General features: G+C 66.3%; 54 protein-coding genes and 1 tRNA gene (1 of these 55 cut by a window edge). 31 read left to right on the top strand and 24 right to left on the bottom strand.

All coding sequences use genetic code 11. The features are described 5' to 3' along the window. Positions 1–928 precede the first annotated feature (928 nt). A tRNA-Leu gene (locus QX039_RS30470) sits at positions 929–1015 on the bottom strand. Positions 1016–1237: 222 nt separating this feature from the next. On the opposite strand from QX039_RS30470, the gene QX039_RS30465 reads away from it, so the two are divergent. Further along, positions 1238–2206, top strand: a complete 969-nt coding sequence (locus tag QX039_RS30465) for a complex I NDUFA9 subunit family protein (RefSeq protein ID WP_315740363.1) — start codon at positions 1238–1240, stop codon at positions 2204–2206. Between the two features lie 124 nt (positions 2207–2330). Here the strand turns inward: QX039_RS30465 and QX039_RS30460 are convergent, their stop codons facing one another. After that, positions 2331–3137, bottom strand: coding sequence for an undecaprenyl-diphosphate phosphatase (locus QX039_RS30460; protein WP_315740364.1), 807 nt, complete (start codon positions 3135–3137; stop codon positions 2331–2333). Between the two features lie 357 nt (positions 3138–3494). Here QX039_RS30460 and QX039_RS30455 point away from each other — a divergent pair, with 357 nt between their 5' ends. Continuing rightward, entirely contained in the window at positions 3495–4187 is a 693-nt protein-coding gene (locus QX039_RS30455) for a glutathione S-transferase family protein (protein WP_315740365.1), read from the top strand. After that, complete coding sequence (queG, locus tag QX039_RS30450) at positions 4136–5320, top strand: tRNA epoxyqueuosine(34) reductase QueG (protein ID WP_315740502.1); 1185 nt, start codon at positions 4136–4138, stop codon at positions 5318–5320. Before QX039_RS30455 ends, queG begins: the two co-directional genes overlap by 52 nt. A gap of 11 nt (positions 5321–5331) precedes the next feature. Here queG and QX039_RS30445 read toward each other — a convergent pair whose 3' ends face one another. After that, entirely contained in the window at positions 5332–6117 is a 786-nt protein-coding gene (locus QX039_RS30445; protein ID WP_315740366.1) for an alpha/beta hydrolase, read from the bottom strand. A gap of 327 nt (positions 6118–6444) precedes the next feature. Between QX039_RS30445 and infC the strand changes: the two genes are divergently transcribed. From infC to QX039_RS30405, 8 genes are all read left to right on the top strand, one after another. Then, entirely contained in the window at positions 6445–6984 is a 540-nt protein-coding gene (gene infC / locus QX039_RS30440; protein ID WP_315740503.1) for a translation initiation factor IF-3, read from the top strand. 453 nt (positions 6985–7437) lie between these two features. Then, positions 7438–7638, top strand: coding sequence for a 50S ribosomal protein L35 (gene rpmI, locus QX039_RS30435; protein ID WP_008539890.1), 201 nt, complete (start codon positions 7438–7440; stop codon positions 7636–7638). 77 nt (positions 7639–7715) lie between these two features. Then, positions 7716–8075 (top strand): 50S ribosomal protein L20, encoded by a 360-nt coding sequence (rplT, locus tag QX039_RS30430; RefSeq protein WP_012040570.1) that lies wholly within the window; start codon positions 7716–7718, stop codon positions 8073–8075. Positions 8076–8218: 143 nt separating this feature from the next. After that, positions 8219–9301, top strand: a complete 1083-nt coding sequence (pheS, locus tag QX039_RS30425) for a phenylalanine--tRNA ligase subunit alpha (protein ID WP_315740367.1) — start codon at positions 8219–8221, stop codon at positions 9299–9301. 155 nt (positions 9302–9456) lie between these two features. Continuing rightward, positions 9457–9957, top strand: a complete 501-nt coding sequence (locus QX039_RS30420) for an endonuclease domain-containing protein (protein ID WP_315740368.1) — start codon at positions 9457–9459, stop codon at positions 9955–9957. Further along, entirely contained in the window at positions 9954–12362 is a 2409-nt protein-coding gene (pheT, locus tag QX039_RS30415; RefSeq protein ID WP_315740369.1) for a phenylalanine--tRNA ligase subunit beta, read from the top strand. Before QX039_RS30420 ends, pheT begins: the two co-directional genes overlap by 4 nt. After that, positions 12359–13135 (top strand): sulfite exporter TauE/SafE family protein, encoded by a 777-nt coding sequence (locus QX039_RS30410; RefSeq protein ID WP_315740370.1) that lies wholly within the window; start codon positions 12359–12361, stop codon positions 13133–13135. Before pheT ends, QX039_RS30410 begins: the two co-directional genes overlap by 4 nt. Before the next feature lie 33 nt (positions 13136–13168). After that, positions 13169–14113 carry an MBL fold metallo-hydrolase gene (locus tag QX039_RS30405; protein ID WP_315740371.1) on the top strand — a complete coding sequence of 315 codons (945 nt, stop codon included), beginning with the start codon at positions 13169–13171 and terminating at the stop codon, positions 14111–14113. Positions 14114–14252: 139 nt separating this feature from the next. Here QX039_RS30405 and QX039_RS30400 read toward each other — a convergent pair whose 3' ends face one another. After that, on the bottom strand, positions 14253–15665 hold the full coding sequence (locus QX039_RS30400) for a flavin monoamine oxidase family protein (RefSeq protein WP_315740372.1): 1413 nt from the start codon (positions 15663–15665) through the stop codon (positions 14253–14255). A 192-nt stretch (positions 15666–15857) separates the two neighbouring features. Between QX039_RS30400 and QX039_RS30395 the strand changes: the two genes are divergently transcribed. After that, the gene (locus tag QX039_RS30395; protein ID WP_315740373.1) at positions 15858–16835 is read left to right on the top strand and encodes a YiiX/YebB-like N1pC/P60 family cysteine hydrolase; all 978 of its coding nucleotides are present in this window, start codon (positions 15858–15860) and stop codon (positions 16833–16835) included. Between the two features lie 16 nt (positions 16836–16851). On the opposite strand, the gene QX039_RS30390 is transcribed toward QX039_RS30395, so the two are convergent. Beyond that, positions 16852–17127: a metal-sensitive transcriptional regulator gene (locus tag QX039_RS30390; protein ID WP_315716843.1), complete on the bottom strand. Its 276-nt coding sequence runs from the start codon at positions 17125–17127 to the stop codon at positions 16852–16854. A 46-nt stretch (positions 17128–17173) separates the two neighbouring features. Between QX039_RS30390 and QX039_RS30385 the strand changes: the two genes are divergently transcribed. Next, complete coding sequence (locus QX039_RS30385; protein ID WP_315740374.1) at positions 17174–19867, top strand: heavy metal translocating P-type ATPase; 2694 nt, start codon at positions 17174–17176, stop codon at positions 19865–19867. Positions 19868–19943: 76 nt separating this feature from the next. After that, complete coding sequence (locus QX039_RS30380; RefSeq protein ID WP_315740375.1) at positions 19944–20696, top strand: sulfate transporter family protein; 753 nt, start codon at positions 19944–19946, stop codon at positions 20694–20696. Here the strand turns inward: QX039_RS30380 and QX039_RS30375 are convergent. The 4 genes from QX039_RS30375 to nth all read right to left on the bottom strand — a co-directional run bounded on the left by QX039_RS30375 (position 20634) and on the right by nth (position 24863). Beyond that, a complete protein-coding gene (locus QX039_RS30375; RefSeq protein WP_315770654.1) occupies positions 20634–22253 on the bottom strand; it encodes a DHA2 family efflux MFS transporter permease subunit in 1620 nt (539 codons plus the stop codon). The two genes, QX039_RS30380 and QX039_RS30375, sit on opposite strands and share 63 nt — an antisense overlap. Next, the gene (locus QX039_RS30370) at positions 22250–22756 is read right to left on the bottom strand and encodes an isoprenylcysteine carboxyl methyltransferase family protein (RefSeq protein ID WP_315716838.1); all 507 of its coding nucleotides are present in this window, start codon (positions 22754–22756) and stop codon (positions 22250–22252) included. The genes QX039_RS30375 and QX039_RS30370 overlap by 4 nt, the downstream gene beginning before the upstream one ends. Further along, entirely contained in the window at positions 22753–23805 is a 1053-nt protein-coding gene (locus tag QX039_RS30365) for a type III polyketide synthase (RefSeq protein WP_315770652.1), read from the bottom strand. Before QX039_RS30365 ends, QX039_RS30370 begins: the two co-directional genes overlap by 4 nt. A gap of 209 nt (positions 23806–24014) precedes the next feature. After that, the gene (nth, locus tag QX039_RS30360; protein WP_315770650.1) at positions 24015–24863 is read right to left on the bottom strand and encodes an endonuclease III; all 849 of its coding nucleotides are present in this window, start codon (positions 24861–24863) and stop codon (positions 24015–24017) included. A 22-nt stretch (positions 24864–24885) separates the two neighbouring features. Between nth and QX039_RS30355 the strand changes: the two genes are divergently transcribed. The 5 genes from QX039_RS30355 (at position 24886) to QX039_RS30335 (ending at position 29127) form a co-directional block, all read left to right on the top strand. Continuing rightward, on the top strand, positions 24886–25419 hold the full coding sequence (locus QX039_RS30355; RefSeq protein ID WP_315770648.1) for a DUF2244 domain-containing protein: 534 nt from the start codon (positions 24886–24888) through the stop codon (positions 25417–25419). 158 nt (positions 25420–25577) lie between these two features. Beyond that, positions 25578–25913: a GIY-YIG nuclease family protein gene (locus QX039_RS30350; RefSeq protein ID WP_315770645.1), complete on the top strand. Its 336-nt coding sequence runs from the start codon at positions 25578–25580 to the stop codon at positions 25911–25913. Positions 25914–26142: 229 nt separating this feature from the next. Next, positions 26143–27042, top strand: a complete 900-nt coding sequence (locus tag QX039_RS30345) for a bifunctional helix-turn-helix domain-containing protein/methylated-DNA--[protein]-cysteine S-methyltransferase (RefSeq protein WP_315770643.1) — start codon at positions 26143–26145, stop codon at positions 27040–27042. A gap of 94 nt (positions 27043–27136) precedes the next feature. After that, positions 27137–27718, top strand: a complete 582-nt coding sequence (locus QX039_RS30340; protein WP_315770641.1) for a hypothetical protein — start codon at positions 27137–27139, stop codon at positions 27716–27718. Next, positions 27715–29127 carry an XRE family transcriptional regulator gene (locus tag QX039_RS30335; RefSeq protein WP_316219538.1) on the top strand — a complete coding sequence of 471 codons (1413 nt, stop codon included), beginning with the start codon at positions 27715–27717 and terminating at the stop codon, positions 29125–29127. The genes QX039_RS30340 and QX039_RS30335 overlap by 4 nt, the downstream gene beginning before the upstream one ends. Positions 29128–30037: 910 nt before the next feature. On the opposite strand, the gene QX039_RS30330 is transcribed toward QX039_RS30335, so the two are convergent. From QX039_RS30330 to dnaK, 8 genes are all read right to left on the bottom strand, one after another. Next, entirely contained in the window at positions 30038–30661 is a 624-nt protein-coding gene (locus QX039_RS30330; protein ID WP_315770638.1) for a 2,3-bisphosphoglycerate-dependent phosphoglycerate mutase, read from the bottom strand. Between the two features lie 24 nt (positions 30662–30685). Continuing rightward, on the bottom strand, positions 30686–31504 hold the full coding sequence (gene dapB / locus QX039_RS30325; protein ID WP_315770636.1) for a 4-hydroxy-tetrahydrodipicolinate reductase: 819 nt from the start codon (positions 31502–31504) through the stop codon (positions 30686–30688). Between the two features lie 81 nt (positions 31505–31585). Next, complete coding sequence (locus tag QX039_RS30320) at positions 31586–31888, bottom strand: DUF1330 domain-containing protein (RefSeq protein ID WP_315716832.1); 303 nt, start codon at positions 31886–31888, stop codon at positions 31586–31588. A 33-nt stretch (positions 31889–31921) separates the two neighbouring features. After that, entirely contained in the window at positions 31922–32653 is a 732-nt protein-coding gene (gene pyrF / locus QX039_RS30315; RefSeq protein WP_315740386.1) for an orotidine-5'-phosphate decarboxylase, read from the bottom strand. A gap of 6 nt (positions 32654–32659) precedes the next feature. Continuing rightward, complete coding sequence (locus tag QX039_RS30310) at positions 32660–33238, bottom strand: NAD(P)H-dependent oxidoreductase (RefSeq protein ID WP_315770686.1); 579 nt, start codon at positions 33236–33238, stop codon at positions 32660–32662. Positions 33239–33283: 45 nt separating this feature from the next. After that, positions 33284–33886, bottom strand: coding sequence for a class I SAM-dependent methyltransferase (locus tag QX039_RS30305; RefSeq protein WP_315740387.1), 603 nt, complete (start codon positions 33884–33886; stop codon positions 33284–33286). A gap of 236 nt (positions 33887–34122) precedes the next feature. Next, on the bottom strand, positions 34123–35253 hold the full coding sequence (gene dnaJ / locus QX039_RS30300) for a molecular chaperone DnaJ (protein WP_315740388.1): 1131 nt from the start codon (positions 35251–35253) through the stop codon (positions 34123–34125). A gap of 144 nt (positions 35254–35397) precedes the next feature. Continuing rightward, complete coding sequence (gene dnaK, locus QX039_RS30295; RefSeq protein ID WP_315740389.1) at positions 35398–37293, bottom strand: molecular chaperone DnaK; 1896 nt, start codon at positions 37291–37293, stop codon at positions 35398–35400. Positions 37294–37714: 421 nt separating this feature from the next. On the opposite strand from dnaK, the gene QX039_RS30290 reads away from it, so the two are divergent. Both QX039_RS30290 and QX039_RS30285 read left to right on the top strand, forming a co-directional pair. Next, positions 37715–39223, top strand: a complete 1509-nt coding sequence (locus QX039_RS30290; RefSeq protein ID WP_315740390.1) for a hypothetical protein — start codon at positions 37715–37717, stop codon at positions 39221–39223. 208 nt (positions 39224–39431) lie between these two features. After that, positions 39432–40367 (top strand): hypothetical protein, encoded by a 936-nt coding sequence (locus QX039_RS30285; RefSeq protein WP_315740391.1) that lies wholly within the window; start codon positions 39432–39434, stop codon positions 40365–40367. Between the two features lie 164 nt (positions 40368–40531). On the opposite strand, the gene grpE is transcribed toward QX039_RS30285, so the two are convergent. Both grpE and hrcA read right to left on the bottom strand, forming a co-directional pair. Beyond that, positions 40532–41152, bottom strand: a complete 621-nt coding sequence (gene grpE / locus QX039_RS30280; RefSeq protein ID WP_315770633.1) for a nucleotide exchange factor GrpE — start codon at positions 41150–41152, stop codon at positions 40532–40534. 132 nt (positions 41153–41284) lie between these two features. Beyond that, the gene (hrcA, locus tag QX039_RS30275) at positions 41285–42373 is read right to left on the bottom strand and encodes a heat-inducible transcriptional repressor HrcA (protein WP_315740393.1); all 1089 of its coding nucleotides are present in this window, start codon (positions 42371–42373) and stop codon (positions 41285–41287) included. Positions 42374–42557: 184 nt separating this feature from the next. Between hrcA and rph the strand changes: the two genes are divergently transcribed. Genes rph through hemW form a run of 3 tightly spaced genes read left to right on the top strand, consistent with a single transcriptional unit; the run spans position 42558 to position 45056 of the window. Continuing rightward, complete coding sequence (rph, locus tag QX039_RS30270; RefSeq protein WP_315740394.1) at positions 42558–43271, top strand: ribonuclease PH; 714 nt, start codon at positions 42558–42560, stop codon at positions 43269–43271. Beyond that, positions 43268–43912 carry an RdgB/HAM1 family non-canonical purine NTP pyrophosphatase gene (gene rdgB, locus QX039_RS30265; protein WP_315770632.1) on the top strand — a complete coding sequence of 215 codons (645 nt, stop codon included), beginning with the start codon at positions 43268–43270 and terminating at the stop codon, positions 43910–43912. The genes rph and rdgB overlap by 4 nt, the downstream gene beginning before the upstream one ends. Then, a complete protein-coding gene (hemW, locus tag QX039_RS30260; RefSeq protein WP_315770630.1) occupies positions 43899–45056 on the top strand; it encodes a radical SAM family heme chaperone HemW in 1158 nt (385 codons plus the stop codon). The genes rdgB and hemW overlap by 14 nt, the downstream gene beginning before the upstream one ends. A 13-nt stretch (positions 45057–45069) precedes the next feature. Here hemW and QX039_RS30255 read toward each other — a convergent pair whose 3' ends face one another. Beyond that, a complete protein-coding gene (locus QX039_RS30255; RefSeq protein WP_315740397.1) occupies positions 45070–46278 on the bottom strand; it encodes a penicillin-binding protein activator in 1209 nt (402 codons plus the stop codon). Positions 46279–46581: 303 nt separating this feature from the next. Between QX039_RS30255 and rsmI the strand changes: the two genes are divergently transcribed. From rsmI to QX039_RS30235, 4 genes are all read left to right on the top strand, one after another. After that, the gene (gene rsmI, locus QX039_RS30250; protein ID WP_315770628.1) at positions 46582–47541 is read left to right on the top strand and encodes a 16S rRNA (cytidine(1402)-2'-O)-methyltransferase; all 960 of its coding nucleotides are present in this window, start codon (positions 46582–46584) and stop codon (positions 47539–47541) included. Continuing rightward, positions 47528–47938, top strand: a complete 411-nt coding sequence (locus QX039_RS30245) for a YraN family protein (RefSeq protein WP_315740399.1) — start codon at positions 47528–47530, stop codon at positions 47936–47938. The genes rsmI and QX039_RS30245 overlap by 14 nt, the downstream gene beginning before the upstream one ends. Positions 47939–47971: 33 nt before the next feature. Further along, positions 47972–48913: a glutathione synthase gene (gshB, locus tag QX039_RS30240; RefSeq protein ID WP_315770625.1), complete on the top strand. Its 942-nt coding sequence runs from the start codon at positions 47972–47974 to the stop codon at positions 48911–48913. Positions 48914–49028: 115 nt separating this feature from the next. Next, a complete protein-coding gene (locus tag QX039_RS30235; protein WP_315770624.1) occupies positions 49029–49847 on the top strand; it encodes an exodeoxyribonuclease III in 819 nt (272 codons plus the stop codon). A gap of 33 nt (positions 49848–49880) precedes the next feature. Here QX039_RS30235 and QX039_RS30230 read toward each other — a convergent pair whose 3' ends face one another. Both QX039_RS30230 and QX039_RS30225 read right to left on the bottom strand, forming a co-directional pair. Next, positions 49881–50324, bottom strand: a complete 444-nt coding sequence (locus QX039_RS30230; protein WP_315740402.1) for a cyclic nucleotide-binding domain-containing protein — start codon at positions 50322–50324, stop codon at positions 49881–49883. A 66-nt stretch (positions 50325–50390) separates the two neighbouring features. Beyond that, positions 50391–51077, bottom strand: coding sequence for a response regulator transcription factor (locus QX039_RS30225; protein WP_315716813.1), 687 nt, complete (start codon positions 51075–51077; stop codon positions 50391–50393). A 275-nt stretch (positions 51078–51352) separates the two neighbouring features. Between QX039_RS30225 and QX039_RS30220 the strand changes: the two genes are divergently transcribed. Together QX039_RS30220 and QX039_RS30215 are read left to right on the top strand one after the other, a co-directional pair. Beyond that, a complete protein-coding gene (locus tag QX039_RS30220) occupies positions 51353–51874 on the top strand; it encodes a L,D-transpeptidase (protein WP_315770623.1) in 522 nt (173 codons plus the stop codon). Positions 51875–51894: 20 nt separating this feature from the next. Next, on the top strand, positions 51895–52680 hold the full coding sequence (locus QX039_RS30215) for a fumarylacetoacetate hydrolase family protein (protein ID WP_315770621.1): 786 nt from the start codon (positions 51895–51897) through the stop codon (positions 52678–52680). 25 nt (positions 52681–52705) lie between these two features. Here the strand turns inward: QX039_RS30215 and QX039_RS30210 are convergent, their stop codons facing one another. Then, positions 52706–53389, bottom strand: coding sequence for a YggS family pyridoxal phosphate-dependent enzyme (locus QX039_RS30210; protein WP_315759092.1), 684 nt, complete (start codon positions 53387–53389; stop codon positions 52706–52708). A 112-nt stretch (positions 53390–53501) separates the two neighbouring features. Between QX039_RS30210 and QX039_RS30205 the strand changes: the two genes are divergently transcribed. Then, positions 53502–55199: a diguanylate cyclase domain-containing protein gene (locus QX039_RS30205; protein WP_315770619.1), complete on the top strand. Its 1698-nt coding sequence runs from the start codon at positions 53502–53504 to the stop codon at positions 55197–55199. Positions 55200–55222: 23 nt separating this feature from the next. Here QX039_RS30205 and QX039_RS30200 read toward each other — a convergent pair whose 3' ends face one another. Continuing rightward, positions 55223–56155: the 3' portion of a GGDEF domain-containing protein gene (locus QX039_RS30200; protein ID WP_315740505.1), read on the bottom strand. The gene runs 54 nt beyond the window's last position; 933 of the gene's 987 nt are visible here — the last part of the coding sequence; the start codon falls outside the window, past its right edge — the gene reads right to left on this strand; it ends in the stop codon at positions 55223–55225.

Here is a 56155-nt window from a genome sequence, read left to right as displayed (position 1 = left end):
ATGGCTCGAAATTGCACCGCGCCGAGCCCTCTCACCCCCCTAATTCGGATTCTTGCCCAGCCTCGTCGGGCAAATCACCTGCACATTTCCGCGCGTCCCTGCTGCCGCATGAGGGGCGTTTCGCGACCGTCACGGATCGTTGGCAGTGGGATGCGATGGGCGTGTGTCGACGCAGCGTGAATTAGTTCGCGCGGACGAACGGCGATGCACGCACGGTCAAGTCGCGCGGTCCTGATATCCCGATGCTGATATCAACTCATGTCGAAGCTTTCGCTTCGCGTGGGGATGGTGGCCAACAAGCCCGGCGCACCAGGGAGAACGCGAAGCAGCCGTTAAAACCAATCGCGCAGGGAGGGCCGGATGATCCGGCGCGTACCTGTGGTTCCTGCCGCCAGCATTTTCCTTCGCTGGCGGGCCATGGGTGCGGTCGGCACCCGGCTCTCCCTGCGCCCTCATGATTTCGAGGGCGAGACGATCGGCACAGCTCGGGCGCAAAGCGCGCCGCGAGGCTGATAGGTCTTGCCCTAAACGAGAAGGACCACGGCGGTCATGGTGATCACTCAACACGAAGGCGGTGCCCACCCTCCCCTGAAGGGGGAGGGTCGCCTCACGGAGAGCGAAGCGAAACGTGAGGCGGGGTGGGGTGATCTCTCCTCTGGCGCTGGCGTGCGTGGAGAGATCACCCCACCCCGCTCGCCCGCTTCGCGTGCGATCGACCCTCCCCCTCCAGGGGAGGGTGGAGGCTCGCAGCCGGCAGCAGCGGCTACATCACGGGCGTTGAAAGGAGGATTATCGGCTGGCTCGGGGACGAGCGTGTCGCTGATGTCCCGAAGACATCAGCTAAATCGATGCCACCCAATCAGATCCGGAGGCGCATCAGCGCCGTCGTCTGTCACAGAGTTCTGTGCGGGGGAGGTCACCACCAAAATGGTGCCCAGGAAAGGACTCGAACCTTCACGGCCGTTAAGCCACTGGCACCTGAAGCCAGCGCGTCTACCAATTCCGCCACCTGGGCATGGGGGCGCTGTGTACGGATCGAACGGGCGCTTGTCAAACCGCTGAACGCCCAAGATGACAATTTTTCTGAAGCCATGCGCAAAAACACGGCTCCCTTTTCCGCGGTGCGGGCGATGGGCTATACAGCGGCCCAGGATGGCGGGCCGCGGAGTGCGAATCGCCGCTGACAGCTATCTCGTCCGGGGCGGACCGACCGCCCGGCAATCCCAGGACTCATTCCATGGCATCGAATCTGGACACATTGGTTACCGTCTTCGGCGGCTCCGGCTTCGTCGGGCGCAACGTGGTCCGGGCGCTGGCCAAGCGCGACTACCGCATCCGTGTCGCGGTGCGCCGGCCGGAGCTCGCCGGCCACCTGCAGCCGCTCGGCCGGGTCGGCCAGATCCACGCCGTACAGGCCAATCTGCGCTATCCCGACTCGGTCGCATCAGCGCTGCGTGACAGCCATGTCGCGATCAACCTGGTCGGCGTCCTGACCGAGAGCGGCGCGCAGACCTTCGAGGCCGTGCAGGCCGAGGGTGCCGCCACCGTCGCCAAGGCGGCGGCCGCCGCTGGCGCCCGCATGGTGCACGTCTCAGCGATCGGCGCCGACGCGGAGTCGGCCTCGAGCTATGCCCGCGCCAAGGCGGCCGGCGAGACCGCCGTGCTGGCCGCGGTGCCCGAGGCCGTGATCATGCGCCCCTCGGTCGTGTTCGGCCCCGAGGACCAGTTCACCAACCGCTTTGCGGCGCTCGCGCGGGTCTCGCCGTTCCTGCCGCTGATCGGCGGCGGCGAGACGAAGATGCAGCCGGTCTATGTCGGCGACGTCGCCACCGCGGTGGCCGATGCGGTCGACGGCAAGGCGCAGCCGGGCGCGACCTACGAGCTCGGCGGGCCGGAGGTGCTGAGCTTCCGGGAGATCCTGAAAATCATCCTCGACATCACCGACCGCGACCGCGCGCTGCTGCCGCTGCCGTTCGGGCTCGCCAAGCTGCAGGCCGCAATCCTGCAGTTCGCGCCGGGGCCGCTGAAGCTGACGCCCGACCAGGTCGAGCTCTTGCGCTACGACAACGTGGTGTCGGAAGCCGCGAAGGCGGCCGGGCTGACCTTGCAGGGCCTCGGCATCACGCCGGACTCGCTCGAGGCGGTCGCCCCGCAATATCTCTGGCGCTTCCGTCCGTCCGGGCAGTTCCAGCGCAAGAACGCGTGAGGGGCCACCGGCCTCTCCACGTCATTGCGAGGAGCGAAGCGACGAAGCAATCCAGAGTCTCGCCCACCAAACTGGATTGCTTCGCTTACGCTCGCAATGACGGTGGATGGAGCTGGGGCTCAGCTCACTTCCCCAGCGCCAGCGCGATCAGGCCGAGGGTGCCGACGATCACGCGCCACCAGGCGAACAGCACGAAGCCGTGGCGGGTGACGTAGCCGAGGAAGGCCTTCACCACGATCATGGCGGTGATGAAGGAGACGACGAAGCCGATCGCGATGAGGCCGAGGTGATCGGACGTCATCTCGGCGCGGCTCTTGTAGAAGTCGTAGACGAAGGCGCCGACCATGGTCGGGATCGCCAGGAAGAAGGAGAACTCCGCGGCCGAGCGCTTGTCGCCGCCGAGCAGCATCGCCGCCACGATGGTGGCGCCGGAGCGCGACACGCCTGGGATCATGGCCAAGCACTGCGCGACGCCGATCCACAGATACATCATGAGCGGATAGCGCGTGGCGTCGTGCTCCCGCGGCTTGAGATCGATCTGATCGACCCACAGCAGGATGGCGCCGCCGACGATCAGCGAGAAGCACACGACCCAGGGATCGAACAGGAGCGCCTTGATGTACTTGCCGGCGATGAGGCCGATGATGACGGCGGGCAGGAAGGCGATCAGCACGCCGATGATGAATCGGCGGTCGTCAGCGTTCGACATCGCGCCGATGGCGACGCGCGACAGCTTGAAGAAGTACAGCGCGACGATGGCGAGGATGGCGCCGAGCTGGATCAGGATCGCAAAACTCTTCCAGAACCCCTCGTCGCCGAGCCCGAAGAAGCGTTCCGCCAGCAACAGATGGCCGGTCGAGGATACGGGAAGAAACTCGGTGACGCCCTCGATTATGCCGAGAAGCACCGCCCGCAGCGTATCTGACATCATTGATCGGATCCTGGATTGCCGGCAAAACGCGGCCCTTCTCGCCTATTCGGCTCCCGCCCGCAATTGCAAAAAGCGCTCGAACCGGCCACATCCGATGAATGAACCGGCGTGTGATCGGCCATGCGAATCAGAACGAGGCAATGCCGGACAGCGGATCGGGCGCGCTGATCGCTGTTCCCGAAAGCGCCGTTTCCCGCATGACCGCCCGTCGCCCTACTGCTTACACTTTCGCCGACCATGCGCTAATGGTCCGATTCGCGAGCGCACCCGCGCGCCGGTATCGGGACGAGGCGTCGGTGCGAACCGATGGTTGATTGTTCGTTAAGCGCCGTAGCCGCGGAATCGTCGAAAGGCTCCATGTACACGCTCTACCACCATCCCTTCTGCCCGCATTCACGCTTCGTCCGGCTGGTGCTCGGCGAATACGGGCTCGATCTGCGCCTGGTGGAGGAACGCGCCTGGGAGCGCCGCGAGGCGTTTCTCGTGCTCAATCCCGCGGCCATCACGCCGGTGCTGTCGGTCGAAGGCCTGCCGCCGGTGCCCGGTGTCGGCGTGATCGCCGAGTTCATCGACGAGACCTGCGGGCCCGAGATGGGCGATCGCCGGCTGATGCCGGCGTCGGCGGCCGAGCGCGTCGAGGTGCGCCGGCTGATGGACTGGTTCAACACCAAGTTCTTCGAGGAGGCCTCGAACCTGCTGGTCACCGAGCGCATCTACAAGCGCTTCATGAGCGAGGAGGATGGCGGCGGGCCGCCGTCGACCGACGTGATTCGCGCCGCCAAGACCAATGTGCGCTATCATCTCGCCTATATCGGCTGGCTGGCGCAGCGGCGCAATTTCCTGGCCGGCGACCGGCTGACCTATGCCGACCTGGCCGCCGCCGCGCATCTGTCGGCGATCGACTATCTGGGCGACGTGCCATGGATCGAGGACGACGCAGCGAAGGCGTGGTACGCGCGGGTGAAGTCGCGGCCGTCGTTCCGGCCGCTGCTCTCCGACTGGCTGGCGGGCGTCCCGGCGTCGCGGACCTATGTGGACCTGGACTTCTGAGCGCCGATAGGCCCACGCCGGAGACGTTGAAGGCGGCGCTGACCGTCGAGGCGCAACGGCTGGGCTTCGATGCCATCGGCATCACCGCCCCGGTCGTGAGCGCCGAGCGGGCCGCCGCGTTCGAACGCTTTCTCGCCGCCGGCCAGCACGGCGACATGGACTGGCTGGCGCGCGAGCCGTCCCGCCGCACCGATCCCACCACGCTGTGGCGCGAGGTCCGCAGCATCATCATCCTCGGCGTCAATTACGGCCCCGACGAGGATCCGCGCGCGGTCCTGTCCCAGCGCAGCAACGCTGCGATTTCGGTCTATGCCCGCGGCGACGACTATCACGACGTCATCAAGAAGAACCTCAAGACGCTCGCCCGCTGGCTGGTCGCGCAATCCGGCGGCGACGTGAAGGTGTTCGTCGACACCGCGGCCGTCATGGAGAAGCCGCTGGCCGAAGCGGCCGGGCTCGGCTGGCAGGGCAAGCACACCAACCTGGTGTCGCGCGGTTTCGGCTCCTGGCTGTTCCTCGGCGCCATCTACACCACGCTGGACCTGCCCGCCGATGCGCCGGAGCGCGATCATTGCGGCTCGTGCCGGGCCTGCCTCGACAGCTGCCCGACCGCGGCGTTCCCGGCCCCCTACAGTCTCGATGCGCGGCGCTGCATCTCGTATCTCACCATCGAGAACAAGGGGCCGATCCCGCGCGAGTTCCGCAGGGCGCTGGGCAACCGCATCTACGGCTGCGACGACTGCCTCGCCGCCTGCCCGTGGAACAAGTTCGCGCAAGCGGGGCGCGAGGCGAAGCTGGCAGCCCGCGAATCGCTGCGGTCCCCCGATCTCGCCGAGCTGGCTGCGCTCGACGACGCCGCGTTTCGCGCACTGTTCACGAAATCGCCGATCAAGCGCATCGGCCGCGACCGCTTCCTGCGCAACGTGCTGATCGCGATCGGCAACTCCGGCGATGCGGCGCTGACGCCGGCCGCCGAGCGGCTGGCCGCCGATCCGAGTCCGCTGGTGCGCGGTGCCGCCGCCTGGGCGCTCGCTTGGCTGCTCGACGAGGCTGCTTACGCGCGACATGCGGAGGCGGCGCTGACGTCGGAGACCGACGAGAGCGTCCGCGCGGAATGGCAGGCGCGATGCTGAGGCGGGCCGCGTCAGCCCATCTCGCCGACGGCGGCCAGCATGCGCGTGATGTCCTGCGGACGCGACAGCCGGTGGTCGCCGTCCTGGATCATGGTCAGCACCACGTCTTCGGCCGGCAGGCGGTGGGTCAGTGCGAACGCATGCTGCCAGGGGACGTCGCGGTCCTGCGCGCCCTGCAGGATGCGCACCGGGCAGCCGACCTTGATGGCACCGCCGAGCAGGAGATGATTGCGCCCGTCCTCGATCAGCGCCCTGGTGATGGGATAGGGCTCGCCATACTCCGACGGACGCATCCAGACGCCCTTGGACTCGATCTCGGTCCGGACCACCGGCGGGAAGCCCTTCCACATCAGCTCCTCGGTGAAATCGGGCGCCGGGGCGATCAGGACCAGGCCGGCCAGCGTCGCCTCTGCCGGGTCCTTGAGCAGCTCGCGCGCCAGCAGCAGCGCCATCCAGCCGCCCATCGAGGAACCGATCACGACCTGCGGTCCGCGGCAGAATTGCCGGAACACCGCAACACTCTCCTCGAGCCAGCGGCCGATAGTGCCGTCGACGAAGCGGCCGCCGGATTCACCGTGACCGGAATAGTCGAAACGGACGCAGGCGCGGCCGCGCTCGGCGGCCCAGGCGTCGAGCGCCAGCGCCTTGGTGCCTTTCATGTCGGAATTGAAGCCACCGAGCCAGAACAGCCCGGGCGGGCGGCCTGGCCGCGCCCGCACCGCGATCCGGCGCGACGATTCGCCCGCGCCGACGGTGACGAAGACGGGCGTATCGGCATTTTCTGCAGCAGGGTTCATGGATCGTTACTCGATTTCGGGGGCTGTGTGGGCGAACCAGCCGGTCGCGTCAATCCGCTCGACCGGGCACTGCCGCTTGCGAAAGGGCCCTGCGCACTCTATGTCCGCGAGCGGAACCACGAGGCCTCGAAAGTGCGGTTTTGATCGCCATTCTTGACCATGTGGTCCCTTTGGGGGAATGCACGGCCGCGCCGAAGTCCTGCGCGTGCGACGCAAGAGCCATGACGGCCGGATGTTAATTCGACGCACGGGACGCCAGCTGTCTTGCCCGCGAGGGCATCTTCCTTCAAAATAGTCGCCTTCTTCCACAACCTTGGAGAACTACCCATTCGCCGCCCCAATCGAGCCCCGCCCGCTGCCGTCAAAGACGGGCCGCGCACAAATGATGAGATTCGCAATGCGCAGATCCAGCTGATCGATTCAGAAGGTACCAACCGCGGCACTGTCGAGACCGTGGTTGCGATCAAGATGGCCGCTGATGCCGGCATGGATCTGGTCGAGATTTCGCCGAACAACAATCCTCCCGTCTGTAAGATCATGGACTACGGGAAGTACAAGTATTCGGCGCAGAAGAAGGCCGCCGAGGCCCGCAAGAAGCAGAAGGTCGTCGAGATCAAGGAGATCAAGCTCCGCCCGATGATCGATGACCACGACTACGACGTGAAGATGCGGGCGATGCAGCGCTTCTTCGAAGAGGGCGACAAGGTCAAGATCACGCTGCGCTATCGCGGCCGCGAAATGGCGCACCAGGAGATCGGCACCAAGCTGCTCGACAAGGTCAAGTCCGACGTCGCGGCTTTCGCCAAGGTCGAGCAGGACGCGCGGTTCGAGGGACGCCAGGTGGTCATGGTTCTGGCCCCGCGCTAGTCGCCAGCCACCGACGCACCAAACCGAGCCCGCCACACGTCTGGCGGGCTTTTCTCTTGAGGCCCCCGTCAGAACCGCTCTTTGCGGGCGCGGATCAGGACCTGCCACCGCCCGCTGCAGCTGCCGGAGGAGCCTTTGCGGCTCCACCGAACGGAGCCGGCCGGTGCTGGTGGCCGAGGGCCGCCCTGGGATACCTGTACCCGCGGCTCGCATGTCGGCTGACCATGGCTCGGACGAGCCGATTCGGCGGTTCAGCGTTGCCAAGAGCCACCGTCTCTGGCATAAGCGCGGCCTTCGTCGCCCGGCTGATCAAGGGCTGCCGTGGCGATGTCCCTGTGCGGGTGGGTCCTCGTTTGGACCCGAAACCTGAGCACAACCAACGCTCTAACGAGCATTTTCGCCGGATGGCGCCGCTCTAGCGGGCGGCTTGCCGTTGGCATGAAGGAGAGCCAAATGCCCAAGCTGAAGACCAAATCCGGCGCCAAAAAGCGCTTCAAGGTGACTGCCACCGGCAAAGTGATGCACGCCCAGCGCGGCAAGCGCCACGGCATGATCAAGCGGACGAAGAAGCAGATCCGGCAGCTGCGCGGCACCCGCGTGCTGTTCAAGACCGACGGCGACAACGTCAAGAAGTACTTCTTGCCGAACGCCTGACCGGCCTCTCGCTTCCGAAACCCTGGCCGCCTCCAAGCCGCGGCTGATCGCCATCTCTGAATCCAAGGATACCCGGCATGTCTCGCGTCAAACGCGGTGTGACCGCCCACGCCAAGCACAAGAAAGTCTTCAAGGCCGCCAAGGGCTATTACGGCCGCCGCAAGAACACGATCCGCACCGCCAAGCAGGCCGTCGAGAAGGCCGGCCAGTATGCGTTCCGCGATCGCAAGCGCAAGAAGCGCACCTTCCGCGCGCTCTGGATCCAGCGCCTGAACGCCGCTGTGCGTCCGTTCGAGCTGACCTACAGCCGATTTATCGACGGCCTGTCCAAGTCCGGCATCACCGTCGACCGCAAGGTGCTGTCGGATCTCGCGATCAACGAGCCCGCCGCGTTCCAGGCGATCGTTGAGAAGGCCAAGGCGGCGCTCGCCGCCTGATCGCCCTTCCTCATCGCGAGGACTGCAAAGCGGCCGACGATCTCGGCCGCTTTTTGCTGTTCGGCGACATCGATCCTTTCGCTTGACCCCTGTCGCCCGCGCGGCGACAACCCAGCCGCCTTTGTCCCGCGGAGATTTTGACCGTGTCCGACCTCGCCTCGCTCGAGACCTCGATCCTCGACCAGATCGCCACCGCCGGCGATGAAGCCGCGCTGGAAGCCGTGCGCGTCGCAGCCCTCGGCAAGAAGGGCTCGATCTCGGCGCTGCTGGCCACGCTCGGCAAGATGTCTCCCGACGAGCGCAAGACGCAAGGCGCGGCAATCAACCTTGCCAAGGACAAGGTCACGCAGGCGCTGACCGCGCGCCGCGAGGTGCTCAAGGCCGCAGCGCTGGACGCGAGGCTCGCGGCCGAGACCATCGACGTCACCCTGCCGCTGCAGGATTCGCCGGCCGAGACCGGCCGCATCCATCCGCTCAGCCAGGTGATGGACGAATTGACCACGATTTTCGCCGACATGGGCTTCTCGATCGCGGAGGGCCCCGATGTCGAGACCGACGACTACAACTTCACCAAGCTGAACTTCCCGGAAGGCCATCCGGCGCGGGAGATGCACGACACGTTCTTCTTCAATCCGAAGCCGGACGGCTCGCGCATGCTGCTGCGGACCCACACCTCGCCGGTGCAGGTGCGGACGATGCTGAGCCAGAAGCCGCCGATCCGCGTGATCTGCCCGGGCCGCACCTACCGCATCGATTCGGACGCGACCCACACGCCGCAATTCCACCAGGTCGAAGGCCTCGTCATCGACAAGGGCTCGCATCTCGGCCACCTCAAATGGATCCTGCACGAGTTCTGCAAGGCGTTCTTCGAGGTCGACCACATCAACATGAAATTCCGGCCGTCGTTCTTCCCGTTCACCGAGCCGTCGCTCGAGGTCGATATCCAGTGCCGCCGCGACAAGGGCGAGATCCGCTTCGGCGAAGGCGAGGACTGGCTGGAGATTCTCGGCTGCGGCATGGTGCATCCGAACGTGCTGCGCGCCTGTGGCATCGATCCCGACGAGTACCAGGGTTTTGCCTGGGGCATGGGCATCGACCGCATTGCGATGCTGAAATACGGCATGAGCGACCTGCGCCAATTGTTCGAAGGCGACGTCCGCTGGCTGTCCCACTACGGCTTCAAGCCGCTGGATGTGCCGACGCTCGCGGGGGGATTGAGCGCGTGAGCGTTGCCGGCCTCGCTGTCTCCGCTCGGGCGGTAGGACTCCCTCTCCCGCTTGCGGGGGAGAGCTGGATCCCCCGCGCGCGCGCTTCGACAACCACCGGTTTCTCCGTTCCCTCCCCCCTTGTGGGGGAGGGTCAGGGAGGGGGGTAGCCCCGGATGCCGCACGCAGTTGTCAGCGAGCGCCATCGCCGCCGGGCGAAGCAACTTCGCCAGGCGATGACGCGCGCCGAGACACTGCTCTGGCGCTACATCAAGGCGAACCGGATCGATGGCGCCAGCTTTCGCCGCCAAGTCCCGTTTCGTAACTACATTGCTGACTTCGTCTGCTTCTCGGCAAAGCTTGTCATCGAACTCGACGGGGAATCGCATGATTTCGCCGAACGGCAGGCAAGAGACGCCCAACGCGACGCATTCTTCGCAGCCGAAGGCTTTGAAGTCCACCGCTTCACCAACGAGCAGGTGACTTCGAACTTGGAAGGCGTCGTTGAAGCCATCCGTCAGGCTCTCGCCGTCCGCGCCCGTGGCTTACCCCCCTCCCCAACCCTCCCCCACAAGGGGGGAGGGAGCGGAGAGAGCTGTGCAAGCGGCCAAGACGGCACATACGAAGCCAACACACACGATACAAACACCAGCAAGATCCGAGGCATGCAGCCATGAAATTCACTTTGTCCTGGCTGAAGGACCATCTCGACACCGATGAGCCGGTGGAGAGGCTCGCCGAGAAGCTCACCATGATCGGCCTCGAGGTCGAGCATCTCGAGGACAAAGCGAAGCTGCTCGCGCCCTATCGAATCGCGCGCGTCGTTTCCGCCGAGCAGCACCCGAACGCCGACCGCTTACGCGTCTGCATGGTCGACACCGGTGACGGTGGCGCGCCGGTGCAGGTGGTGTGCGGTGCGCCGAACGCGCGCGCGGGCCTGGTGTCGGTGTTCTCGCCGCCCGGCACCTACATCCCCGGCAAGAACATCACGCTCTCGGTCGGCACGATCCGCGGCGTCGAGAGCCGTGGCATGCTGTGCTCGGCGGCCGAGCTGCAGATTTCCGACGATCACGACGGCATCATGGAGCTGCCGGCGGATGCGCCGATCGGCACTCCTTACGCGGAGTGGGCCGGCCTCGGCGATCCCATGTTCGAGATCAACCTGACGCCGAACCGCCAGGACTGCACCGGCGTGCACGGCATCGCCCGCGACCTCGCCGCCGCCGACATGGGCAAGCTGAAGGACCCCGGCATCAAGCCGGCGAAGGGCGAGCTCCCCTGCCCGGTGAAGGTCACGGTCGAGGACGAGAAGCTTTGTCCGGGCTTCGCGCTGCGACTGGTGCGCGGCGTCAAGAACGGCCCGTCGCCGAAGTGGCTGCAGCAGCGCCTCACATCGATCGGCCTGCGCCCGATCAACGCGCTGGTCGACATCACCAACTACATGACCTTCGACCGCGCGCGTCCGCTGCACGTGTTCGACGCCAAGAAGGTGAAGGGCAATCTGGTCGTCCGCCGCGCGCGTGACGGCGAGACCCTGCTCGCGCTCGACGGCCGGACCTACACGCTCGACCATTCGATGTGCGTCATCGCCGACGATTCCGGCGTCGAATCGCTCGCCGGCATCATGGGCGGCGAAGCCTCCGGCTGCGACGAAGGCACCACCGACGTGCTGATCGAATCGGCGCTGTGGAACGAGATCAACATCGCCCAGACCGGCCGCAAGCTCGGCATCAATTCCGACGCGCGCTACCGCTTCGAGCGCGGCGTCGATCCGGCCTTCATGGTGCCGGGCCTGGAGATGGCGACCAGGCTCGTGCTCGAGCTTTGCGGCGGCACGCCGTCGGAGACCGTCGTCGTCGGCAATCCGTTTGGTGATGACCGTATCATCGATTTCCCACTGACCGAGGTGAAGCGGCTGGCGGGCATCGAGGTGCCGCTGACCGAGATGCGGCGGATCCTGACGCATCTCGGCTTCGTGGTCGCCGGCAACGGCCCGGTCGTGAAGGTCGCGGTGCCCTCCTGGCGCAGCGACGTGCATGGCAAGGCCGACATCGTCGAGGAGGTCGTGCGCATCGTCGGCGTCGACAAGGTGCCGATGACGCCGTTCGAGCGCGGCGATGCCCCGCGCAAGCCGGTGCTGACGCCGATCCAGCTGCGCACCCGGCGCGCCAAGCGCGCGCTGGCGGCGCGCGGCATGGTCGAGGCCGTGACCTGGTCGTTCATCTCCAAGCCGGCGGCCGAGCTGTTCGGCGGCGGCAAGGCCGAGCTCGCGCTTGCGAACCCGATTGCCGCCGATCTCTCCGACATGCGGCCGAGCCTGCTGCCGGGACTGATCGCAACCGTGCAGGCCAACGCCGATCGTGGCTTCGGCGATGCCGCGATCTTCGAGGTCGGGCAGATCTTCAAGGGCGATGGCCCCGCGGACCAGCTCATGGCGGCGAGCGGCATCCGCCGTGGCGTCGCGTCGGCGAAGGGTCTCGGCCGACATTGGACGGGATCTCAGGCGGCGAGCGCTTACGACGCGAAGGCCGATGCACTCGCCGTGCTGGCGGCCGCCGGCGCGCCGATGGCGTCGCTGCAGATCGTCGCCGGCGGCCCCGCCTGGATGCATCCGGGACGCTCCGGCACGATCCAGATGGGACCGCAGAACGTGCTCGGCCATTTCGGCGAGCTGCATCCGCGCACGCTCGAGGCGCTGAAAGCCGACGGGCCGCTCGTCGCCTTCGAGGTGATCCTGGATCGCATTCCGGCCGCCAAGGCGAAGCCGACGCGCGCCAAGCCGGTGCTGGAGCTGTCCGCATTCCAGCCGGTGTCGCGCGACTTCGCCTTCATCGTCGATCGCAAGGTCAAGGCCGGCGATATCGTGCGCGCCGCGCAGGGCGTCGACAAGAAGCTGATCACCGATGTCGCCGTGTTCGACGTCTACGAGGGCAAGGGCATCGAGGACGGCAAGAAGTCGGTAGCGATCGCCGTCACCCTGCAGCCGCGCGAGAGGACGATGACGGACGAGGAGATCGACGCCGTCGCGGCAAAGATCACGGCCGACGTTGGCAAGAAGACCGGCGGCACGTTGCGCGGATGAGCCTGTCCGGGCTCATCCCTGCCGATCTCAGCCTGTTCGCGGCGGTCGCGCTGGCGATCGTCGCTTTCATCGCCGCAACCGCGCGCGGCTTCTCCGGCTTCGGCGCGGCGCTGATCTTCATGCCGCTCGCGAGCAGCTTTGCGACGCCCCGTCTGGTCGCGCCGCTGCTGCTGGTGATCGACTTCGTATCGATGGCCCCAATGGTGGCGCCGGCCTGGCGCGAGGCCGACCGCAAGGCCACCGCCGTGATCGTCGCGGGTGCGTTGGTCGGCGTGCCCGTGGGCACCTATTTCCTCAGCCGGCTGGACCCTGTCACCGTACGCTGGATCATCACCGGTTTCGTGATCGCGCTGCTTGCGCTGCTGCTGTCCGGCTGGCGCTATCGCGGCAGGGAGTACACCGCGCTGTCGGTCGCTGTCGGCTATATCTCCGGATTCTGCAGCGGACTGGCGCAGACCGGGGGCCCGCCGATCGTCGGCTACTGGCTGGGACGCCCGATCCCGCCAAAGATCGCGCGAGCGAATATCGTGCTGTTCTTCGGCGCATCGGACTTCTTCGCGATGGTGAGCTACGCAATGAGCGGGCTGATCACCTGGGATTCGCTGAAGCTTTCGCTGCTGATCGGTCCGGTCTACGCGCTTGGTGTCGCGTTCGGCGCGTCGCTGTTCGGCCGTGCCAGCGAGCAGGTGTTTCGCGCCATCTGCTATGCGCTGATCGCAATCGCCGTGATCGCCGGCCTGCCGGCCCTCGACGGCGTGCTCGGGCGGGGTTAGCCTTCCTGCAACGAAGCAGACAGGGAGGCCACCGTGATCCATCGGCGAACAATGCTCAAGCTCGCGCTGGGAACGGCCGGCGCCATCGCGGCGCCCGCGGCGTTCGCGCAAGGCGCGAAGACGGGCACGCGCATCGTCTTCCTCGGCACCAAGGGCGGCCCACGCGTCGGCGTGGGCGCTTCAAATCCGGCCAACCTCGTCGTCGTCAACGGCACGCCGTTCGTGATCGATTGCGGCATGGGCGTCAGCCGTCAGCTCGTCAGTGCTGGGGTTCCGATCCCATCGATCAAGTACATCCTGATCAGCCACCACCATTCCGATCACAATCTCGAATACGGCAACCTGTTCTACAACGCCTGGGCCGCAGGATTGTCGACGCCGATCCAGTCGTTCGGACCGAGGGGCCTGGAGGCGATGACCAGGAGCTTCTGGGAAACTAACAAGTTCGACGTCGACACCCGCATCGCGGACGAAGGCCGGCCAGATCCGCGGCCACTCCTGGTCGCGAAGGATATCGACGCGGACGGCGTCGTGCTGAAGACGGCGAACGTGACGGTAACCGCGTTCCGCACGCCACATCCGCCGATCACCGACAACTTCGCGTACAAGTTCGAGACGCCCGACGGCACGATCGTGTTCTCGAGCGACACCGCCTATAACCCGAAGCTTGCAGAGTTTGCCAAGGGCGCCGATGTGCTCGTGCATGAATGCCTCTATGTGCCCGCGGTCGATCGGCTGGTCGCCAAGACGAAGAACGGCTCGACGCTGAAGAAGCACCTGCTCGACAGCCACACGACCACGGAAGACGTCGGACGCATCGCCGCGGCTGCAGGCGTGAAAGTGCTGGCGCTCAGCCACTTCGTACCCGGTGATGATCCCGAAGTGACGGACGAGGACTGGACGCGGGACGTGAAGAAGAACTACACGGGCCGCATCGTGGTCGCGAAAGACCTGATGGAATTGAAGCTGCCTGTGTAGCCAAGGCTGGGCGTGCTTCAATCGGCAGCTCGCCTGCATCAGCCGTAGGGTGGGCAAAGGCGCAGCCGTGCCATTTCAACGCTTGAGATCGCAGTTGCGCCGTGCCCACCATCTTGCTGATGAGTTTGCGGATCGACGGTCAATCCTCCGGCGAGGCCGAGCGCACCTTGCCGCGACGGCGCGGTCGTTGCCGCTCACTGCTCGGCTCCGGCTCGGCGTCCTTGATCGCGCCGATCCGGCGCAGCGCGGCTTCCGCGGCGCGCTCGCCGGAGTCCCAGGCGCCGTCGACCGTGCCCCACAGCGTTTCGTGCGTGGCCTCGCCGGCCAGGAACAGCGGGCCCAACGGTTCGCCCAGAATTTTGCGGGCGCCCTGGCTGCCGGGCGTGGCCGCCGACATCGCGCCGAGCACGCCCGGCACCTGGTTCCAGCGCGTGGCTGCTGACGACTTCACCGCTGCGGCGGCTTCACTTCCAAACAGCTTGCCGATCCACTCCCTGGCGAAGTCGGCCATCGCCGCCTCGCCCTGCGCTGATAGTTCGCGGCCGAAGGCGCCGGCAACATCGACGGTACAAAGCGACGATCCACCGATATTGGCAAGCAGCAGACCCGTGCGGTTGGAATTGCTCTGCTCGATGATGACCTCGTCCCGCGACAGGCCGAGCGGATTGCCCGCCAGCATCAGCGCAATGTGATCGTAGCTGCCGAGGCTGAGCTTGGCGGCGGCGTCGAGCTGCCGCTTCGGCAGCTCGGGCGCGAACTTGATGGCGCCTGACGTCAGCACGTTGGTCGACACCGTGAGGATGACGGCGCGCGTCGCGATTCGCCCCGCCGGCGTTTCCACCGCGACGTCGCGGTTGGTCCACACGACGCGCGTTGCCGGAGTCGACAGCGATGACGGCAACGATTCGCCGAGCTTGGCGAGGAACGTGCCCAGCCCCTGCCGGCAGGCCAGCGGAGCGCTGCGACCCTGTGCGCGCGCCTTGTCCATCGCGGAGAGATCGGCGAGATCCTTTCCGGTCGCGCTGGCGCCGAGCACGAACGCGGTGGTGCTGGTCCAGTCGCCCAGATCTTTCGGCAGCGCCGCGGCGCAGGAGGTATCGAGCTTGCCGCGCGCCGCCTCGTCGATGGCGCGATTGGCGCGCACCAGCCCGGCCAGGAACTGCTCGGTCTCGCCGGGCCGCGCATTGCGCCGGCCGACCCGGATCTTCTGCCCGACGGGAGCCGCGACGAGATCGAGTCCGACGCCGCGCGCGAGCCTTCCGATGGGATTGCTGTCGGCGCTGAGCAGCCAGCGGGCGCCGCGATCGAACGGCACGCCGAAGGTGGCGACATCCGTGCTGCAGCGACCGCCGATCTGCGGCGCGGCCTCCAGCACCACGACCTTGCGGTTGGCGGCCACGATCCGGCGGGCCGCGGCGATTCCCGCCGCACCCGCCCCGATCACGACAATGTCAGCCTCGCGCGGAACAGCCGCCTGCGCGGCGCGGCCTGAGATGGGCAGCGCGGCCAGCGCCGCGGAAGCGGAGAGGAAGCCGCGGCGCGTGAAGTTCATGACATGGTTTCCGAAAGCTTTGAACGAAACGAATACCGACCGAATTTGCCGTATCTGCTGCGCTGCGGCAACCGGGATGGTAAACGCGATACCGTGCGGACTGCTTCGACTATGAACCAAATTGCAACCGCAATCGACCATCATGGAAGAAGGGAAAAGCCGGCGACCGGCCAAGGTCGCCCGGGGAGCGTTATGGGTATCGTGCTCGACCAGATCGGCAAGCTGATTGCCGCCTATCTCCAGAAGGAGATCCCCGGCTATGAGCCGTTCACGCCGAGCGATCCGGACTACCTGCGCAAGGACGTCCAGCCCGGCGACGTGCTGCTGGTCGAGGGCAACAGCCGCATCTCCGGCATCATCAAATATCTCACGCAGTCGACCTGGTCGCACGCCGCGCTCTATGTCGGCCCCATCGATGGCGCCGTCGAGCCCGACGGGGAGCCGCATGTGCTGGTCGAAGCCTATGTCGGCGACGGCGTGATCTCGGCGCCGCTGTCGAAATACTTCGCCTATCATACCCGCGTGTGCCGTCCGGTCGGCCTGACCTATGAGGACCGGCATACGGTGTGCCGCTACGCCATCAATCGCATCGGCTTCGGCTACGACACCAAGAACATCATCGACCTGATGCGCTATCTGATCCCGATGCCGGTTCCGCAACGCTGGCGGCGGCGTATGATCGCGCTGGGTTCGGGCGATCCGACCAAGATGATCTGCTCGGCGCTGATCGCGCAGGCGTTCGACGCGGTCCGCTATCCGATCCTGCCGAAGATCACGCGGGCCCCCTCACGGCGCGCCAAGCGCGAGATCCTGCACATCCGCGATTCGTCGCTCTACATGCCGCGCGACTTCGACATCTCGCCCTATTTCGAGATCATCAAGCCGACCATCGTCAATGGATTCGACTACACGACGCTGCACTGGGCCGACAAGCAGAAGCCGCTCGCGGAGGTAGCGGGCGAGTTCGCCGTGTTTCCAGGCTCCGTCACAGCGCCGCCGCTCGTTCCTGAGGCGGCTGACGAAGAGGCGGCGCAGCCGGTTCCGGCTGAGGAAATGATGATCGAGGAAGTCAGCGAACGGCTCGTCGTCAACGAGCACTACCTCGTCACCGAGCCGGTGCGGCAGGTCGCGCCGCGCGCGGCTGCCCGACGGCGCAAGGTCGCGGTTTGATCGTCATCCATTCTGCTCAGCGATCCGACCGGCCGATCACGTCCATCAGCTCCGCGATCTTCTGCCGCTGATCGGCCTTGTCGCCAGAGGCGATCGCGTGCTCGACGCAATGGGCGACGTGGTCGCGCAGGATCTCCTCCTCGACCCGGCGCAGCGCCGCCCGCACAGCGGAGATCTGGGTCACGATGTCGATGCAGTAGCGGTTGTCCTCGACCATCTTCGACAGGCCCCTGACCTGCCCTTCGATCCGGCTCAAACGTTTCTGACAGGATGTCTTGATGTCCTCGCGCATGGAGCCTATATACCCCTACAGGGTATAGGTTTCAAGAGGCTGGGCGATGTCGGAAACCAAACACGAGCATGGTAGCGCGGCGGCCGGCGAGGGCGGATGCGGCTGTGGATCGCACGCGCGCGCGGTGGAAACCGGACACAACCAAGCATCCGCGGACAACTGTTGCAGCGATCGTGCCGGCGCGGCGCCTGACGGCGATTCGGGGGCCTGCTGCGGCGGCTCGGACCACGCTGCGCCTGAACCGGCGAAGGTCACGGATCCGGTCTGCGGCATGTCGGTCGATCCGGCGACCTCGACGCATCGCTTCGAGCATCAGGGTCACACCTTCCATTTCTGCTCGGCCGGGTGTCGCACCAAGTTCGCCGCCGATCCCGCCAAGTATCTCGCAGCCGCACCTGCAGCCGCGCAGTCGTGCTGTGGCGGTCATGAGCACCATGCGCATCAGCATGACCAGGCAAAGGTCATCGATCCCGTCTGCGGCATGAGCGTCGATCCCGCGACCTCGAAGCATCGCTTCGAGCACGAGGGTCACACCTTCCATTTCTGCTCGGCCGGCTGCCGCACCAAGTTCGCGGCTGATCCCGACAAATATCGCGGCGAACGCGAGTCGCCGCCCGCGATGCCGGCAGGCACGATCTACACCTGCCCGATGCATCCCGAGATCCGGCAGGTGGGCCCGGGCACCTGCCCGATCTGCGGCATGGCGCTGGAGCCCGACGTCATCAGCCTCGACGACGCGCCCAATCCCGAGCTCGCCGACATGACACGGCGATTCTGGATCGGCACCTTGCTCGCCGCTCCCGTCGTCGTGCTCGAGATGGGCGGCCACCTCGTCGGCGGCCATGGCTTTGTCGATCCGATGTTGTCGAACTGGATCCAGCTCGCGTTGGCGACACCAGTCGTGCTGTGGGCCGGCTGGCCGTTCTTTGTCCGCGGCTGGCAATCGGTCCAGACCCGCAATCTCAACATGTTTACCCTGATCGCCATGGGCACGGGCGTCGCCTATGTCTACAGCGTGGTCGCGACCCTAGCGCCGCAGGCGTTTCCGCCGGCGTTCCGCGGCCACGGCGGCGCGGTCGCGGCGTATTTCGAGGCGGCCGCCGTGATCACCGTTCTCGTCCTGCTCGGCCAGGTGCTGGAGCTGCGCGCGCGCGACGCGACGTCGGGCGCGATCAAGGCGCTGCTGCAGCTGGCGCCGAAGACGGCGCGGCGGCTCGATGCCGACGGCAACGACCACGAGGTGGAGATCGCCGAACTCGCGGTCGGCGATCGCCTGCGCGTGCGCCCGGGCGAGAAGGTGCCGGTCGACGGCATCATTCTCGAAGGCCGCTCCTCGCTCGACGAATCGTTGGTGACGGGCGAGTCGATGCCCGTGACCAAGGCCGAAAGCGAGCGCGTCATCGCCGGCACCTTGAACCAGACCGGCAGCTTCGTGATGCGCGCCGACAAGGTCGGCCGCGAGACCCTGTTGTCGCAGATCGTGCAGATGGTCGCCGACGCGCAGCGCTCGCGCGCGCCGATCCAGCGCCTCGCCGACCAGGTCGCGGGCTGGTTCGTGCCGATGGTGATCGCAGCAGCCATTGCCGCCTTCGTCGCGTGGTACGCGTTCGGTCCCGATCCGCGCTTCGCCTTCGGCCTCGTCGCCGCCGTGAGCGTGCTGATCATCGCCTGTCCCTGCGCACTCGGTCTCGCGACGCCGATGTCGATCATGGTCGGCGTCGGTCGCGGCGCCCAGGCGGGCGTGCTGATCAAGAGCGCCGAGGCGCTGGAGCGGATGGAGAAGGTCGATACGCTGGTCGTCGACAAGACCGGCACCTTGACCGAGGGCAAGCCGAAGGTGACGGCGATCGTCACCGCCGATGGTTTCGACGAGACCGAGGCGCTGCGACTCGCGGCAAGCGTGGAGCGCGCCAGCGAACATCCGCTCGCCGCGGCCGTCGTCCGTCATGCCACCGAGCGCAACATCAAGCTCGCCGACGTCAAGGGCTTCGACGCGCCGACCGGCAAGGGCGCCCGCGGCGAGGTCGACGGCAAAGCCATCGTGCTCGGCACCGCCACCTACCTGGCCTCACTCGGCATCATCACCGATACGCTGGGCGTCGAGAGCAAGCGGCTGCGCAGCGAAGGCGCCACCGTGATCACGATGGCCGTCGACGGCAAGCCGGCAGCGCTGTTTGCGATCGCCGATCCGGTCAAGGCCTCGACGCCGGAGGCGCTGAAGGCCCTCGCGGCCGACGGCATCAAGGTGATCATGCTGACCGGCGACAACCGCACCACGGCCACCGCGGTCGCGCGCAAGATCGGCATCACCGAGGTCGAGGCCGAGGTGCTGCCCGAGCAGAAGAGCGCGGTGGTCGCGCGTCTGCGCGCCAGCGGCAAGATCGTCGCGATGGCCGGCGACGGCGTCAACGACGCGCCGGCGCTCGCCGCGGCCGACGTCGGCATCGCGATGGGCACCGGCACCGACGTCGCCATGGAGAGCGCCGGCATTACGCTTCTCCAGGGCGACCTCGGCGGTATCGCGCGGGCGCGAAAGCTGTCGGCGGCGACGATGCGCAACATCCGCCAGAACCTGTTCTTCGCGTTCATCTACAACGCCGCCGGCATCCCGATCGCCGCGGGCGTCCTCTATCCCCTGTTCGGCATCCTGCTGTCGCCGATCATCGCCGCCGCCGCGATGTCGCTGTCGTCGGTCAGCGTGGTCGGCAACGCGCTGCGACTGCGGGCGACCGAACTTTGATACGATGCCGGCGGACTTGCCGAAGCCCGCCGGCATGTCTACCTCTGCCGCGGGCTTTGCAGCGAGGGACCCCGCCATGATCGACGCCGCCATCAAGGCGATTTCGCAGATTTTGTCGCCGCCGATGCGCTCGATCCTGTGGCGCGCGATCGGGCTGGCGCTGGTGCTGGTCACGGTGCTCGCGATCGGGCTGCAGCGGCTCTTGACCTGGCTCGCGACCGCCGGCGAGGGCTGGGCGGAGGCCATGCTCGGGCCGAACTCGCACGGCACCCTGGAGGTGCTCACCTGGATCATCTCGATCGCCGCCGGCTTCGGCGTCGTGTTCGGCGGCATCATGCTGATGCCGGCGATCACCTCGGTGATCGCGAGCCTGTTCGTCGACGACGTCGCGGACCTCGTCGAGCGCGAGCATTATCCAGCCGAGCGCCCCGGCGTCGCCCTGCCCTTCGGCGTCGCCATCATCGAGGGCCTCAAGGCCGCCGGCCTCACCATCCTGATCTATCTGGTCGCCCTGCCCTTCGTGTTCCTGGCCGGCGCCGGCTTCGTGATCTTCTTCCTCGCCACCGCGTGGCTGCTCGGCCGCGAATATTTCGAGCTGGCCGCGATGCGCTTCCGGCCGCCGGCGGAGGCCAAGGCGATGCGGCGCGACAATGCGGTGACCGTGTTCACCGCGGGGCTGATCATCGCGGCCTTCGTCACCATCCCGATCGTGAACCTGGCGACGCCGCTGTTCGGCATGGCCTTCATGGTCCACCTGCACAAGCGCCTATCCGGACCGCGGCCCGAACTGATCGAGCCGTCGCCGGAGCGCCGGCTGCGCAGCCTCTAGCGCCATCATCCGCGGCGACAGGCTCGCCGCCTTGCTGCGGGCGAAGGGGATCAGCAGGAAGCCGAGCAGCGCGACACCGGCGAGCAGCGACCACGCCTCGTTGACGCACAGCGCCAGCGAGGCCTTCTCGACCAGCGGCCGGACATAGGCGATCGCCTGCTCCTCCGAGACGCCGCGCGGCCGGTTGCGCAGCAGCTCCGGCGCGAGCCCGATCGCCTTGGCCGCCGCGGTATCGCCGGCCAGCAGGCGGTCGCGAAACGCCTGGGCATGCATGGCGACGCGGCCATAGATGATGGTGTCGATCAGCGCGATGCCGATGGCGCCGCCGAGATTGCGCATCAGGTTGAACAGCCCGCTGGCATCGGCGACCTCGGCCTGCGGCAGGTCGCCGAGCGCAATCCGCGTCGGCGGCAGCAGGCAGAACATGATGCCGACGCCGCGCACCACCTGCGGCCAGAACATCTCCTGATAGTCCGCGGTCGACGGCTGGAACGCGCTCGCGGCCAGACCGAAGCCGAACAGCACGAAGCCGAACGCCGTCAGGAGACGCGCGTCGACCTTGCCGTCCAGCGCCGTCACCAGCGGAGCGGCGATCAGTTGCGCTACGCCGGTGACCAGCATGATCTTGCCGATCTCGAACGCGTCGTGGCCGCGCACGAAGGCGAGGAACACCGGCATCAGGTAGACCGAGCCGAACAGCCCGATGCCCAGACAGAAGCTCGACAGGCAGCCGAGCGTGAACGACCGCCGCTGAAAGCTGCCGAGCCGCAGGATCGGATGCGGTGAGGCCAGCAGGCGCTGGATCAGCAAAGTGAGGCATGACGCGCTCAGCACCAGGAATGCAATGCAGTTCGACGACAGCCAGCCGCCCTTCGGGGCCTCCTTCAGCCCGAGCTCGAGGCTGGCCAGGGACACCGCGAGCAGCAACAGCGCAAACAGGTCGAGCTTGTCGAGCTCCGCGAGATCCATGCGCTGCTTCGGCAGCAGGCTTGGCGTCATCAACGCGGCGATGATGCCGGGCACGATGTTGATCAGGAACAGCCAGGGCCACGACCAGGTGTTGGTGATGAAGCCGCCGACGACCGGGCCGATGGTCGGCGCCAGCACCGCAACCACGCCGCCGATCGTCGTCGCGACCGCGTGCAGGCGCGGTGGAAACAGCAGGAACACGGCGGAGAACACGACGGGGATCAGGAGACCCCCGAAGAAGCCCTGCAGCACGCGAAACGCCAGCAGCGTGTGAAAATCGCCGCTGAACGCGCAGCCGAGCGAGGCGGCGGTGAAGATGCCAACGGCGCCGACGAACAGCCAGCGCAACGTGAACACGCGCGTGAGCAGCCCGGTGAGCGGAATGGCGATGATCTCGGCGATCAGATACGCCGTCTGGATCCAGCTCATCGCCTCCGGCGTGATGCCGAGCGCCTCCTGGATGGTCGGCAGCGACGTCGCTACCACCTGGATGTCCAGGATCGCCATGAACATGCCGACGCACATCAGGATGAAGCCGAGCCAGGTGGCGAGGCTCGGACGATCCTGCGGCGCGGCCGATGCGCTCATGCGGTCTGGCCGCCGCCGATGCCGGTGAGTGCTTCCGATTCGGCGCGGATGCGGATGAACAGCACCGCCGCATTCAGGCCGGAGAAGATCAGCGCGATCAGCGGCAGATGCAGCGCCAGCGGCAGCAGCGCGATCTCGGCTGCGACCACCAGATAGTTCGGATGCGAGATGTAACGATACGGACCATCGGTCACCAGCGGCGCACCGGGCAGGATGATGATGCGCGTGGTCCAGCGCGGGCCGAGCGTCGCCAGCACCCACCAGCGCAGCCCCTGCAGCAGCACGAAGCCCGACAGCAGCCACGGGTCGACCTCCTGGTCGGCACCGAGCAGCCACAGCGACACCAGCCAGGCCGCATGCATCGAGATCATCAGCGGATAATGATCCGCCCCGACCTCGACCGCGCCCATGGCGCGCAGGCGCTTGGTGTTGTGGCGGGCGAGCACGAGCTCGCCGAGCCGTTGCATGGTGACGAGGGCGAGGACGAAGGCGGCGAAGGTCATGCGGCGTTCCTCAATGATACGCAGCTTGCGGTGAACCCAGGTCCGAGCGCAGTCAGCACCGAGCGCGGCGGCAAGCCCCGGGCGCGGGCGCGCTCCAGCACGAACAGCACCGTCGGCGCGGACATGTTGCCGTAGTCGGCGATGATCTCGCGCTCATGATCCAGCGTGCCCTGGCCGAGCGACAGCGCGCGCTCCAGCGCCGTGATCACCTTGGCGCCGCCGGGATGGCAGACGAAGCGGTCGACGTCGGCAGGCGCGAGCTTCATCCGGTCCAGGATCTCGTTGACGGCCGGGCCCATGTTCTCGGTAACGAAGTCAGGAATGGTGCGCTGGAAGATCACGCCGAAGCCTTCGGGATCGACGCTCCAGCCCATGATATCCAGCGTATCCGGCCACAGCTTCTCGCCGGTCGCCTCGACCCTGATAGCGCCGCCATCGCCGGCGCGCAGGATCGCCGCTGCGGCACCATCGCCGAACAGGCTCAGCGCGACGATGTTGGCTTTCGTCAACTCATCATGGCGCACAGCCAGCGTGCACAATTCGAAGGTCACCAACAGCACATTGGTGCCGGGCCGGGCCTGCGCCAGCCGCGCGGCGATCGACAGGCCCGAGACGCCGCCGGCGCAGCCTAGGCCGAACACCGGCACGCGCGACACGTCCGCGCGGAAACCCAGGCGCCCGGCGACGCGCGCTTCCAGCGTCGGCGTCGCGATGCCCGTCGAGCTCACGGTGACGATGGTATCGATGTCGGCGGCTGCGAGATCGGCCTGCGCCAGGGCCTTGTTGGTCGCATCGATGAACAGCGCCTCGGCGCCTTCGAGATAGGCCTCGGTGCGCTCGGGCCAGCCGCGGCGCTCCATGTACCATTCGATCGGCTTGACGCCGTAGCGCTGGCGGATGCCGGTGTTGGCGAACAGGCTCGCCATCGTGTCGAACTGCGGAAAGCGCGGCGACAGCACCACGCGTGCGGCCTCCATCACCTCGTTCTGGCGGAACTGATGCGGTGGCACCGAGGTCGCGAGCGACACGAGTGCGGCGGTATGGTCCATGCGGCTGATCCTTCAACGTCCCGGCGCAGAAAGGTCCGAGAACGCGGGAATCGTCACGCGCCACTCACATCGCCCCGGATTATGGGTGTCATCTTATGTCCAATGCGGGCGGCGATGTGGCCCGGCCATGGTGAGACGGCGTCGCACCGTGACACAATAGTGACTGTCAAACGCGTTCTCAGGCGAAACCGTTCGTCACGCACAACGTATCAGGCGGTCTTCTCGGGCCAGCGGCAGAGGTCCTTGATCAGGCACAGCTCGCAGCGCGGCTTGCGCGCCAGGCACGTGTAGCGGCCGTGCAGGATCAGCCAGTGATGCGCGTGCAGCATGAACTCGGCCGGGATCACCTTCTCCAGCCCGAGCTCGACCTCCAGCGGCGTCTTGCCAGGGGCCAAGCCGGTGCGGTTGCCGACGCGGAATACATGGGTGTCGACCGCCATCGTGTGCTCGCCGAACGCCATGTTGAGCACGACGTTCGCGGTCTTGCGGCCGGCGCCGGGCAGCGACTCCAGCTCCGCGCGCGTGCGCGGCACCTCGCCGCCGAATTCGCTGATCAGCTTCTGCGACAGCGCGATCACGTTCCTGGCCTTGGTGCGGTAGAGGCCGACGGTCTTGATGGTGTCGCGGAGCTTGTCCTCGCCGAGCGCGATCATCTTCTGCGGCGTGTCGGCGACGGCGAACAGCGGCCGCGTCGCCTTGTTGACGCCGGCGTCGGTCGCCTGCGCCGACAGCACCACGGCGACCAGCAGGGTGTAGGGGTTGAGGTGCTCGAGCTCGCCCTTCGGCTCCGGATTGGCCTGTGCGAAGCGGCTGAAGGCCTCGCGGATCTCGGCCGGGGTCCACGGCCTGGCCGCGCTCAACGCTTTCTTGACCGGCCGGGCAGGGCTCTTCGGCTTGGCCGCCGGAGCCTTCTTGGCGGCCCGTTTCGAGGCGGCCTTAGGGGCTGACTTGGGAGCTGCCTTGGGAGCTGCCTTGGAAGCGGCCTTGGGAGCGGCCTTCTTCAAGGGGCTGCGAACCGGCGCCGGCTTGGCGCGTTGGGGGCGGGTGATTTTGGCCATGATCCGGGTATACTGAGGCCCCATGACGCCAGGCAACGCTTTTGCGTATCAGGAGACCGGCACCGACGCCGCTGATCCCGAGCTGTTCGCGGCCCGGCTGACGCCGCATCGCTCGCTCAGCCGCACCGGGTTTCTGGTGCTGATGGTCGTGGTCTGCGCCATCAGCTTCATCGGCGGCCTCGCCTCGCTGCTGATGGGCGCCTGGCCCGTGCTGGGCTTCTTCGGCCTGGATGCGCTGGCGATCTACTGGGCCTTCAAGGTCAACTTCCGCCGCGCCAACGCCTATGAGGACGTCTCGATCACCCTGACCGAGCTGCGCCTGCGCCGCGTCAGCCACAAGGGCCACGTCATGGAATGGCGCTTCAACCCGCTCTGGGTGCGGCTCGACCAGGTCAGCCACGAGGAGTTCGGCATCGAAAACCTCTACCTCGTCGCCCGCGGCCAGCGCGTGGCCATCGCGAGCTTCCTGGGGCCGGAGGAAAAGGCCAGCTTCGCCAAGGCGCTGACGGCGGGGTTGCAGGCCGCGAAACGCGGGCCGGTGTATAATCCGCTGTAGGGCGTTATCTCGGCCAGCACTCCCCTGGGGAACGAGGAGCAACCCCGCGGCCGTCCTTGGGTCTCGCACCATGAGGCCACAGCACGGGCCTCGCCGTTCGAGACGCCCGCCTTCGGCGGGCTCCTCAGGGTGAGGAGAGACAGGGCACGAGGATCGTCATGACCGAAGGCGCGTATCTCTACATCGTGCTCTGCGCCGACGGACGCCTGTACGTCGGAACCACGAGGACATCGCTGGAGCTGAGGGTCGCCCAGCATAATGACGGGACCTTCGGCGGGTACACGTTGACCCGGCGTCCCGTCAAACTGCTCTACTCGCAGTGGTTCGAGCGGATCACGGATGCCATCGAAAGCGAACGCCGCCTGAAGAAATGGAGTCGCGCCAAGAAAGAGGCCTTGATCCGCGGCGATCTCGATGCGCTGCAGGCTCTCTCAGCGCGCAGAACGGCTTTCGGGGGGAAGACCTTCGCCCGCAAAGAGACCCCAAGGCGATAAGATGAAGCAGTGGTCCATTCCCTCGCCATGAACACGCTGTCGGCGTGTTCGTGGTTTTGCGTGCAGCGGCCGTTTGCGGCGCTTGACCCTCATGGTGAGGAGCGCCGCCCAAGCGGCGCGTCTCGAACCATGAGGCCCGAAACGATCAGCCCAGCCGATCACATTCGCCATAGCCCCCCGATCAGAAATCGGGTGGAGTACCCGCCCCGGCCGCCCTACATCCAAGCCCATGATGACCCTCGCCATTCACGACTCCGCCCTGGCCAAGCCGGGCCCGCACCAATCGGCCGCGCTCCGCGACTACGATGCGGTGCGCCGCGCGATCGCCTTCATCTCCGAGCATTGGCGCCGGCAGCCGGCCATCGAGGACATGGCCGACGCCGCCAGCCTGACGCCCGACGAGCTGCACCATCTGTTCCGGCGCTGGGCCGGCCTGACGCCGAAGGCGTTCATGCAGGCGCTGACGCTCGATCACGCCAAGGGCCTGCTGAAGGGCTCGGCCAGCGTGCTCGACGCCGCACTCGACTCGGGGCTATCAGGCCCCGGCCGCCTGCACGACCTGTTCGTCACCCACGAAGCGATGTCGCCCGGCGAATGGAAGACCGGCGGCGCCGGCACCACGCTTCGTTACGGCTTCCACCCCTGTCCGTTCGGCATCGCGCTGGTGATGGCCACCCCGCGCGGCCTCGCCGGCCTCGCCTTCGCCGATCCCGGCGAGGAGGCCTCCGCGCTCGCCGACATGAAGAGCCGCTGGCCCCGCGCCACTTACGTCGAGGACGTCCCCGGCACCGCCGGCCTCGCCCAGCGCATCTTCGACAAGACCCTGTGGCGCCCCGACCAGCCGCTCCGCGTCGTCCTGATCGGCACCGATTTCGAGGTCCGCGTCTGGGAGACCCTGCTCAAGATCCCGATGGGCCGCGCCGTCTGCTACTCGGACATCGCGACGCGGCTGGAGTCGCCGAAAGCCTCGCGCGCGGTCGGCGCGGCGGTCGGCAAGAACCCGATCTCGTTCGTCGTGCCGTGCCATCGCGCGCTCGGCAAGACCGGCGCGCTGACGGGCTATCACTGGGGGCTGACACGCAAGCAGGCGATGCTCGGGTGGGAGGCTGGGCAGGTGGGGATGGGGTAGGTGACCTATAAAACTAGCTGTTTCGATCTGGGCGAGCATCGTTGCTCGCGCACCCATTACGTGCAATGCTCGTTAGATCATTGCAGCATGTATTATGACCCAGGATGCATCGTCCGTGGCGGCGATAGCCGCGCCAGTCTCAACCGGAGCAAACGGCGATCCGTTTGACGATTTCCGCGCCAAATTTTTGGCGAAGCCCTGCCCGCCAGAGCGAATAGCGAACCCGGACCAAGTCAAGCCCATGCGGGCCGAGGATGGATTGTTGATCTGGACTGCTGGGACGGCCCTTGCCGACGACGGCACGGTGCCCGAAGCTCCTTTGATTACCCCCGAGCAGGACGCGGCTAAGTCGCTTTGGGCCATAGAAGCCGCGCAGGTACCGTATGCCCCGGAGAATTGCGCTTTCGGTAAGACCTTGGCCTCGGGAGTTATCAAGCATAGTAATTTAACAGGCGGTGGAGCGGCCCACTGCGCCGGTGAAATAATACTGCTAAGTGGCGATACCATTATTGTAAACGGCTGCTCTGGCCGCTACGGGCCACAATCGGGTGACGAGATGTCAGCTGTTGCCAAAGCGTTTAGAGCTTCCGGCTATTACGTTTGGTCGATGGGCTTTGACCCGGACACTGCGCGTGCGCTTCCGTTTATTGGTGTGACACCAATTTGGGTGCCATGATGACCAGAACCCCGAAGGAGCTTGAGCGCGTTTTCGGAAAGTCCTCTAAAGGAGCGACCGAAGAGGAGCGCGCCGCAACTTCGGAAAAACTCTTCGTACGAAGCCAAGTGCAGATCGCTGAAGACAGCGAGTCGGCCAAGGGGCACCGTCTATCTGCTCAAGAAGCTTTGCGTCTATTCGGTTTCGATCTCCTCGCACGCGTAGCCGAAGAGGGATCAGCGCCGCTAGTGACCAAGCCAAGCGAACCTGCCGCCACTCTGATGGCGCGGCGAGTGGCATTTGGCCTTACCCCCGCGCAGGTGGCTCGGAAGGCTGGGATTTCAGAGATGCAGGTCCAAAGAGCTGAATTGACTGGGTCGCTATCGCCCATACGAGATTTGGAACGCATTGCGCAGGCGCTTGCGCTAAACGAGCTGACATTAGGTTACGAAAGCGGCGCGAGAGGTAACGAAGCATTAGGTGTACGTCTACGTGAGTTTGCAGAACTCAAAGACACACGACGCTTCTCACCTTCGGACGTAATGGCGCTAGCAGAGGCTGCTTGGGTCATTCGTACGCAAAGCGACCTATCGAGATTGTTGGGTAAACGCGCGTCACTTCCAGACATCGGATTCAAGCCAGACAATAACTATGCTTTTCCGGCGTATGAGCGCGGATACAAGCTCGCCGAAGCGACACGGATGCTTCTCAATATCGGGCTAAACGAGCCGATATTAAGTATCAAGTCTCTTGTGGAAGAGACCCTTTCAATTCCGGTGATTCAACAGGCATTAGCACCTAAATTTGCCGGCGCGACGATGGCTGATAGGTCTGACCGCGGCATCGTCGTCAATGAGGCTGGACAAAATTCAAATGTTTGGGTTCGGCGAATGACGATGGCGCATGAATTAGGCCACTTGCTTTGGGACCCCGACACCCGTCTCGACACGTTGAAGGTGGACAAATACGACGACGTGGAGGCGCGCTACTTCAAGGCATCTACTCGTGACCCAGTAGAGATACGTACCAATGCATTTGCGATTAGCTTCCTCGCTCCACCCGGCGCTGTTCGTAGTATCGTTGCAGGCCGTCGCGATCTGGTAGATGCTCTCGGCGAGGTCATGACTACCTTCGGTGTTGGAGCGACCGCAGCGAAATTTCATGTTGGAAATGTTTGCAATGTAGACACCTCGAGAGTGTCAGTAGCCTATTTGCCAAAGGCCGAAGACGATTGGATTGGCAGGGAGAACCTGACAGTCGACTGGTTTCCGCTGAAGAGTACTCCGATCTCGAGGCGAGGAAGATTCGCTCTTCTGGTCGCAAGGAGTTTTCAGAATCGCCTGATCTCGGCTGACACAGCCGCTATGCATCTGCATTGCACCGCAAACGAATTCCTTGCGAGCGTCGATGCCATAGTCTCTGCATTCTAGGCTGCGCCGCCGCACCGGAATCGCCTGCTCTCGCTGCTCATAAGGGGGGAAGGAGCATTCTGACGGAATAATCGAAACCGCCGAATGTCTCATCGCCAATTTCGATAAAGCAGATTTATATTGCTTATTTTCCGAAACTGTGATCTTATCCTCGCATCCCGCCTCAACGAGAGGGGCGTTGCGCGCGATCGTCACGACACGCGAGGCGGGGAGCGATGGCCGCGATCTGCCGCAGCGTGTCTTCGGGCGCGCCGACGAACGGCTGGCTGCGGACGTGAAGTCGCAGGGTCCTGATACCCCGATGCTGGTATCAAGCCGCGAGGGCGCTAGAAGCGCGCCGCGTGGTGATGGTGGCCAACAAGCCCGGCGCACCAGGGAGACTGCGTATAAGCGTTAAGACCGTCGCGCGGGGAATGCCGGTTGTTCCGGCTGAACCTGTGGTGACTGCCGCCTGCTTTTTTTCTGCAGGCGGGCCATGGGTGCGGCCAGCATCCGGCATTCCCCGCGCCCTCTCGGATTTCGGAGGGACATGGTTGCGGCAGGACTCGGGCGAGATGCGCCGCGAGATCGTGGAGCCGTGGGCGGGGCTGTTTGAGATGTGAATCGGGGAGAAAGATCGGCGTGCCGGTGATCGCACTGGCCGATTCCCTCCGCATCGTCGCGGGCCTCATGGTTCGAGACGCGTCGCAAGGGCGACGCTCCTCACCATGAGGGGCGGCTTCGCATTCGGAGCTGCGAATTGACGATGAGCAGCGTGCTCATGGAAGGGTCGAGCTCCGGAGCAACTTACGCCCCTCACCCTGAGGAGCCCGCCGCAGGCGGGCGTCTCGAAGGGCGAGGCCCGGACCTTGGCCTCATGGTTCTCAAGGCGATGCGGGAGCATCGGAGACGGAACGCTTTGGGCGCGCGATCAGCCCGCCAGATCGAGCTTCGACTCCACCGTGGAGTCCGCATTCAGCCGGTAGATGATCGGCACGCCCGTCGCCAGTTCGCGCTTCAGAATGCCCTCCGGCGTGAGCTTTTCCAGCACCATGATCAGCGCGCGGAGCGAGTTGCCGTGGGCGGCGACGAGGGTGCGCTGGCCGCGGAGGACGCCGGGGAGGATCTCCTGGACGTAGTAGGGCAGCGCGCGGGCCAGCGTATCCTTGAGGCTCTCGCCGCCGGGCGGCGGGACGTCGTAGGAGCGGCGCCAGACGTGGACCTGCTCCTCGCCCCACTTGGCGCGGGCGTCGTCCTTGTTGAGGCCGGAGAGGTCGCCATAGTCGCGCTCGTTGAGCGCGAGGTTTTTGCTGGTCGGCAGGCCGGTCTGGCCGAGCTCGGTCAGGATCAGATCGAGCGTGTGCTGGGCGCGCGTCAGCACCGAGGTGAAGGCGACGTCGAAGGTCAGGCCCTGGGCCTTCAGCTTGCGGCCGGCCTCCCTGGCCTCGGCCACGCCCTGCTCGGTCAGGTCCGGATCCTTCCAGCCGGTGAACAGGTTCTTCAGATTCCACTCGCTCTGGCCGTGGCGCACCAGCACCAGGAGACGTTCGCTCATCAGTTCGCTTCCATCGACGTTGAACTAGAAAAGGTCCTTGAGGCCGAGCACGTCGTCCATCGTGTAGTAGCCCGGCGGCTTGCCATGCGCCCACAGCGCCGCCTTCAGCGCGCCATGGGCGAAGATCATGCGGTCCTCGGCCTGGTGCGACAGCACCAGCCGCTCCGAGGGACCGGCGAAGATGACGCTGTGATCGCCCGCCGCCGTGCCGCCGCGCAGCGAGGCGAAGCCGATGTCGCCGCTGCGGCGCTCGCCGGTGATGCCGTCGCGGCCACGGGCGGAATGCTCCTCGAGCGCGATGCCGCGGCCCTCGGCGGCGGCGCGGCCGAGCATCAGCGCGGTGCCCGAGGGCGCGTCGACCTTGTGCTTGTGATGCATCTCGAGGATCTCGATGTCGAAGCCGGCGTCGAGCGACTTCGCCACCTGCTTCACCAGTGCCGCCAGCAGGTTGACGCCGAGGCTCATATTGCCGGACTGCACGACGACGGCGCGCTTGGTGACGCTCTTGATGACGGCGTCGTCGGACGCGGACAGGCCGGTGGTGCCGACGACGTGGACGATGCCGCGCTCGGCGGCGATCGCGACGTTGGCGATGGTCGCGGCCGGGACGGTGAAGTCGAGGATGCCGTCGGCCTCCGCCGACATGGTCCAGAGATCGCCCGACAGTGTGATGCCGTTGGCGGGCAGGCCGGCGAGAACGCCGGCGTCCTTGCCGATCAGCTCCGAGCCGGGGGCTTCAAGCGCGCCCGCCAGCACGGCGCCGTCGGTCTCGGCGATCGCACGCACCAAGGCGCGGCCCATGCGGCCACCGGCTCCGGCAACGATCAAGCGCATCTCGGACATGTCGACTCCTCCGCCCCTTCAAGGGCTATAGCCGGGGCTGATAGCGGCGGCAACCGAGGCCGGCGGGCAGCCGGGCCGCACTCAGGGCTGCGGTCCGTCATAGCCCTCGATGATCACCAGGTCGCCTTGCGAATGCGGCGCGCGCATCGCCACCAGCCGCTGGTATTCAGGGGAATTGTAGCACGCCAGCGCGGTCGCGTAGTCCTTGAACTCGATCACGACGTTGCGCGAACGCGAGGTGCCTTCCTTGGTCTCGTACTGGCCGCCGCGGACCAGGAATTTGGCGCCGTACTGGTGGAACACGGCGCCGTTCTGCGCGACGTAGTCCTTGTAGCCGTCCATGTTGTGCACGTCGATCCGCGCGATCCAATAGGCCTTGGGCATCCCTGTCGTCTCCTTGCTCTCTGGCCCTCTTGCTCAAGCTCGGTTGGTCTTGCCGACCAGCGCGACGGCGCTGGCGATGTCGGCGACGATGCTCTCGGCGGCCGCTGCCGGATCGGCGGCGGCGGTGACCGGGCGGCCGACGACGAGGCGGTCGGCGCCGCCGGCGATCGCCAGCGCCGGGGTCATGATGCGCTTCTGGTCGCCAACGTCTGATCCCGCCGGGCGGATCCCGGGAGTCACGAGCTGCATGTCGGGGCCGACCAGCGGCCGGACCAGCTGGGTCTCCTCGGGCGACAGGATCAGGCCGTGGATGCCGATCTCCTTGGCCTGCCTGGCGCGGTGCGCCACGAGCTCCTTGACGCCCATGGCGTAGCCGGCGGCGGCGAGGTCGGCATCGTCGTAGGACGTCATCACGGTGACGGCGAGCAGCTCGAGGCTGGAGCCGGCGGCGCCGGCGAGCGCGGCCTTCATGCTCTGGGAGAAGCCGTGCACGGTGAGGAAGCGCGCGCCGAGCCTGGCGATCTGGCGGGTGGCGCGCTCGACGGTGGTCGGGATGTCGTGCAGCTTGAGGTCCATGAACACGTGCTTGCCCTCGGCCGCAAGCCGTTCGGCGAGGCCGAGGCCGCCGGCATAGGTCAGCTCCATGCCGATCTTGTAGAATGTCACGGCGTCGCCGAGCCTGATGATCATGGCTTCGGCATCCGCCACGCTCGGCAAATCGAGCGCCACGATCAGGCGGTCGCGGGGAGCAATCTCGGTCGGCATGTCACCTCACATCGTATGTTGCGCGACAACGATCAGCTCCCGCACCAGGGCGTCGAGCGCCGTGATGTCGGCGGGCAGTTTGAGCCGGTCCATGTCGTTGTAGGCCTTGTCGGCGCAGGCCAGCGCAAGCTGGCCCGGGATCACCGTCGCGTTGCAGGCAGTCAGCATCAGCCGCAACGCCGAGAGTGCACGCACGCCGCCGAAGCGGTTCTCGGAGGCGGCGGCGATCGCAAACGGCCGGCTGCGGAACACCGCGCCGCGGCTGCCCGGCGGCTCGTCGACGCGCGAGATCCAGGTGATGGCGTTGCTCAACAGCGGCGGCACCGAGGCGTTGTATTCCGGCGTCACCAGCAGCACGGCATGATGAACGCCGATCATGCGCGTCAGATTCACGGCGTGAAATGGAATGCCCGATTGCGCCTCGAGGTCGGCGTCGTAGATCGGCAGCGGGAAGTCGGCGAGCGAGATGCGTGTGACGTCGGCGCCGGCCTGCACGAACTGATAGGCGGCTGCCGCGGCGAGCTTCGCGTTGTGCGAGCCGACCCGCGTCGAACCGGGGATGATGAGGATCTTCAGCGCGGACATCGTGAGGTCGGTCAACGACCCGCCACGAAGGATCGCGGCCGCCGGTCAGGGCTTGCGATACACCCAGACGCGCGCCGGCGGAAGGTTCATCCAGATGCGCTCGGATGCCTGCGTGGTGACGCCGGGCAGCGACTTCGGAATCGGCGGCACGACGGAATAGGTGAACTGCACGAACGGCGCATTCGGCGACATGGCCGCGAACGCATCGCGGATCAGCTTCATGCGGGTCAGCATCGGCTTGGTCACGAGCGGCAGGCCGGAGACGACGGCGGAGGCCGGGGCGCCCAGCACGTTCCAGAGCGTGTCACGAAGGCGATAGGCGTCGCCCTGGACCACCTTGGCCTGCGGGTAGCGATCGCGCAGCAGGGCGCAGAAACTCGGATTGTACTCGACCAGCACCAGCCGCTTCTGATCGATCCCATGTTCGACCAGCGCATTGGTGATCGCGCCGGTGCCCGGTCCGAGCTCGATGACGGGGCCTGTCCCGTGCGGATCGACGTACTGCGCCATCGTGCGGGCCAGCAGCCGACTCGACGGCATGACGGCGCCCATGTGCAGCGGCTTTTCGATCCATGAGCGGAGGAAGCGCACTTCGTCGTCCAGACGGAGAGGCTTTTTCGACGCACGCACGGACGTTTGCAAGGGCATCTCAGTACCAGACGGGACCGTCTTCACGGCGATGTCAGAAAAGAGTCACAAAGACGTATAGGGCGCAGGCGGGGCGGTCAAGCCGAACCGTAACGTACGATTAAGGCTGGCGGGTCCGCGCTCTTACAGTTGCATTCGATAATTTTTTGCATGTGCAAAGCAGCAAATTGGCTCGACACATGAATCCCGAAGTCATTCGGCGAAACCACCCGGCCGTGCTTGCTTGAACTCACGGCTCAGCTCGCCGCCTTGCCGAAGAAATCCTTGACCTTGGTGAAGAAGCCAGCCGCCTCGGGCTGGGTCGCTCCCGAGGACAGCTTCTCGAACTCGGCCAGCAGCTCTTGCTGCTTCTTGGTCAGGTTCTGCGGCGTCTCGACCACGATCTGGACATACATGTCGCCGGTCTGGCGCGAGCGCAGCACCGGCATGCCCTTGGCCGCGATCCGGAACCGGCGCCCGGACTGCGCACCGGCGGGAATCTTAACCTTGGTCTTGCCCTTGTCGATCGTCGGCACCTCGAACTCGCCGCCAAGCGCCGCCGTCACCATTGAGATCGGCACCCGACAATGCAGGTCGGCGCCGTCGCGCTGGAAGAACTCGTGCTGGGTCAGCGACAGGAAGATGTAGAGATCGCCGGGTGGTCCGCCGCGCAACCCCGCCTCGCCCTCGCCGGCAAGACGAATGCGGGTGCCGTCCTCGACGCCCTGGGGAATGTTGACGGACAGCGTGCGGTCACGGGTGACGCGGCCGGAGCCGGAGCAGGACGGACAGGGGTCCTCGATCATCTGGCCACGGCCGTGACAGCCGGGGCAGGTCCGCTCCAGGGTGAAGAAGCCCTGCGCCTGCCGCACGCGGCCGGCGCCGCCGCACATCGAGCAGGTCTTCGGCTTGGTGCCGGCCTTGGCGCCGGTGCCGGAGCAGGATTCGCAGGTCACCGAGACCGGAATCTCGATCTGCGCCGTCTTGCCCTGGAACGCCTCTTCCAAGGTGATTTCCATGTTGTAGCGCAGATCGGCGCCGCGCTCGCGCCCGGTGCCGCCGCGTCGCTGCCCGGCCATGCCGAACAGGTCCTCGAAGATGTCAGAGAACGAGGAGGCAAAGCCGGCGCCGAAGCCGTGCGCGCCACCCATGCCGCCCTGCTCGAAGGCGGCGTGGCCATAGCGGTCGTAGGCGGCGCGCTTGTCGGCGTCGCGCAGCACCTCGTAGGCCTCGTTGATTTCCTTGAATTTCACTTCGCTGGAGGCATCGCCCGGATTCTTGTCCGGATGCCACTTCATGGCCAGCTTGCGGAAGGCGGCCTTGAGCTTGGTCTCGTCGGCGTCGCGCTCGACTTCCAGGGTCTCGTAGTAGCAGCGCTTGGTGGACATCAATCAAACCCGCCCGAACTTCGCCCAATAGGAACGGCTGGCGCGATCGCCGCGCGCGTTCCGGTCAATGAAAATGACCCCCATCCAACGAGCCGCAAAGTGCGCTCTTTGGCATGGGGGTCATGGTCACTACCTCTGCCTCAGTTAAGCAGATTTCTTCTTGTCGTCGTCGACCTCGGTGAACTCCGCGTCGACCACGTCATCCTTGGCGGCGTCGCGGGCCGCATCGGTCTCGGCCTGCTGCTTGTACATGGCCTCGCCGAGCTTCATCGACGCCTGGGCCAGCGTGTTGGTCTTGGCCTTGATCGCCTCGGCATCGTCGCCCTTCAGCGCTTCCTTGAGATCGCTGACGGCATCCTCGATGGCGCGGCGCTCGGTGTCGGCGACCTTCGAGCCATGCTCGGCCAGCGCCTTCTCGGTGGAGTGCACCAGCGCGTCCGCATGGTTCTTGGCGTCGACCGCCTCGCGGCGCTTCTTGTCCGCCGCGGCATTGGCCTCGGCGTCCTTGACCATCTTGTCGATGTCGGCTTCCGACAGACCACCCGAGGCCTGGATGCGGATCTGCTGCTCCTTGCCGGTGGCCTTGTCCTTGGCCGAGACGTTGACGATGCCGTTCGCGTCGATGTCGAACGTCACCTCGATCTGCGGCATGCCGCGCGGGGCCGGCGGAATGCCCATCAGGTCGAACTGACCGAGCATCTTGTTGTCGGCCGCCATCTCGCGCTCACCCTGGAAGACCCGGATGGTGACCGCGTTCTGATTGTCCTCGGCGGTCGAGAACACCTGGCTCTTCTTGGTCGGGATCGTGGTGTTGCGGTCGATGATGCGGGTGAACACGCCGCCCAAGGTTTCGATGCCGAGGGACAGCGGCGTCACGTCGAGCAGCAGCACGTCCTTGACGTCGCCCTGCAGCACGCCGGCCTGAATCGCCGCACCGATCGCCACCACCTCGTCGGGGTTGACGCCCTTATGCGGCTCCTTGCCAAAGAACTGCTTCACCATCTCCTGGATCTTCGGCATGCGGGTCATGCCGCCGACCAGCACCACTTCGCCGATCTCGCCGGCGGTCAGGCCGGCATCCTTCAGCGCCTTGCGGCACGGCTCGATGGTCTTCTCGACGAGGTCGGCCACCAGCGCCTCGAACTTGGCACGGGTCAGCTTCATCGTCAGATGCTTCGGACCGGACTGGTCCGCGGTGATGAAGGGCAGGTTGATCTCGGTCTGCGTGGTCGACGACAGCTCGATCTTGGCCTTCTCGGCAGCTTCCTTGAGGCGCTGCAGGGCGAGCTTGTCGTTGCGCAGGTTGATGCCCTGCTCCTTCTGGAATTCGTCAGCGAGGTAGCTGACCAGACGCATGTCGAAGTCTTCACCGCCGAGGAAGGTGTCGCCGTTGGTCGACTTCACCTCGAACACGCCGTCGCCGATCTCCAGGATCGAGACGTCGAAGGTGCCGCCGCCGAGGTCGTACACGGCGATGGTGCCGGCCTTCGTCTTGTCGAGGCCGTAGGCGAGCGCAGCCGCGGTCGGCTCGTTGATGATGCGCAGAACCTCGAGGCCCGCGATCTTGCCCGCGTCCTTGGTGGCCTGGCGCTGGGCGTCGTTGAAGTAGGCGGGGACGGTGATGACGGCCTGATCGACCTTCTGGCCGAGATGGGCTTCCGCGGTCTCCTTCATCTTCTGCAGGATGAAGGCGGAGACCTGCGAGGGCGAATAGGTCTTGCCGTCGGCCTCGACCCAGGCGTCGCCGTTGCCGGCTTTGACGATCTTGTAGGGGACGAGCTTCTTGTCCTTCTCGACCATCGGGTCGTCGTAGCGGCGGCCGATCAGTCGCTTGACCGCGAAGAAGGTGCGCTCGGGGTTGGTCACGGCCTGGCGCTTGGCCGGCTGGCCGACCAGGCGTTCGCCATCGTCACTGAACGCGACGATCGACGGCGTCGTGCGCATGCCCTCGGCGTTCTCGATGACTTTCGACGATTTGCCGTCCATGACGGCCACGCACGAATTCGTGGTGCCGAGATCGATCCCGATGACCTTTCCCATGGTCTCATATTCCTTCTTTTTGCGGCAGGTTGGGTGGGGCCCTGACGGCGCCCCCATCCAAAACCCCCTCAGATCAAATGCTCGCGATATTGCGACGATGAGCGTCATATAGGAGGGGGGGACTGGCCCGCAAGGACCGGACCAGGGGTTCGACCCAACGAAAATCACGGCCGTCGCCGAACGACCTCATGGAGACATCAGAGCGGCCCATCGGAATTGGCGGCGACGCGAAACGGCGGCTCGGACCGGAGGCGACTGCGCGAATCCACCTGCCGGCACGTCGAATGGCCCCGTGCGAAATAGGAGGGTGCGATCGCGGGCAAGTGCGACACATCCGGTACCGCTGATCTGCCCCAATGACCGAAATGCGTTGTTAACCCACGGGCCCTAGCCTGCCGCACTCCTGGGACGGGAATGAGGCATGGTCATCGACTCCGATTGGGGCTTTCCGCAGCGCGCGCGCGAAGCCGGCCAAGCCACGTTCCCGGGACTGCTGATCTGTGCCATCGTGGTTGCAGCGGCGTGGCTGCGGTACGTCCTTCCCCTCAATGTCGATGTCAGCTGGTGGCTCCTCGTCAGCGAGCGCATGCTCGATGGACAGCGGCTCTACGTCGACATCCTCGAGACGAACCCGCCGATGGCTGGGTCGGTCTATCTGCTGGCCGTCGCGCTGGCGCGTGCGATCCATCTCAGGCCCGAGCTGGCGACGAATATCCTGATCTTCGTGCTGACCGCGGCATCCCTGACGCTGGTATGGCTGCTGCTGCGGACATCGGCCCTGCGCCATCGCCTCGCCGACGGCAGGCTGGCGGCGTGGACGACCGCCCTGCTTCTGATCGCGCCGATGTATGATTTCGGCCAGCGGGAACATCTGGCCCTGATCACGATATTGCCGGCGATCGCGGTGTACATCCTGCGCGCCAGGCGCGAGCGGGTGGCCCCGGCGGCCATGCTCATCGCCGGTCTCAGCGCCGGTCTCACGATGAGCTTCAAGCCTTATTTCGCCTTCAGCGTCGGCTTCTGCATACTCGCCGCCGCGGCTCAGGCGCGCGACTGGCGCGTGCTGTTCGCGCTGGAGAACTGGATCGCCGCGGCCCTGGTGCTGATCAACGCGGCGTGCATCTATCTGTTCTTTCCCGAATATTTCACGGTCATCTATCCGCTGGTCCGCGACGTCTATCTGCTTCTGAAGGCGCCCGTGCCGACCATCCTCGTGACCCTGCCGATGGGCCTGTGGCTGGCTGCAGCAGTCATCGTCCTCATTCTTCAGCGCACGCAGCACGAGCGCGACGCCGCATCGTTCACCACATTGGCCGCATCACTCGGGTTCCTGGTGTCATTCGTCGCGCAGCAAAAGGGCTGGGGCTACCATGCCTATCCGATGGTGGCGCTGGCGCTGCTTGCCGCCGGCCTTGCCGTGTCGGCGATCGACGCCAGCCGCGACGCGCGACGCTGGCCGCGTGCCGCCACCGCTCTCGCCGGCGCCGTGCTCTTCGTGCAGACCTGCTTCTGGTTCAATGGTAGTGTCGACGTCCAGCAGATCGAAGCCCAGGTGGCCCGGCTCGGGCCGCGCCCGAGCATGCTGGTGCTCAGCGCGGCGGCGGTCATCGGGCACCCCATGGTGCGGACCCTTGATGGCACCTGGATCTCGCGCCAGGAGGCGTTCTGGGTCCGGGAAATCGTTCGCCGGTCGCAACAAGACGGAACCATCGATTCACAAACTGCGCAGAGGCTCGCGCCCTATGTGGAACGTGAACGCGCCGGGATCATCGCCGACTTCCGGAGGCAACCGCCCGACGTCGTCCTGATCGACAATCAGAACAGCGACTGGGGCGACTGGGCGCGTTCCGACCCCGAGATCAGGGCTCTGCTCGCGCCCTATGTGCTGGTGCAGACCGTCGATGGCGTCGAAATCCTGAAGCGCGGCTAGCACGGCACCGTCATCAGCCCGCCTTTCGAGGCGAAATGACCTGGGAAATGCGACCCGCAGGGCGCGCTGATCGCCGCAGGCGATCAAAACCGCGCGCCCGGCCTGTTGCGGGGGGCGCAAAGCCGCTAAAAGCGTGCCGCCGACGACCACGCTGGCGAGGACCCCCCACCGCCTCGGCGCGAGGCCTCGGTCAACGAGGCAATGTTTGATGATGATCGTTCGACTCTTCGCCGCGGCTACCCTGCTGATGTCGCTGCTGCACTCCGCCATGGCCGCCGAAGCCATATTTCCGCCCGGCGTCCGCATCGGGCTCGCGCCGCTGGTGGGGCTCGCCAAGGCCAAGACGTTTTCCGGCTTCGAAACCGAGGACCAGAGCGTCAAGGTGCTGCTGACCGAACTGCCGGCGGCCGCCTATGGCGAGGTGAAGAATGCGTTTACCGCCAATCCCGCCGGGACCGGCAGCGTCAAGCCGGAGAGCATCGAGACCGCCGCCGGCACCGCCTACTACACGGTTGAGAACGGTCGGGATGGCGCCACGCCGGTGCGGCGCTACTCGATGATCCTGCCCGGCAACGGCTTCTCCGGCTACGTGGCCGTGCAGATCCCGGAGACCGCGAGCCGGATCTACACCGACGATGCCGTGCGTCAGATGTTCGCCTCCGCCGTCGTCCGCAAGGACGTTCCCGTCGACGAGCAGCTCGCGATGATGCCGTTCAAGGTGACCGAGCTCTCCGGGTTCAAAACCATCCGCACGCTCGGGCCGGGTGCCTTGATCCTGGCCGACGGCGAAGAGGACAAGGGCTTCGAAGCCGCGCCCTTCGTGGTGATCGGGCTCGTGGCCGGGGTGGCCCCGGAGGCGGGCGACCGCGCGCGTGTCGCCCAGCAGGCGGCCACCACCATTCCGGGCGTCCGCGAAGCGCGCATCACGATGTCCGAGCCGATCCGCATCGACGGCCAGCCGGCCTACGAGACCCGGCTCGAAGCCACCAGCGGCAAGGACAATACGCCGGTGACCGTGGTGCAATGGCTGCGCTTCGGCGGGCCGAATACGCTGCGGATCATCGGCAGCGCGCCGCGCGATCAGTGGTCGGTAGCCTTCCCGCGCTTCCGCGCCGTCCGCGACGGCATCCAGCCGAGAGGCTAAGCCCAACTCGGTATCCGGACGCCGCGGTCTCATCGGCCGCGGTCCACTTGCCGCGACACGAACTACAAACTCGCGCCGACAAACAAGAAGCCACGGGCATCACCGCCCGTGGCTTCTTCGTTGGACTGATAGGACGGCAGGAGAAGGCCTGCCTATGCTCGCCGTCACGCGGCGCTGTTCGATTGATCGTTGCTCGGCGCAGGCGCCGCCTTCGCGCCACCCTTGGACACGCCGACCAGCGCGGGACGCAGGATGCGCTCGCCGATCATGAAGCCGGCCTGCACGACCTGCACCACGGTGCCCGACGGCACCGACGAATCCGGGACCTCGTACATCGCCTGCTGGAAGTTGGGGTCGAACTTCTGTCCCGTCGGATCGAACTTCTTGACGCCGTTCTTCTCCAGCGTGTTGAGCAGCGAGCGCTCGGTCAGCTCGACGCCCTCGATCAACGATTTGAGGCCTGCATCGGCATTGGCGCGTGTCTCGGCCGGCACGGCATCGAGCGCGCGCTGCAGATTGTCGGCGATGTCGAGCACGTCGCGCGCGAAGCCGGTGATGCCGTACATGCGTGCATCGGCGACTTCACGGGCCGTCCGCTTGCGCAGGTTCTCCATCTCCGCCAGCGTGCGCAGCATCTTGTCGCGCGCGTCGGCCGCCTCCTTGACAAGGGCCTCGGCCGAGCCGGTCTCAGGATCGTCGGGCATGATGTAGGGCTTGGAGACGACGGGGTCGCTGGCCTGCGCCGGGTTTTCCGGATCATTCTTGTGCAGGTCGGGATCGGTCATGGACAGACTCGCAAGTTCGGCTGACGGGTTTGGGGGATATGGGGCGGGATATCGTGCTTTGGGCGTCGAAAATCAAGCGCAGCCTGACCATCGCGCCCGGAGGCGCTGTCCGCGGGTTAACCAAGTCACGCGTCAGCCGCCCAGCAGCCGGCTGACCAGACGCGCGGCATAATCGACCGTCGGGATCACCCGGGCATAGTTGAGCCGGGTCGGACCGATGACGCCGAGCACGCCGACGATGCGACCCGTGGCGTCGGAATAGGGCGATACGATCGTCGACGAGCCCGACAGCGAGAACAGCTTGTTTTCCGAGCCGATGAAGATGCGGACACCTTCCGCGCTCTCTGCCCGTCCAAGGAGATCGACGACGCCGCGCTTGGTCTCGAGATCGTCGAACAGCCGCCGCACGCGCTCGAGATCTTCGAGCGCATGCAAGTCCTCGAGCAGGTTGGCGTGGCCGCGCACGATGAGCTGCCGCTCGTCGCTGTCCCCTCCGGACCAGCTCGCGACACCGGCGGCGATCACCTTCTGCGTCAGCAGGTCGAGCTCGGCGCGATCATGCGCCAGCGCCGTCTCGAGCTCGAGCCGTGCTTCCGCCAGCGTCCGGCCTCTGATGCGGGCATTGAGGAAATTCGACGCCTCAGTCAGCGCCGAGGATGGCACGCCCGGCGGCAGAACCAGAACCCGGTTCTCGACCTGCCCGTCCTCGCCCACCAGCACGACCAGCGCACGCTCGGGCTCGAGCCTGACGAACTCGATGTGCTTCAGCCGGGTGTTGGATTTGGCGGTCAGAACCACGGCAGCGGCACGGGTCAGACCCGACAGCCGGGTCAGCGCCTCGTCCAGGGCGGCCTCGACCGATTGCGCCCGCCCGACCGCGGCGAGCTGGCTCTGGATCGATTGCTGCTCAGCCTCGGTCATGTCGCCGACCTGCATCAGGGCATCGACGAAGAAACGCAGGCCGGCCTCGGTCGGCAGCCGGCCGGCCGAGGTGTGCGGCGCGTAGATCAGGCCGAGCTGCTCGAGATCGGCCATGACGTTGCGCACCGAGGCCGGCGACAGCGGAACCGCGATCAGCCGCGAAATGTTGCGCGAGCCGACCGGCTCGCCGGTCGCCAGATAGCTTTCGACGATCTGCCGGAAGATCTCGCGCGAGCGCTCGTTGAGCTGCGCCAGACCGGCCGGCGGTGTCATCAGGTTGATCGGATCGTGGTGGGCCACCAGATGCTCTCCTCGCAGCTGCCTATAATGTGTCCATGCGGCGGCTCGGTGGCAAGCCGGTCGTCGCGCGCTCTCGGGCGCGACGAGGCCATGATAAACCCTTGATAAGCCCTTGCCGCTGCCGGTCGCGGCTCCTACAAGGCCGGTCAAAGTCGGTCTTTCGCGCGCTTTCACGGAGAGAATCATGCGGCCGAGCCGCCGTGCACCGGATGAACTGCGGGCCGTGAGCCTGGAACGCGGCGTCGTCAAATACGCCGAGGGCTCCTGCCTGGTGAAGTTCGGCGACACCCATGTGCTGGTCACCGCCACGCTGGAAGACCGGCTGCCGCCCTGGCTCAAGGGCCAGGGGCGCGGCTGGATCACGGCCGAATACGGCATGCTGCCGCGCGCCACGCTGGAACGGACCCGGCGCGAGGCCTCCGCCGGCAAGCAGACCGGTCGCACCGTCGAGATCCAGCGTCTGATCGGCCGCTCGCTGCGCACCGCGATCGACCTGGAAGCGCTCGGCGAGCGCCAGATCACGGTCGATTGCGACGTGCTGCAGGCCGACGGCGGCACGCGCACGGCGTCGATCACCGGCGCCTGGGTGGCGCTGGCCGACTGCATCAAGTGGATGAAGTCGCGCAACATGATCAAGACCGAGGTGCTGCGCACCAACGTCGCCGCGATCTCGTGCGGCATCTACAACGGCACACCGGTGCTGGATCTCGACTACGCCGAGGATTCCGAGGCGGAGACCGACGCCAATTTCGTCATGACCGGCGACGGCCGCATCATCGAGGTGCAGGGCACGGCGGAGAAGACGCCGTTCACCGAGGCCGAGCTCCTGGCGCTGATGGCACTGGCCCGCAAGGGCGTGGCGCGACTGGTCGACCTGCAGAAGATGGCGGTCGCGTGAGTAGCGGTCATCGCAAGCTCACGGGGCGCCTCGTCATCGCGACCCACAATCCCGGCAAGCTTGCCGAGATGCGCGAGCTGCTCGCCCCCCATGGCGTCGAGGCGGTGTCGGCCGGCGATCTCGGCCTGGACGAGCCGGACGAGACCGGCGAGACCTTCCAGGCCAACGCCCGCATCAAGGCGGTCGCCGCGGCCAAGGCCGCGCAGCTTCCTGCCTTTGCCGACGATTCCGGTATCGTGGTTCATGCGCTCGATGGGGCGCCGGGGATCTATTCGGCGCGCTGGGCCGGACCGGACAAGGATTTCACCAGCGCGATGGCGCGGATCGAGCGCCTGCTGCAGGAGCGGGGCGCGAGGAGTGCCGACAAGCGCACCGCGCATTTCGTCTCGGCGCTGTGCGTGGCGTGGCCGGACGGTCATGTCGAGGAGGTCGAGGCGCGGGTCGACGGCACCCTGGTCTGGCCGCCGCGCGGCACGGCGGGCTTCGGCTACGACCCGATGTTCCTGCCCGAGGGCCACGACCGGACCTTCGGCGAGATGACCAGCATCGAGAAGCATGGCCTGCCGCCGCTCGGGCTCGGCCTGTCGCACCGGGCGCGCGCCTTCGTGAAGCTCGCGGAGATCTGCCTTGACCAGCGCTGACAGCGAAGCGTTCGGCGTCTATGTGCACTGGCCGTTCTGCCTGTCGAAATGTCCGTATTGCGACTTCAACAGCCATGTCCGGCATGCCGCCATCGATCAGGACCGCTTCGCCCGCGCCTTTGCGCAGGAGATCGCGACCACGGCCGCCCGCATCGGGCCGCGCACCGTCACGTCGATCTTTCTCGGCGGCGGCACGCCGTCGCTGATGCAGCCGCAGACGGTCGGCGCGATTCTCGACGCGATCGGCCGCCACTGGCACGTCGCTGGCGATGTCGAGGTGTCGCTCGAAGCCAATCCGACCAGCGTCGAGGCGACACGCTTTGCCGGCTATCGCGCCGCCGGCGTCAACCGGGTCTCGCTCGGCGTCCAGGCGATGGACGATGCGTCGCTCAAGATGCTGGGACGCCTGCACACCGCCGAGGAGGCGATGAAGGCGGTGGCCATCGCGCGCAATGCGTTCGAGCGTTATTCGTTCGATCTGATCTACGCCCGGCCCGACCAGACGCCGGCGATGTGGACCGAGGAGCTGACGCGCGCGATCGGTGAGGCGGCTGAGCACCTGTCGCTGTATCAACTGACGATCGAGGAAGGCACGCCGTTCTTCGGCCTGCACGCCGCAGGCAAGCTGAAGACGCCGGATGAAGGCCTGGCCCGGACCTTATACGACGTCACGCAGGAGATCTGTGGCCGTCACGGACTGCCGGCCTATGAGATCTCCAATCATGCCCGCCCGGGCGCGGAGTGCCGGCACAATCTGATCTATTGGCGCGGCCACGAATATGCCGGCATCGGCCCCGGCGCCCATGGTCGTCTCGACATCGGCGGCATCAGGCATGCGACCGCGACCGACAAGCGGCCGGAGGCCTGGCTGATGCGGGTGGAGTCCAACGGTCATGGTGTGATGACCGACGACGAGCTCAACCGCGAGGAGCGCGCCGACGAATTCCTGCTGATGGGGCTGCGTTTGGCCGAAGGCATCGACCCCAGGCGGTATGCCGCGATCTCCGGCCGTGCGCTCGATCCGCGCCGCATCGCGCTGCTGCGCGAGGAGGGCGCCATCGCGGTCGATCCGGATGGACGGCTGCGCGTGACTCAGGATGGCTTTCCGGTGCTCGACGCGGTCGTCGCCGATCTCGCCGCCTGAAGGATGCTGCGACTCACGTCGCGCTGAAGCTCTTCGGCGCGCCGGCGACCGTTTGTCCGCCACCCGAACCGACGCGCATCACGGCAAGCCCGCGCTCATTGGTGCCGTCGCTGCGGAACCGGAACAGCCCATCGATGCCGGCAAAGCCCGATGCATTGGTCAGGACATCGGGCGCGAAGCGCTGGTTGCCCTGGGTGCGCGCCAACGCGGCCACGAGCGCCACCGCGTCGTAGGCGAGGGTTGCCGTGCGCACGGGATCGCCACCGAACCGCGTCCGGTAGCGACCGGCGAAGGCGCGGAAGCCGGAGGGATCCGGCGCAGCATAGAGGCCACCCTGCAGGCTGGCGCTGGCATAAACGCGCGGATTGTCCCACAGCCCCGTGCCGAGCAACTGAATGTTGCGCAGATTGGCGCCGGCAGCGGTCAGCGCATCGGCCGTCGCCGCGACCGATTCGCCGTCGTCGGCAAGCAGCAGCGCATCGGCACCGCCGAGCGCCTGCGCCACCGTGCGCGCAGGCCCGGCGCGGTCGCTGGAATATTTCTCGAACGCAACGATGCGTCCGCCGCGGCGGCTGACCGCGGTCTTGAACGCACCCTCGACGACGGTGCCATAGGCATTGTCGGGCAGCAGCGCCGCGAACGAGCGTTTGCCGACGCTGGCGGAATATTCGACGATGCGGCTGGCGTCGGACTCCGGCAGGAAGCTGAGCAGATAGACGCCGCGCCCCGCCACGCTCGAATCGGTCGAGAAGGCGATGACCGAGATGTTGCGCGCGCGCGCCACCTGGGCGGTCGCCGGTACCGAGCCCGCGAACAGCGGACCGAGAATGATCTCGGCGCCTTCGTCGCAGGCCTGTTGCGCGCCCTGCTGCGCCCCTTGCGGGCTGCCGGCGTCGTCCTTGATCAGGAGCTGGATGTTGGGGTTCTGAAACTCGGCGAGCGCCATCTCGGCCGCGTTCTTCATCGATTGCGCAGCCACGCCGGCATTGCCCGACGCCGACAGCGGCAGAATCAGCCCGACCTTGACCTGGCCGTTACCGGCAACCGCCGGCTGCTGCGGCGGTCCCGCCGGCGCCGTCGGCTGCTCGAACGGATTGAAGCCCTGCTGGACGTTGGAGCACGCCGACAGCAGCGGCGCGCCGACGATCAGGCCCAGCGCCGTTCGCCGGGCGACCCCATGGGGTCCCGGACCGAGAGAGTTGGGATGACGCGGGCCCACCATGGCATCTCTTCGTTCGGCCAAGACCGGCCAGAAGTTCCCCAAACGCACGTCCGCCAAGCCGTGCTGATTCACTCATATTGTCGACGAATAGTTAAGCAAAACAAAAGGCTGTCACCGCCACAAAGCCGATCAATTCGACGTTTTGCACGGCCTATCCCCCGCTCGTACACATCCCCATTGACGTGCAGTTTCGGACTTGAAGGTTCGATGAACGGCCACGCGCCCATGCCGATCGGAACTTCAAAATTGCTGCGCGGTTGTTCCCCTGTGGCAATCCCGCGGCATGCCCTTTAAATTACCTCGATGGGCGCGAAGGCAATCCCCAAGACGTCGCCAGACGACGGCAAATCTTCCACCACGTCGACCTACCTGGTGGCGGGTCAAATCGTCGTGGCACCCAAGGCACGGCCTGGATTGCATCTGGTGGCAACGCCGATCGGCAATCTCGGCGACATCACGCTGCGTGCACTGGAAACCCTGGCCGGCGCCGACATCATCTTCTGCGAGGACACGCGAATCACGCGGCGCCTGACCGAGCGCTACGGCCTGGGCGCGGAACTCGCAGCCTATCATGAGCACAATGCCGAAGCGGTCAGGCCGCGGATCCTGCAACGTCTGGCCCAAGGCGCAGCCATCGCGCTGGTGTCGGACGCCGGCACGCCGCTGATCTCCGATCCCGGCTACAAGCTGGTGCGCGAGGCCTGTGAGGCCGGACACGCCGTCACCGCGCTGCCGGGACCTTCCGCCGTGCTCGCGGCGCTGAGCGTGGCGGCGTTGCCGACCGACCGCTTCTTCTTCGAGGGATTCCTGCCGGCCAAGCAGCAGGCGCGGCGCACGCGGCTGTCGGAGCTCGCGCGGATCGAGGCGACGCTGGTTCTGTTCGAGGCGGGCAGCCGGGTGCAGGAGACGCTGGCCGATCTCGCCGATGCCATGGCTGGGCGTCAGGCCGCGATCTGCCGCGAGCTCACCAAGCTGCACGAAGAGGTGCTGCGCGGGGCAATCGGCGATCTCGCTGCACGGGCCGGCGATCTCGAAACGCGCGGCGAATTCGTGCTGGTGATCGGTCCGCCGCCGCGCGATGCCGAGGTGCTGACCCAGGACGCGCTGGACGCCGTGCTCAGGGATCTGTTGCAGCGATCGAGCGTCAAGGACGCCGTAATGCATGCCGTCGAGCTGTCGCGCCGGCCGCGACGCGAGGTGTATGCGCGCGCGCTCGAGCTCTCGAAGGGCGCGCGGTCGGGGGAGGCCGATGGCAAAGACTGAGCGTGCCTCCCCAGACAAGCCGGCGAAGACGGCGGCACCCGAGCGCGTCGCCGCCTTCCGCACTGGATTGTCGGCGGAAGCCCGTGCCGCAGCACTGCTGATCGCCAAGGGCTACCGCATCCTCGCCAAACGCTTCCGCACGCCCCATGGCGAGATCGACATCATAGTGCGCAAGCGCAGCCTGGTCGCCTTCGTCGAGGTCAAGGCGCGCGCCTCGCTCGACGATGCGGCCTATGCCGTGACGCCTCGCCAGCAGCAGCGCATCATCGATGCCGCCCAGGCCTGGCTGATGGCGCATCCGGACCATGCCGAATTCGAGCTGCGCTTCGATGCGATTCTGGTTGCGCCGCGCAGCCTGCCGCGCCATCTGATGGCGGCCTTCGACGCCAGCACCTGACATGAACTGACTGCAGAGAGCAGGGACCTGCCCATGAAACTGAATGTCGCCGTCCAGATGGATCCGATCGCGCGCATCAACATCCGCGGCGACTCGACCTTTGCGATGCTGCTCGAAGCACAGCGGCGCGGACATGGCCTGTGCTACTACACGCCGGACAAGCTGTCGCTGCGCGGCGAGGAGCTGTACGCGCCGGTGCAGGCGCTGACCGTGCGCGACCAGGTCGACGACCACTTCACGCTCGGCGAGCCCAAGCCGACGGCGCTGACCTCGTTCGACGTCGTGCTGCTGCGCCAGGATCCGCCGTTCGATCTCGCCTACATCACCTCGACGCACTTCCTCGAGCGCATCCATCCGAAGACGCTGGTGATCAACGATCCCGCCAGCGTGCGCAACGCGCCGGAAAAGCTGTTCGTGATGAACTTCCCCCAATTGATGCCGCCGACCCTGATCTCGCGCGATCTCGACGAGATCAACGCCTTCCGCGATCAGCACGGCGCTGTCGTGATGAAGCCGCTGCATGGCCATGGCGGCGCGGCGGTGTTCCGCGTCATGCCGCAGGACATGAATTTCGGCTCGCTGTTCGACATGTTCTCGGTGACGTTCAAGGAGCCCTGGGTGATCCAGCGCTTCCTCCCCGAAGTGAAGCATGGCGACAAGCGCATCATCCTGGTCGACGGCGAGTTCGCCGGCGCCGTCAACCGCGTGCCGGCGGCGGATGATCTGCGCTCCAACATGGTGCGCGGCGGCGCCGCGCAGGCCACCGATCTCAGCGCCCGTGAGCGCGAGATCTGCGACACGCTGGGTCCGGAATTGCGCGCGCGCGGCCTGCTGCTGGTCGGCATCGACGTCATCGATGGCAACCTCACCGAGATCAACGTGACGTCGCCGACCGGCATCCGCGCGATCTCGCGGCTCGGGGGCCCCGACATCGCCGCCCGCGTATGGGACGTCATCGAGAGCAAGCGGCGCTGATCAGGCACCGTCCCACATGGCTGGGGATAAGGCCAGCCAACGCGGTCATTCCGATGCGTCAGAAGCGGAGCGGAATCGCCGACATCAACGCATTTCATGATATGACGCGGGTCTCATGCGTCTCGTCCTGACCACCTGGAACATCAATTCGGTGCGCCTGCGCATCGACCTCGTCGCCAAGCTCATCAAGCAGGTCAGGCCCGATGTGCTGTGCCTGCAGGAGACCAAGTGCATCGACGACGCCTTCCCGCTGAAGCGTTTCAAGCGGCTCGGCTATGAGCACGTCGCGCTGAACGGGCAGAAGGGCTATCACGGCGTCGCCGTGATCTCGAAATGGCCGTTCGAGGAGACCAACGTCCGCACCTTCTGCGACAAGGTGGATTCGCGCCACATCACGGTGGCGTTCGGCGAGAAGGCGCAGCTCGCGCAGCCGCTGGTGCTGCACAATTTCTACGTGCCCGCAGGCGGCGACATTCCCGACCCCGCGCTCAACCCGAAATTCGAGCACAAGCTGCAATTCCTCGACGAGATGAAGGCGTGCGAGCCGCTGCATCCGCGCGGCGACGACCGGCACATCCTGGTCGGCGATCTCAACGTCGCGCCGCATGAACACGATGTCTGGTCGCACAAACAGCTCCTGAGGGTGGTGTCGCACACGCCGGTCGAATGCGAGAAGCTGTTGGCGGCGCAGGCCCATGGCGAATGGGTCGACGTCGCCCGCGAGCGCATCCCGATGTCGGAGAAGGTCTACACCTGGTGGAGCTACCGTGCCGCCGACTGGACCGTCGGTGATCGCGGCCGAAGGCTCGACCACATCTGGGTGTCACGCGCACTGAAGGACCGGGTCAGCGACTTCAGGATCCTGCGCGACGCCCGCAGCTGGGAGCGGCCGTCGGATCATGTGCCGGTCACGGTGACGCTGGACGTGTCGTAGCGAAAGCGAAGCTGACCCGCCCGGACAAGAAGATCACGACGTCAGCTTGGTCCCGGCCGCCATGATGTCATTGGCGATTCGGCTGGCGCGGTGGGCGAACTCGTCGCGCAGCCGGCGCGCAGCCATGGCGTCGCTCTCGAGCACACGCTGAAACAGGCTGCGCGAAATCCGCACCACGGTCGAATATTCCAGGGCCGTCGCGGTCGCCGGGCGCCGCATCTCGACCAGCAGCGCCAGCTCGCCGATCAGCATGGTCGGCGTGGCGACGATCTCGGCACCGACCTCGTCGCTGATGCGCAATGACCCGCGCTGGACGACATAGCCGCAATCGGCGGTGTCACCTTCGCGGAACAGGGTCTCGCCGCTCTGGATGTTACGCTGCTCGGAGCCGATGGCGATCATGCGAAGCGAGTCGCTTCCCAGCAGGCGCAATGTTGGGACGCGCTCCAGCAGCGCAATATCGTCTTCGATCGACATCAAGGGCCCGGGGAAGGCGGAATGGAACCAATATCATAAATGGCGAAACCGCCATCCCCGAACCTATCACGGTACCAACTTGTAGCCACCGGCCTCCGTCACCAGAATCTCTGGATTCGCGGCATCTTTCTCGATCTTCTGCCGCAGACGGTAAATGTGCGTTTCCAGCGTGTGGGTGGTGACGCCAGAATTGTAGCCCCAGACCTCCTGGAGCAGGGTCTCGCGGGACACCGGCTGCTGGCCGGCGCGATACAGGAAGCGCAGGATCGCCGTTTCCTTCTCCGTCAGACGGACCTTGCGGGCGTTGGCGCCCGTCAGCATCTTCGAGCCCGGCCGGAAGCTGTAGGGGCCGACCGAGAACACCGCGTCCTCGCTGGCCTCGTGCTGGCGAAGCTGGGCGCGGATGCGGGCCAGCAGCACGGCGAAGCGGAAGGGCTTGGCGACATAGTCGTTGGCGCCGGATTCGAGCCCGAGAATCGTATCGGAATCGGTATCGTGCCCGGTCAGCATGATGATCGGCGCCTTGAAGCCGCCCTTGCGCAGGGACCGCACCACTTCGCGGCCATCGGTGTCGGGCAGGCCAACGTCCATCAGAACCAGGTCGGGTGAATTGGCCTTTGCGGCGGTGGCGCCTTTGGCGCCGGTATCGACGGCCTGGGCTTCGAACTCGTCATGCAGCGAGAGCTGCTCCATCAGGGCATCGCGCAGATCGGTGTCGTCATCCACGATCAGGATCTTGCGGGCATTGGCCATTGTACAATCCTCTAGGTGGCGCCGGCGGGATCGGATGGGTGGCGCCGTCAAACGGTGGGCAAACAGGCTCATCAGCCCTGTTCCGTCTTGAAGTAGGGGGCTGTTACCGATTCACAAGCGCCCGGGACTCTACTCCAGAATTGAGCAGGGATTGAGATGATTGTCCTGTTCGACCCTCGCGGCGGACCATTTGCCGACATTAAGGCAATTACCGGGCAATCCATGGCAATGAAAAGGCACGTTGTTTCATGTCGTTATCGAAGGTAAAGCTTGGCATGCCAGCATCGCGGATCTCGATTCGCACCAAAGCCGGGTCGCGGCAGCGCGGCTGGCTCCAGGTCTGGGGCCAGGTCATCCCGGTGGCGCTCGGCCGCGGCGGCATCCTGGCCAACAAGCGCGAAGGCGATGGTGGTACGCCACGAGGCGTGTTCCGGCCGCGGCGGCTGTGGTGGCGGGCCGACCGTCACCCCCGCCCACACACGGTCCTGCCGGTTCGGCCGATCGGTCCGGAGGATGCCTGGTGCGAGGACCCGGCCGACCGGCATTACAACCAGGCGATCCGGCTGCGCGGCGACCGGCCCGGAGACCGGCTGGCGCGCCAGGACCATCTGTACGATTTCATCATCGAGATCGACCACAACACGCGGCCGCGGATCGCGGGCCGCGGCAGTGCCGTGTTCCTGCATCTGGCGCGACCGAACTTCCGCCCGACCGCAGGCTGCGTGGCCATGACCCGCCCGGCGATGCTGCGTCTGTTGCAAAGGATCGGCCCGCGCACCAGGATCGTCATCCAATAACAAGAGAAGGGGAGGACGGCATGCGCGCACCGGATGAGCCAGCCAGCGCCGCGGGCCTTCTGCGTCAGCATTGGAACGAAGGCCGGAAGCTCGCAGCGCTGCCGCCGGAGCTGCGTCCAAGGGACCGCGCCGAGGGCTATGCCATCCAGGCCGAGCTCGAGCGCCACTCGCCCAAGCCACTATTCGGCTGGAAAATTGCGGCGACCAGCGAGGCCGGCCAGCGCCATATCAATGTCGCCGGTCCGATGGCCGGGCGGATCCTGGCCGAGACGGTGTTGCCGGCGGGTGGCACCGCAGCGATGGCCGGTAACGCGATGCGGGTCGCGGAGCCGGAGTTCGCGTTCCGCCTGGGAGCGGACCTGCTGCCGCGGCCGACACCCTATGATGTCGCAGAGGTGCTGGCCGCGGTCGACACGCTGCATCCCGCGATCGAGATCCCGGATTCGCGGTTCGCCGACTTCGTCAGCGCCGGCGAGGCGCAACTGATCGCCGACAATGCCTGCGCGCATCTGTTCGTGCTGGGCGAGGCCACCACCGCCGACTGGCGCAGCCGCGACCTGATCGCGGAGCGGCCGCGCATCGCGCTGCGTGGCGAGACCTTCATCGGCCACGGCCGCAACGTGCTTGGTGATCCGCTGATAGCGCTGGCCTGGCTGGTCAACGAGCTCAGCGCGCTTGGCGTGCCCGCGCGGGCAGGGCAGGTGGTCACGACCGGCACCTGTCATGCGCCGCTGCCGATCGGCAGCGGGGACCACATGGAGGCCGATTTCGGCGATCTGGGGCAGGTATCGGTGCGGTTCGAGTAGGGGCCGGCCGTGATTGCGCCCCCCTTCAGCGATGCCCGAAGATCGCCGAGCCAACACGGACATGCGTGGCGCCGAACTGGATGGCGGTGGCGAAGTCGGCGCTCATGCCCATCGACAGATGCGCAAGGCCATTGCGGGCGGCGATCTTGGCGGTCAGCGCGAAATGCGGACCGGGCGCATCCTCTACCGGCGGAATGCACATCAGCCCTGAAATCGCGAGCCCGTAGTCCTTGCGGCAGGCGGCGATGAAGGCGTCGGCGTCGCCGGGTGCGATTCCCGCCTTCTGCGGTTCCTCGCCGGTATTGATCTGGACGAATAGCTGCGGATGCCGGCCCTGGGCGGAAATCTCCTTGGCGAGCGCCGCGCACAGGCTTGGCCGGTCCACCGAATGGATGGCCTCGAACAGCGCCACCGCCTCCTTGGCCTTGTTGGATTGTAGCGGCCCGATCAGGTGCAGTGCGAGTCCCGGATGCGCGGCCATCAGTGGCGGCCACTTGGCTTTGGCTTCCTGAACGCGATTTTCACCGAACACGCGCTGTCCGGCCGCGATCACCGGCTCGATTGCCTCGGCATCGAAGGTCTTCGACACGGCGATCAGCGTGACCGAGGCGCGATCGCGCTCGGCATCGCGGCAGGCGCGCAGAATCTCCTGCTCGACGGCGGCGAGCGCAGACGGCGAGGACGGGGATGAGGCGTTCAATTCAGGCACGATGGCGTCCGTCGGTCGTTAGATTTGCGGGTTTGGCTGCAATTTTACAGAGTTCGAGAAAGGGTTCTTGAGCCCTTCTCCTTACCCTGCACGGTCGGGGTAGGGGAAAGAAATGCCAAGCATCCGCTTCAATCGCAATAGAGTGAAGCTGAACCGGCTGATGGGGATCCGCGCCCGACTGGCGCTGCTCGCCCTGATCCTGGTGGCGCCGCTGATGCTGGAACGCGCGCGCTCCCTGGAAAGCGCCAGGACAAGGCAGATCGCGCTCGCATCGGAGGAATTCTTCGGCCTCGCCCGGCAAAGCGCCGACATGCAGCGCGAGGTCATCATGTCGGTCGAGACGGTGCTGAAGTCGACCGCCTATGTCCGGGCGTCGAGCACCGGCGTGAGCCGCAGTTGCGACATGATGCGCGCCAGCCTGCCGGCGACCCTGCCCTGGATCCGCACCCTGATGATCGCCGGCCGCGACGGCCGCATCCAGTGCTCGACCAACAACCAATATGTCGGGCTCGATTTCAGCGACCGGCCGTATTTCCGTGGCGCCCAGGAATCACGCGATTTCGTGTTCAGCGACTACCTGCTGTCGAAACCGTCGCACGTGCCGATCGTCATGGCCGCCTATCCGGTCGGCGCCATCACCGGCGAGCCGGACGCGGTGATGCTGGCGAGCGTGAACCTGGAATGGATGTCCAAGATCATGAACAATCTTGGCGGCCGCCCCGGCATCACGGCGGTGCTGGTCGACAGCGAAGGAACCGTGCTGGCAGCGCCCGTCGACCGCACCGAGCTGATCGGCCGGCCGCTCGACAGCGTGCCGTTGTTGTCGGCCGTTGCCGAGACCGCGCTGAGTTCGGGGAAGCCGACCGAGACGATGGGCTTCACGGCGGCGGATGGATCCAAGCGCGCGATCACCTTCACCCGGATCGCCGACACCGGATCGCGGCTGATCGTCAGCATCGATGAGACCCGCGTCACCGCCGCCATCGACCGCGAGATCCGCAACGCCTATCTGCAGGCCGGCCTCGTGTGCCTGATCGTGCTGCTCGGCGCGCTGATCGCCGCCGAGAAGCTGATCGTGAAGCCCGTCAGCATGCTCGCCGCGACCGCCAAGCGCTTCGGCCATGGCCACTGGTCGGCGCGCGTCACCACCAAGCATCTGCCGTCGGAGTTCGTGCCGCTGGCAAAGTCCTTCAATGCGATGGCCGCCAAGCTTGGCCAGCGCGAGCGCGAGCTGGTCGCCGCGAATGACCGGCTGACGGTGATGGCGTCGATCGACATGCTCTCAGGCCTCGCCAACCGCCGCGGCTTCCAGAACCGCATCGACGTCGAATGGAGCCGCGCGCAGCAGGCCGGCACCGAGCTGTCGCTGCTGATGATCGATGTCGACCACTTCAAGCTCTACAACGACACCTATGGTCACCCCGAGGGTGACGCCTGCCTGTCACGTCTCGGCGAGACGCTGTCGCAGATCGCCGGCGCGATGACGGCTTTCGCCGGCCGCTATGGCGGTGAGGAGTTCTGCCTGTTGTTGCCGGGCATGGGTGCCAGAGAGGCGCTCGCGATCGGCGAGCAGGTGCGCGCCGCGGTGCTGGAGCTCGAGCTGCCGCATGCGACCTCGGCGCATCAATGCGTCACCGTGAGCGTCGGCGTCGCCTCGACGCGGCCGAACGAATCGCTGATGCCCTCCGACCTGATCGAAGCCGCCGACGCCGCGCTCTATGCGGCCAAGCATCGCGGCCGCAACACGGTGGTTGCACATGGCTTCGCGGATTTCGCTGACGACAGGAGCGGCGTGGTGTGCGCCGGATAGGGCGCTGCGGCCGCGGCCCGCAATCAGCCGACCGCGAGCTTGCGGTCGAGCTCGAGCTCGGTGACGACGCGGTTGCGACCGAGCTTCTTGGCGAGATACAGCGCGCGGTCGCAACGGTCGATGAGATCAGCCATCGATTCGCCGAACTGGAACTGGCCGACGCCGATCGACACCGTGATCTGCGGCAACACCTCGCCGGTCGAGCGACGCGTGAACTGACAGTCGGCGATGGTGCGTCGGATCCGCTCCGCGATGACAGTGCAACCTTCGAGGTCGGTCTGCGGCAGCACCGCGATCAGTTCCTCGCCGCCATAGCGCGCCGGAAGATCGTTGTCGCGGACGCGCTCGCGCAAGGCTTTGGCGACAAGGCGAAGCACCTGATCGCCGACGCCATGGCCGTAATTGTCGTTGAACTTCTTGAAGTGGTCGACGTCGATCAGGAGAATGCTGAGCGGCTCGTCGCGCTCCATCGCCTCGATCTGCGCGTGGCGGAAGAACTCTTCGAGCGCGCGGCGGTTCGGCAATCCGGTCAGCGTGTCGGTGCGCGCGCGCTGCTCGGACTTGTTGAGCGAGTCCCTGATGGTGTCGAGCTCGCGTGACTTTTCGGCAAAGCTCACTTCGAGTTTCGCAGCACGCGCGGTCGCCTGGGCGAGCTCGCTGACCAGGTTCTCGATCAGGATCTTCGGATCGACGCCCTGCTCGCTGCGTTCGGCAACGCCATCGATCGCCGCCATGTGCGTGCGGTTGTCGGCGATCGCGGCGGTCAGATAACTTTTGGCGGAGTCCATCACGCCATGCAACTGCTGCGAGACTTTGTGGACGACGGCCGCTTCCGTACCCTGCTGGCCGATGTACGTGTCGAACAGCGCCTGGTTGGTGGTCTTGTCGAACTTGCGCTTGTTGCTGACCAGGATGTCGACGGCGCGCTTGAGGTCCGACGCCGAGCCCAGGGAGTA

The organism is Bradyrhizobium sp. SZCCHNR1043, assembly GCF_032489675.1.
Classification (GTDB): Bacteria; Pseudomonadota; Alphaproteobacteria; order Rhizobiales; family Xanthobacteraceae; genus Bradyrhizobium.
The sequence above is the reverse complement of the archived record's forward strand: the minus strand, read 5'-3'. Positions and strand labels throughout refer to the sequence as shown.

What these genes read in the sequence shown, in the direction of transcription:
- QX039_RS30465 (WP_315740363.1), top strand. Translation starts at nt 1,238, where the DNA reads ATGGCATCGAATCTGGACACATTGGTTACCGTCTTCGGCGGCTCCGGC.
- QX039_RS30460 (WP_315740364.1), bottom strand. Translation starts at nt 3,137, where the DNA reads ATGATGTCAGATACGCTGCGGGCGGTGCTTCTCGGCATAATCGAGGGC.
- QX039_RS30455 (WP_315740365.1), top strand. Translation starts at nt 3,495, where the DNA reads ATGTACACGCTCTACCACCATCCCTTCTGCCCGCATTCACGCTTCGTC.
- QX039_RS30445 (WP_315740366.1), bottom strand. Translation starts at nt 6,117, where the DNA reads ATGAACCCTGCTGCAGAAAATGCCGATACGCCCGTCTTCGTCACCGTC.
- rpmI (WP_008539890.1), top strand. Translation starts at nt 7,438, where the DNA reads ATGCCCAAGCTGAAGACCAAATCCGGCGCCAAAAAGCGCTTCAAGGTG.
- rplT (WP_012040570.1), top strand. Translation starts at nt 7,716, where the DNA reads ATGTCTCGCGTCAAACGCGGTGTGACCGCCCACGCCAAGCACAAGAAA.
- QX039_RS30420 (WP_315740368.1), top strand. Translation starts at nt 9,457, where the DNA reads ATGCCGCACGCAGTTGTCAGCGAGCGCCATCGCCGCCGGGCGAAGCAA.
- pheT (WP_315740369.1), top strand. Translation starts at nt 9,954, where the DNA reads ATGAAATTCACTTTGTCCTGGCTGAAGGACCATCTCGACACCGATGAG.
- QX039_RS30410 (WP_315740370.1), top strand. Translation starts at nt 12,359, where the DNA reads ATGAGCCTGTCCGGGCTCATCCCTGCCGATCTCAGCCTGTTCGCGGCG.
- QX039_RS30400 (WP_315740372.1), bottom strand. Translation starts at nt 15,665, where the DNA reads ATGAACTTCACGCGCCGCGGCTTCCTCTCCGCTTCCGCGGCGCTGGCC.
- QX039_RS30395 (WP_315740373.1), top strand. Translation starts at nt 15,858, where the DNA reads ATGGGTATCGTGCTCGACCAGATCGGCAAGCTGATTGCCGCCTATCTC.
- QX039_RS30390 (WP_315716843.1), bottom strand. Translation starts at nt 17,127, where the DNA reads ATGCGCGAGGACATCAAGACATCCTGTCAGAAACGTTTGAGCCGGATC.
- QX039_RS30385 (WP_315740374.1), top strand. Translation starts at nt 17,174, where the DNA reads ATGTCGGAAACCAAACACGAGCATGGTAGCGCGGCGGCCGGCGAGGGC.
- QX039_RS30380 (WP_315740375.1), top strand. Translation starts at nt 19,944, where the DNA reads ATGATCGACGCCGCCATCAAGGCGATTTCGCAGATTTTGTCGCCGCCG.
- QX039_RS30375 (WP_315770654.1), bottom strand. Translation starts at nt 22,253, where the DNA reads ATGAGCGCATCGGCCGCGCCGCAGGATCGTCCGAGCCTCGCCACCTGG.
- QX039_RS30370 (WP_315716838.1), bottom strand. Translation starts at nt 22,756, where the DNA reads ATGACCTTCGCCGCCTTCGTCCTCGCCCTCGTCACCATGCAACGGCTC.
- QX039_RS30365 (WP_315770652.1), bottom strand. Translation starts at nt 23,805, where the DNA reads ATGGACCATACCGCCGCACTCGTGTCGCTCGCGACCTCGGTGCCACCG.
- nth (WP_315770650.1), bottom strand. Translation starts at nt 24,863, where the DNA reads ATGGCCAAAATCACCCGCCCCCAACGCGCCAAGCCGGCGCCGGTTCGC.
- QX039_RS30355 (WP_315770648.1), top strand. Translation starts at nt 24,886, where the DNA reads ATGACGCCAGGCAACGCTTTTGCGTATCAGGAGACCGGCACCGACGCC.
- QX039_RS30350 (WP_315770645.1), top strand. Translation starts at nt 25,578, where the DNA reads ATGACCGAAGGCGCGTATCTCTACATCGTGCTCTGCGCCGACGGACGC.
- QX039_RS30345 (WP_315770643.1), top strand. Translation starts at nt 26,143, where the DNA reads ATGATGACCCTCGCCATTCACGACTCCGCCCTGGCCAAGCCGGGCCCG.
- QX039_RS30340 (WP_315770641.1), top strand. Translation starts at nt 27,137, where the DNA reads ATGACCCAGGATGCATCGTCCGTGGCGGCGATAGCCGCGCCAGTCTCA.
- QX039_RS30335 (WP_316219538.1), top strand. Translation starts at nt 27,715, where the DNA reads ATGATGACCAGAACCCCGAAGGAGCTTGAGCGCGTTTTCGGAAAGTCC.
- QX039_RS30330 (WP_315770638.1), bottom strand. Translation starts at nt 30,661, where the DNA reads ATGAGCGAACGTCTCCTGGTGCTGGTGCGCCACGGCCAGAGCGAGTGG.
- dapB (WP_315770636.1), bottom strand. Translation starts at nt 31,504, where the DNA reads ATGTCCGAGATGCGCTTGATCGTTGCCGGAGCCGGTGGCCGCATGGGC.
- QX039_RS30320 (WP_315716832.1), bottom strand. Translation starts at nt 31,888, where the DNA reads ATGCCCAAGGCCTATTGGATCGCGCGGATCGACGTGCACAACATGGAC.
- pyrF (WP_315740386.1), bottom strand. Translation starts at nt 32,653, where the DNA reads ATGCCGACCGAGATTGCTCCCCGCGACCGCCTGATCGTGGCGCTCGAT.
- QX039_RS30310 (WP_315770686.1), bottom strand. Translation starts at nt 33,238, where the DNA reads ATGTCCGCGCTGAAGATCCTCATCATCCCCGGTTCGACGCGGGTCGGC.
- QX039_RS30305 (WP_315740387.1), bottom strand. Translation starts at nt 33,886, where the DNA reads ATGCCCTTGCAAACGTCCGTGCGTGCGTCGAAAAAGCCTCTCCGTCTG.
- dnaJ (WP_315740388.1), bottom strand. Translation starts at nt 35,253, where the DNA reads ATGTCCACCAAGCGCTGCTACTACGAGACCCTGGAAGTCGAGCGCGAC.
- dnaK (WP_315740389.1), bottom strand. Translation starts at nt 37,293, where the DNA reads ATGGGAAAGGTCATCGGGATCGATCTCGGCACCACGAATTCGTGCGTG.
- QX039_RS30290 (WP_315740390.1), top strand. Translation starts at nt 37,715, where the DNA reads ATGGTCATCGACTCCGATTGGGGCTTTCCGCAGCGCGCGCGCGAAGCC.
- QX039_RS30285 (WP_315740391.1), top strand. Translation starts at nt 39,432, where the DNA reads ATGATGATCGTTCGACTCTTCGCCGCGGCTACCCTGCTGATGTCGCTG.
- grpE (WP_315770633.1), bottom strand. Translation starts at nt 41,152, where the DNA reads ATGACCGATCCCGACCTGCACAAGAATGATCCGGAAAACCCGGCGCAG.
- rph (WP_315740394.1), top strand. Translation starts at nt 42,558, where the DNA reads ATGCGGCCGAGCCGCCGTGCACCGGATGAACTGCGGGCCGTGAGCCTG.
- QX039_RS30255 (WP_315740397.1), bottom strand. Translation starts at nt 46,278, where the DNA reads ATGGTGGGCCCGCGTCATCCCAACTCTCTCGGTCCGGGACCCCATGGG.
- rsmI (WP_315770628.1), top strand. Translation starts at nt 46,582, where the DNA reads ATGGGCGCGAAGGCAATCCCCAAGACGTCGCCAGACGACGGCAAATCT.
- QX039_RS30245 (WP_315740399.1), top strand. Translation starts at nt 47,528, where the DNA reads ATGGCAAAGACTGAGCGTGCCTCCCCAGACAAGCCGGCGAAGACGGCG.
- gshB (WP_315770625.1), top strand. Translation starts at nt 47,972, where the DNA reads ATGAAACTGAATGTCGCCGTCCAGATGGATCCGATCGCGCGCATCAAC.
- QX039_RS30235 (WP_315770624.1), top strand. Translation starts at nt 49,029, where the DNA reads ATGCGTCTCGTCCTGACCACCTGGAACATCAATTCGGTGCGCCTGCGC.
- QX039_RS30230 (WP_315740402.1), bottom strand. Translation starts at nt 50,324, where the DNA reads ATGTCGATCGAAGACGATATTGCGCTGCTGGAGCGCGTCCCAACATTG.
- QX039_RS30225 (WP_315716813.1), bottom strand. Translation starts at nt 51,077, where the DNA reads ATGGCCAATGCCCGCAAGATCCTGATCGTGGATGACGACACCGATCTG.
- QX039_RS30220 (WP_315770623.1), top strand. Translation starts at nt 51,353, where the DNA reads ATGCCAGCATCGCGGATCTCGATTCGCACCAAAGCCGGGTCGCGGCAG.
- QX039_RS30215 (WP_315770621.1), top strand. Translation starts at nt 51,895, where the DNA reads ATGCGCGCACCGGATGAGCCAGCCAGCGCCGCGGGCCTTCTGCGTCAG.
- QX039_RS30205 (WP_315770619.1), top strand. Translation starts at nt 53,502, where the DNA reads ATGCCAAGCATCCGCTTCAATCGCAATAGAGTGAAGCTGAACCGGCTG.